This is a genomic window from Sphingosinicella microcystinivorans (assembly GCF_027941835.1).
Lineage (GTDB): Bacteria > Pseudomonadota > Alphaproteobacteria > Sphingomonadales > Sphingomonadaceae > Sphingosinicella.
Genome location: NZ_CP116005.1, coordinates 626263 through 681428 on the forward strand (window position 1 = coordinate 626263; position 55166 = coordinate 681428).

At 64.2% G+C, this 55166-nt stretch carries 57 protein-coding genes and 3 pseudogenes (2 of these 60 only partly in view); 24 read left to right on the forward strand and 36 right to left on the reverse strand.

Annotation, left to right across the window (positions count from 1 at the left end):
• Both PE061_RS02920 and msrA read right to left on the reverse strand, forming a co-directional pair.
• On the reverse strand, positions 1-928 hold the 5' portion of the coding sequence (locus PE061_RS02920) for an acyl-CoA dehydrogenase family protein (RefSeq protein WP_271257726.1). 245 nt of this gene lie to the left of the window's left edge; 928 of the gene's 1173 nt are visible here — the first part of the coding sequence; the start codon lies at positions 926-928; its stop codon lies off the left edge, out of view.
• A gap of 33 nt (positions 929-961) precedes the next feature.
• A complete protein-coding gene (gene msrA, locus PE061_RS02925) occupies positions 962-1498 on the reverse strand; it encodes a peptide-methionine (S)-S-oxide reductase MsrA (RefSeq protein ID WP_271259116.1) in 537 nt (178 codons plus the stop codon).
• Positions 1499-1781: 283 nt separating this feature from the next.
• Here msrA and PE061_RS02930 point away from each other — a divergent pair, with 283 nt between their 5' ends.
• Positions 1782-2198, forward strand: coding sequence for a PEP-CTERM sorting domain-containing protein (locus PE061_RS02930; RefSeq protein ID WP_271257727.1), 417 nt, complete (start codon positions 1782-1784; stop codon positions 2196-2198).
• Positions 2199-2255: 57 nt separating this feature from the next.
• Positions 2256-3242 carry a glycerophosphodiester phosphodiesterase gene (locus PE061_RS02935; protein WP_271259117.1) on the forward strand — a complete coding sequence of 329 codons (987 nt, stop codon included), beginning with the start codon at positions 2256-2258 and terminating at the stop codon, positions 3240-3242.
• On the opposite strand, the gene der is transcribed toward PE061_RS02935, so the two are convergent.
• The 5 genes from der to PE061_RS02960 all read right to left on the reverse strand — a co-directional run bounded on the left by der (position 3239) and on the right by PE061_RS02960 (position 8185).
• Complete coding sequence (gene der / locus PE061_RS02940) at positions 3239-4606, reverse strand: ribosome biogenesis GTPase Der (protein WP_271257728.1); 1368 nt, start codon at positions 4604-4606, stop codon at positions 3239-3241. The genes PE061_RS02935 and der overlap by 4 nt on opposite strands.
• Before the next feature lie 148 nt (positions 4607-4754).
• Positions 4755-6080 (reverse strand): PQQ-binding-like beta-propeller repeat protein, encoded by a 1326-nt coding sequence (locus tag PE061_RS02945; RefSeq protein ID WP_271257729.1) that lies wholly within the window; start codon positions 6078-6080, stop codon positions 4755-4757.
• Positions 6080-6829: a tetratricopeptide repeat protein gene (locus PE061_RS02950; protein WP_271257730.1), complete on the reverse strand. Its 750-nt coding sequence runs from the start codon at positions 6827-6829 to the stop codon at positions 6080-6082. Before PE061_RS02950 ends, PE061_RS02945 begins: the two co-directional genes overlap by 1 nt.
• A gap of 60 nt (positions 6830-6889) precedes the next feature.
• Positions 6890-7765 (reverse strand): 3-methyl-2-oxobutanoate hydroxymethyltransferase, encoded by an 876-nt coding sequence (gene panB, locus PE061_RS02955; RefSeq protein WP_271257731.1) that lies wholly within the window; start codon positions 7763-7765, stop codon positions 6890-6892.
• Between the two features lie 75 nt (positions 7766-7840).
• Positions 7841-8185: an ArsC family reductase gene (locus PE061_RS02960; RefSeq protein ID WP_271257732.1), complete on the reverse strand. Its 345-nt coding sequence runs from the start codon at positions 8183-8185 to the stop codon at positions 7841-7843.
• Positions 8186-8265: 80 nt separating this feature from the next.
• Here PE061_RS02960 and PE061_RS02965 point away from each other — a divergent pair, with 80 nt between their 5' ends.
• Positions 8266-8796 (forward strand): flavin reductase family protein, encoded by a 531-nt coding sequence (locus PE061_RS02965; protein WP_271257733.1) that lies wholly within the window; start codon positions 8266-8268, stop codon positions 8794-8796.
• A gap of 175 nt (positions 8797-8971) precedes the next feature.
• Here the strand turns inward: PE061_RS02965 and PE061_RS02970 are convergent, their stop codons facing one another.
• The 23 genes and pseudogenes from PE061_RS02970 to PE061_RS03080 all read right to left on the reverse strand — a co-directional run bounded on the left by PE061_RS02970 (position 8972) and on the right by PE061_RS03080 (position 31437).
• On the reverse strand, positions 8972-9892 hold the full coding sequence (locus PE061_RS02970) for a nucleotidyl transferase AbiEii/AbiGii toxin family protein (protein WP_054666124.1): 921 nt from the start codon (positions 9890-9892) through the stop codon (positions 8972-8974).
• Positions 9889-10626 carry a type IV toxin-antitoxin system AbiEi family antitoxin gene (locus tag PE061_RS02975; protein WP_054666126.1) on the reverse strand — a complete coding sequence of 246 codons (738 nt, stop codon included), beginning with the start codon at positions 10624-10626 and terminating at the stop codon, positions 9889-9891. The genes PE061_RS02970 and PE061_RS02975 overlap by 4 nt, the downstream gene beginning before the upstream one ends.
• Before the next feature lie 127 nt (positions 10627-10753).
• Positions 10754-10981 carry a DUF2274 domain-containing protein gene (locus PE061_RS02980; RefSeq protein ID WP_054666128.1) on the reverse strand — a complete coding sequence of 76 codons (228 nt, stop codon included), beginning with the start codon at positions 10979-10981 and terminating at the stop codon, positions 10754-10756.
• Positions 10978-12243, reverse strand: coding sequence for a TrbI/VirB10 family protein (locus tag PE061_RS02985; protein WP_054666130.1), 1266 nt, complete (start codon positions 12241-12243; stop codon positions 10978-10980). The genes PE061_RS02980 and PE061_RS02985 overlap by 4 nt, the downstream gene beginning before the upstream one ends.
• 2 nt (positions 12244-12245) lie before the next feature.
• Positions 12246-13250 carry a P-type conjugative transfer protein TrbG gene (gene trbG, locus PE061_RS02990; protein WP_054666133.1) on the reverse strand — a complete coding sequence of 335 codons (1005 nt, stop codon included), beginning with the start codon at positions 13248-13250 and terminating at the stop codon, positions 12246-12248.
• Positions 13247-13951, reverse strand: a complete 705-nt coding sequence (trbF, locus tag PE061_RS02995; RefSeq protein WP_054666135.1) for a conjugal transfer protein TrbF — start codon at positions 13949-13951, stop codon at positions 13247-13249. The genes trbG and trbF overlap by 4 nt, the downstream gene beginning before the upstream one ends.
• Positions 13952-13968: 17 nt before the next feature.
• Positions 13969-15321, reverse strand: coding sequence for a P-type conjugative transfer protein TrbL (gene trbL, locus PE061_RS03000; protein ID WP_054666138.1), 1353 nt, complete (start codon positions 15319-15321; stop codon positions 13969-13971).
• Positions 15318-15644: a hypothetical protein gene (locus PE061_RS03005; RefSeq protein WP_054666141.1), complete on the reverse strand. Its 327-nt coding sequence runs from the start codon at positions 15642-15644 to the stop codon at positions 15318-15320. The genes trbL and PE061_RS03005 overlap by 4 nt, the downstream gene beginning before the upstream one ends.
• A gap of 11 nt (positions 15645-15655) precedes the next feature.
• Positions 15656-16411 carry a P-type conjugative transfer protein TrbJ gene (gene trbJ, locus PE061_RS03010; RefSeq protein WP_054666143.1) on the reverse strand — a complete coding sequence of 252 codons (756 nt, stop codon included), beginning with the start codon at positions 16409-16411 and terminating at the stop codon, positions 15656-15658.
• Positions 16408-18873 (reverse strand): conjugal transfer protein TrbE, encoded by a 2466-nt coding sequence (gene trbE, locus PE061_RS03015; RefSeq protein ID WP_054666146.1) that lies wholly within the window; start codon positions 18871-18873, stop codon positions 16408-16410. The genes trbJ and trbE overlap by 4 nt, the downstream gene beginning before the upstream one ends.
• 15 nt (positions 18874-18888) lie before the next feature.
• A complete protein-coding gene (locus PE061_RS03020; protein ID WP_054666156.1) occupies positions 18889-19161 on the reverse strand; it encodes a VirB3 family type IV secretion system protein in 273 nt (90 codons plus the stop codon).
• A complete protein-coding gene (locus tag PE061_RS03025) occupies positions 19158-19550 on the reverse strand; it encodes a TrbC/VirB2 family protein (RefSeq protein ID WP_054666159.1) in 393 nt (130 codons plus the stop codon). The genes PE061_RS03020 and PE061_RS03025 overlap by 4 nt, the downstream gene beginning before the upstream one ends.
• Positions 19547-20602, reverse strand: a complete 1056-nt coding sequence (gene trbB / locus PE061_RS03030; protein ID WP_054666162.1) for a P-type conjugative transfer ATPase TrbB — start codon at positions 20600-20602, stop codon at positions 19547-19549. Before trbB ends, PE061_RS03025 begins: the two co-directional genes overlap by 4 nt.
• Complete coding sequence (locus tag PE061_RS03035; RefSeq protein WP_123676506.1) at positions 20599-21063, reverse strand: ribbon-helix-helix protein, CopG family; 465 nt, start codon at positions 21061-21063, stop codon at positions 20599-20601. The genes trbB and PE061_RS03035 overlap by 4 nt, the downstream gene beginning before the upstream one ends.
• Positions 21060-23069, reverse strand: a complete 2010-nt coding sequence (locus PE061_RS03040; protein ID WP_054666165.1) for a conjugal transfer protein TraG — start codon at positions 23067-23069, stop codon at positions 21060-21062. The genes PE061_RS03035 and PE061_RS03040 overlap by 4 nt, the downstream gene beginning before the upstream one ends.
• Positions 23070-23311: 242 nt before the next feature.
• Entirely contained in the window at positions 23312-23539 is a 228-nt protein-coding gene (locus PE061_RS03045; protein ID WP_054666167.1) for an EexN family lipoprotein, read from the reverse strand.
• A 13-nt stretch (positions 23540-23552) separates the two neighbouring features.
• Entirely contained in the window at positions 23553-24479 is a 927-nt protein-coding gene (locus PE061_RS03050; protein WP_054666170.1) for a LysR substrate-binding domain-containing protein, read from the reverse strand.
• 191 nt (positions 24480-24670) lie between these two features.
• Complete coding sequence (locus PE061_RS03055) at positions 24671-26698, reverse strand: esterase/lipase family protein (protein ID WP_123676507.1); 2028 nt, start codon at positions 26696-26698, stop codon at positions 24671-24673.
• Between the two features lie 73 nt (positions 26699-26771).
• A pseudogene (locus PE061_RS03060) lies at positions 26772-27722 on the reverse strand (bifunctional enoyl-CoA hydratase/phosphate acetyltransferase); the annotation flags it as partial.
• Positions 27723-27738: 16 nt separating this feature from the next.
• Positions 27739-28302 carry a universal stress protein gene (locus tag PE061_RS03065; RefSeq protein ID WP_082394023.1) on the reverse strand — a complete coding sequence of 188 codons (564 nt, stop codon included), beginning with the start codon at positions 28300-28302 and terminating at the stop codon, positions 27739-27741.
• 68 nt (positions 28303-28370) lie between these two features.
• Entirely contained in the window at positions 28371-29117 is a 747-nt protein-coding gene (gene phbB, locus PE061_RS03070) for an acetoacetyl-CoA reductase (RefSeq protein ID WP_054666176.1), read from the reverse strand.
• Positions 29118-29127: 10 nt separating this feature from the next.
• Positions 29128-29571, reverse strand: a complete 444-nt coding sequence (locus PE061_RS03075; RefSeq protein WP_054666179.1) for a phasin family protein — start codon at positions 29569-29571, stop codon at positions 29128-29130.
• A 108-nt stretch (positions 29572-29679) separates the two neighbouring features.
• Positions 29680-31437 (reverse strand): PHA/PHB synthase family protein, encoded by a 1758-nt coding sequence (locus PE061_RS03080; protein ID WP_123676508.1) that lies wholly within the window; start codon positions 31435-31437, stop codon positions 29680-29682.
• Between the two features lie 322 nt (positions 31438-31759).
• On the opposite strand from PE061_RS03080, the gene PE061_RS03085 reads away from it, so the two are divergent.
• The 15 genes and pseudogenes from PE061_RS03085 to PE061_RS03155 all read left to right on the forward strand — a co-directional run bounded on the left by PE061_RS03085 (position 31760) and on the right by PE061_RS03155 (position 46329).
• Positions 31760-32368 (forward strand): TetR/AcrR family transcriptional regulator, encoded by a 609-nt coding sequence (locus tag PE061_RS03085; RefSeq protein ID WP_054666182.1) that lies wholly within the window; start codon positions 31760-31762, stop codon positions 32366-32368.
• Positions 32369-32436: 68 nt separating this feature from the next.
• Positions 32437-32856, forward strand: a complete 420-nt coding sequence (locus tag PE061_RS03090; RefSeq protein ID WP_054668692.1) for a hypothetical protein — start codon at positions 32437-32439, stop codon at positions 32854-32856.
• Between the two features lie 27 nt (positions 32857-32883).
• Positions 32884-33924: a secretion protein HlyD gene (gene hlyD / locus PE061_RS03095; protein WP_123676509.1), complete on the forward strand. Its 1041-nt coding sequence runs from the start codon at positions 32884-32886 to the stop codon at positions 33922-33924.
• Between the two features lies 1 nt (position 33925).
• Positions 33926-35701 carry an ATP-binding cassette domain-containing protein gene (locus PE061_RS03100; RefSeq protein WP_123676510.1) on the forward strand — a complete coding sequence of 592 codons (1776 nt, stop codon included), beginning with the start codon at positions 33926-33928 and terminating at the stop codon, positions 35699-35701.
• Positions 35698-36867 (forward strand): ABC transporter permease, encoded by a 1170-nt coding sequence (locus tag PE061_RS03105; protein ID WP_123676511.1) that lies wholly within the window; start codon positions 35698-35700, stop codon positions 36865-36867. Before PE061_RS03100 ends, PE061_RS03105 begins: the two co-directional genes overlap by 4 nt.
• 4 nt (positions 36868-36871) lie before the next feature.
• Positions 36872-37990, forward strand: a complete 1119-nt coding sequence (locus PE061_RS03110; RefSeq protein WP_054666191.1) for an ABC transporter permease — start codon at positions 36872-36874, stop codon at positions 37988-37990.
• Positions 37987-39531, forward strand: a complete 1545-nt coding sequence (locus PE061_RS03115) for an efflux transporter outer membrane subunit (RefSeq protein ID WP_054666194.1) — start codon at positions 37987-37989, stop codon at positions 39529-39531. The genes PE061_RS03110 and PE061_RS03115 overlap by 4 nt, the downstream gene beginning before the upstream one ends.
• Before the next feature lie 20 nt (positions 39532-39551).
• Positions 39552-39752 (forward strand): YgaP family membrane protein, encoded by a 201-nt coding sequence (locus tag PE061_RS03120; RefSeq protein ID WP_015912930.1) that lies wholly within the window; start codon positions 39552-39554, stop codon positions 39750-39752.
• A 16-nt stretch (positions 39753-39768) separates the two neighbouring features.
• Positions 39769-41181, forward strand: coding sequence for an MBL fold metallo-hydrolase RNA specificity domain-containing protein (locus PE061_RS03125; protein ID WP_271257735.1), 1413 nt, complete (start codon positions 39769-39771; stop codon positions 41179-41181).
• On the forward strand, positions 41178-42044 hold the full coding sequence (locus PE061_RS03130; protein ID WP_015912928.1) for a TIGR00730 family Rossman fold protein: 867 nt from the start codon (positions 41178-41180) through the stop codon (positions 42042-42044). Before PE061_RS03125 ends, PE061_RS03130 begins: the two co-directional genes overlap by 4 nt.
• Positions 42041-43240 (forward strand): lipid A deacylase LpxR family protein, encoded by a 1200-nt coding sequence (locus PE061_RS03135; protein ID WP_123676513.1) that lies wholly within the window; start codon positions 42041-42043, stop codon positions 43238-43240. The genes PE061_RS03130 and PE061_RS03135 overlap by 4 nt, the downstream gene beginning before the upstream one ends.
• A 48-nt stretch (positions 43241-43288) precedes the next feature.
• The gene (locus PE061_RS03140) at positions 43289-43762 is read left to right on the forward strand and encodes a cytochrome c (protein WP_123676514.1); all 474 of its coding nucleotides are present in this window, start codon (positions 43289-43291) and stop codon (positions 43760-43762) included.
• 112 nt (positions 43763-43874) lie between these two features.
• Positions 43875-44852 (forward strand): annotated as a pseudogene (istA, locus tag PE061_RS03145) (IS21 family transposase); the annotation flags it as partial.
• A 26-nt stretch (positions 44853-44878) separates the two neighbouring features.
• Complete coding sequence (gene istB, locus PE061_RS03150; protein ID WP_031304487.1) at positions 44879-45607, forward strand: IS21-like element helper ATPase IstB; 729 nt, start codon at positions 44879-44881, stop codon at positions 45605-45607.
• 344 nt (positions 45608-45951) lie between these two features.
• A complete protein-coding gene (locus tag PE061_RS03155) occupies positions 45952-46329 on the forward strand; it encodes a helix-turn-helix transcriptional regulator (protein ID WP_082394032.1) in 378 nt (125 codons plus the stop codon).
• Positions 46330-46345: 16 nt separating this feature from the next.
• Here PE061_RS03155 and PE061_RS03160 read toward each other — a convergent pair whose 3' ends face one another.
• Genes PE061_RS03160 through PE061_RS03170 form a run of 3 tightly spaced genes read right to left on the reverse strand, consistent with a single transcriptional unit; the run spans position 46346 to position 48467 of the window.
• Positions 46346-46870 (reverse strand): helix-turn-helix transcriptional regulator, encoded by a 525-nt coding sequence (locus tag PE061_RS03160; protein WP_054666242.1) that lies wholly within the window; start codon positions 46868-46870, stop codon positions 46346-46348.
• Between the two features lie 4 nt (positions 46871-46874).
• Entirely contained in the window at positions 46875-47150 is a 276-nt protein-coding gene (locus tag PE061_RS03165; RefSeq protein ID WP_082394034.1) for a hypothetical protein, read from the reverse strand.
• Between the two features lie 60 nt (positions 47151-47210).
• Complete coding sequence (locus PE061_RS03170) at positions 47211-48467, reverse strand: tyrosine-type recombinase/integrase (protein ID WP_054668696.1); 1257 nt, start codon at positions 48465-48467, stop codon at positions 47211-47213.
• 617 nt (positions 48468-49084) lie between these two features.
• On the opposite strand from PE061_RS03170, the gene sul2 reads away from it, so the two are divergent.
• Both sul2 and PE061_RS03180 read left to right on the forward strand, forming a co-directional pair.
• A complete protein-coding gene (sul2, locus tag PE061_RS03175; protein WP_001043260.1) occupies positions 49085-49900 on the forward strand; it encodes a sulfonamide-resistant dihydropteroate synthase Sul2 in 816 nt (271 codons plus the stop codon).
• An 86-nt stretch (positions 49901-49986) separates the two neighbouring features.
• Positions 49987-50229 (forward strand): annotated as a pseudogene (locus tag PE061_RS03180) (phosphoglucosamine mutase); the annotation flags it as partial.
• 235 nt (positions 50230-50464) lie between these two features.
• Here PE061_RS03180 and PE061_RS03185 read toward each other — a convergent pair.
• The 3 genes from PE061_RS03185 to PE061_RS03195 all read right to left on the reverse strand — a co-directional run bounded on the left by PE061_RS03185 (position 50465) and on the right by PE061_RS03195 (position 53127).
• Positions 50465-51958, reverse strand: coding sequence for an IS91-like element ISCR2 family transposase (locus PE061_RS03185; protein WP_001120888.1), 1494 nt, complete (start codon positions 51956-51958; stop codon positions 50465-50467).
• Between the two features lie 210 nt (positions 51959-52168).
• Entirely contained in the window at positions 52169-52393 is a 225-nt protein-coding gene (locus PE061_RS03190; protein ID WP_000743213.1) for a hypothetical protein, read from the reverse strand.
• The gene (locus PE061_RS03195) at positions 52390-53127 is read right to left on the reverse strand and encodes a recombinase family protein (protein WP_001366550.1); all 738 of its coding nucleotides are present in this window, start codon (positions 53125-53127) and stop codon (positions 52390-52392) included. The genes PE061_RS03190 and PE061_RS03195 overlap by 4 nt, the downstream gene beginning before the upstream one ends.
• A 147-nt stretch (positions 53128-53274) precedes the next feature.
• Here PE061_RS03195 and PE061_RS03200 point away from each other — a divergent pair, with 147 nt between their 5' ends.
• The 4 genes in view from PE061_RS03200 to arsB are tightly spaced (each overlapping or abutting the next) and all read left to right on the forward strand, a layout consistent with a single transcriptional unit that may run on beyond the window.
• Positions 53275-53607 carry an ArsR/SmtB family transcription factor gene (locus PE061_RS03200; RefSeq protein WP_000447876.1) on the forward strand — a complete coding sequence of 111 codons (333 nt, stop codon included), beginning with the start codon at positions 53275-53277 and terminating at the stop codon, positions 53605-53607.
• On the forward strand, positions 53604-54371 hold the full coding sequence (gene arsH / locus PE061_RS03205; RefSeq protein WP_001239389.1) for an arsenical resistance protein ArsH: 768 nt from the start codon (positions 53604-53606) through the stop codon (positions 54369-54371). The genes PE061_RS03200 and arsH overlap by 4 nt, the downstream gene beginning before the upstream one ends.
• Positions 54368-54874, forward strand: a complete 507-nt coding sequence (locus PE061_RS03210) for an arsenate reductase ArsC (RefSeq protein ID WP_000140066.1) — start codon at positions 54368-54370, stop codon at positions 54872-54874. Before arsH ends, PE061_RS03210 begins: the two co-directional genes overlap by 4 nt.
• Positions 54871-55166, forward strand: the beginning of a protein-coding gene (gene arsB, locus PE061_RS03215) for an ACR3 family arsenite efflux transporter (protein ID WP_001272375.1). It continues 772 nt past the right edge of the window; 296 of the gene's 1068 nt are visible here — the first part of the coding sequence; the start codon lies at positions 54871-54873; the stop codon falls past the right edge of the window. The genes PE061_RS03210 and arsB overlap by 4 nt, the downstream gene beginning before the upstream one ends.

Sequence of the window (55166 nt, forward strand, 5' to 3'; positions counted from 1 at the left end):
GATCGACCCACGCCTGCGTCGCACTCACCTGCCGCGCCATGTCCGCAAGCTTGATGCGGATCGACTGGTGCCCGACGAGCGACTTGCCGAACGTCTCGCGTTCCCGCGCCCACGCGGCCGCTTCCTCGAGGCAGACGCGCGCGTAGGCGCAGGCCCCGTGCGCCATGCCGAGCCGCTCGCTGTTGAAATTGCGCATGATGCCCATGAAACCGGCGTTCTCGGGGCCGATCAGGTTCTCGGGCGGCACCTCCACGTTTTCGAAGTAGAGCGCCGCCGTGTCGGAGCAGTGCCAGCCCATCTTTTCGAGCGGAGTACGCGTGAAGCCGGGCATGTCCGCCTCGATCAGCATCAGCGAGAGGCCGCCCATCCCCTCGCCGCCGGTGCGCACGGCGACGGTCACATAGTCCGCGCGCATACCGCTGGTGATGAACATCTTGCCGCCGTTCACGACATATCTGCTCCCCACCCGCTCGGCCCGTGTGCGGATATTGGCGACATCGGAACCGCCGGACGCCTCGGTGATGCCGAGCGCGATGATCTTCTCGCCCGAAAGCACCGCAGGCGCGACACGCCGCTTCATCTCGTCGCTGCCCATCGCGAGGATCGGCGGCAGGCCGATGCCGTGCGTCATCAGGCTCGCGGTGAGCCCGCCCGCGCCGGGCCGCGCCAGTTCCTCGGACTGCGTGAGGTTGTGGAAGACGTCGAAACCGGCGGAATGGCCGCCGTATTCCTCGGGATAGCCGAGACCGAGAATGCCCGCCTCGGCCGCCTTGCGGTGGAGGCTCCTGGGGATGGCGCGCGCGTCCTCCCATGCGTCGATATGGGGCGCGATCTCGCGCTCCACGAAACGGCGCACGCTCTGCGCCACCGCCTCGTGCGTCTCATCGTAAAAGGGCGAGCGCGCCCGCCAGTCGTCGAAAAGCGTCATGCCCGCGAGGGTCGGCCCGGCAGGCCGTGCCGGTCAACCTCGGCTTTTGAGGCGGTCGGCGTATTTCTCCCGGAATTTCCGGACCTTGGGGCCGACGACGAAGTTGCAGTAGGGCGTCGTGTCGCCGGTCCGCGCATAATATTCCTGGTGATAGTCCTCGGCCGGATACCATGTGCCGCTCTCGATGGTCGTCACCACCGGGTCCGGCCACAGCGCCGCCGCCTTCACGATCGCCGCCTCGGCCGCCGTCCGCTGCGAATCGTCCTGCGGAAAGATCGCCGAGCGGTACTGCGTGCCGACGTCGTTCCCCTGCCGGTTGGGCGTCGTCGGGTCGTGGACGTGGAAGAAGATGTCGAGCAGGTCCGCGTAGCTCACGACCAATGGATCGAAGCGGATGCGGATCGCCTCGGCGTGGTCGGTATCGCCGCCGCAGACCTCCCTGTAGGTCGGATTCGCCGTCCGGCCGCCGATGTAGCCGGATTCGACCGCGGAAACACCTTGAAGATCATCGTAGATCGCTTCCACGCACCAGAAGCATCCGCCTGCGAGGATCGCGGTTTCGGTGGACATCTCGACCCGCTCCGTTCTCATTGCCGTCCGCTGCGGCGGCATGTCGCAAGGGGATCCGCCACGGTTAACCACCTATATTATGTATATTTTCCGCCACAAATTACAAATTCTTGCGGGCGCGGAACGACTTTGGGTTGAGTTGAACTTGTAAATGCAGGATTAATCCGTAACGTAATAGTAACCATCCAACGTCCGTTTTGGGGCCGCATCGCGGACGGAAAGACGAACAGAATATCAACGGGGCCCGCCGACGCTTTGCGCGGCGAGGATAGGGCAGGTTTGTATGAATATCGTTGCTGCTGGAAAGCTCGCGCTGTGCATCTGCACGGGTGCCGCCGTGGGAGCCGGGGTTAACGAGGCGCGCCACAACGCCGCCAAGCCCAAGGTCGTGAAAACGGCCTCGAAGAGCCCGGCGCGCAAGGTCGTGCAGTTCCCGTGCGAACCGTACATCGTCCAGGACCAGATGATGCGCGACGCCCAGATCCCGAGCGACTTCGAGGCAACCGATCTTCCCGAATACGCCGAACTGATCCTGCCGGGCGGCGGCGGCGGTGGCGGCAATGATGGAGGCGGCGGCGATGACGGCGGCGGCGGCGGCGGCACGACGCCGGTTCCCGAACCCGCCATGCTTGCGCTGTTCGGCCTCGGCGCCGCCGGTCTGATCGCGGGCCGCAGGCATCTGCTTCGTCGTAAAAGCTGAACACGGGCACGATAACCGGAGGGTATGAGACTTTTCCTTGCCCTCCCGCTCTTCCTGATGCTTGCTTCCGGCGTGATCGCCGCCGACCGCCCCATCGTGATCGCGCATCGCGGCGCGAGCGGGCTGCTTCCCGAACACACGATCGCCGCCTACACGCGCGCGATCGACGACGGCGCCGACTTCATCGAGCCCGACCTCGTCCCGACCCGCGACGGCGTGCTGGTGGCGCGGCATGAGAACGAGATTTCCGGAACCACCGACGTTGCCGCTCACCCCGAGTTCGCGGATCGCAAACTTACCAAAGTTATCGACGGCGCTGCTGTTACGGGGTGGTTCACCGAGAACTTCACACTTGCCGAACTGAAGACGCTGCGCGCCCGCGAGCGGCTGCCCGAACTGCGCGGCACGGCGAACGACGGCAGGTTCGAAATCCCGACGCTGGGCGAGATCATCGCGCTCGCCAAGGCGCGCGGCGTCGGCATCTACCCGGAAACCAAGCACCCGTCCTACTTCGCCTCCATCGGCCTTCCACTCGAGGCGAAGCTGGCGGCGGCGCTCGACGCCGCGGGCTGGCGCGATGCGGACGCGCCCGTGTTCATCCAGTCGTTCGAGGTGGACAACCTGAAACGGCTGAAGGCGATGACGGGCGTCCGCCTCATCCAGCTGGTCGCGGCAGAGGGCGGACCGGCGGACGGCGCCCATGCGCGCTACGCCGACATGCTGACGCCGGAAGGGCTCAAGGCGATCGCGGCCTATGCCGACGGTATCGGCCCCGAAAAGGGGCTCATCATCCCGCGCAGCGCCGACGGCACGCTCGCAGCGCCGACCCGGCTCGTTGCCGACGCCCATGCCGCAGGGCTCAAGGTCCATCCGTGGACGTTCCGCGCCGAGAACCATTTCCTGCCCGCCGACCACCGGCAGGGCGAAGACCCGCGCGCGCACGGCGATCTCGCCCAAGAGATCCGGGCCTATCTCGCCGCCGGGATCGACGGCCTGTTCAGCGACTTCACCGCCGAAGCCGTCGCGGCGCGGGACGGCCGCTAGGAGCGGTCCCTGTCGAAGGGATTCTTGCCGCCCCTCAGCGTCAGCCGGATCGGCACGCCGGTGAAGCCGAGATCGTCGCGCAGCGAGTTGACGAGGTAGCGGCGGTAGCTTTCCGGAAGCTCGGTGAGGCGGTTGCCGAAGATCACGAACGAGGGCGGGCGCGTGTTCACCTGCGTCACATAGCGGAGCTTCAGGCGCTTGCCGTCGGGCGCGGGCGGCGGGTTGCGCGCGGTCGCGCCCTCGAACCAGCGGTTGAGGCGGCTCGTCGGCACGCGGCGGCTCCACGCCTCGCGCTGCTCGAAGGCGACCTTGACGAGCGTGTCGAGACCCTTGCCGGTCATGCCCGAGACGGTGAGCAGCGGCACGCCCTTGATCTGGGCGAGCCCCTCCTCGAGCGCCTTGCGGACGCCCTGAAAGAGCCGCGACTGGTCTTCGGCCGCGTCCCACTTGTTGAACGCGATGACGAGCGCGCGGCCCTCCTCGATCACCATGTCGGCGATGCGCAGGTCCTGCGCCTCGAGGCCGAGCGTCGCATCGAGCAGCAGCACGACGACCTCGGCGAAATCGATGGCGCGGCGCGTGTCCGCGACCGAGAGCTTCTCCAGCTTCTCCTGAACCTTCGCCTTCTTGCGGACGCCGGCCGTGTCGATCAGACGCACGGGGCGGCCCTGCCAGGTCCACTCGATGGCGATGCTGTCGCGCGTGATCCCCGCTTCCGGGCCGGTGACGAGACGGTCCTGCCCGAGCAGCGTGTTGATGAGCGTGGACTTGCCCGCGTTCGGACGCCCGACGATGGCGAGCTTGAGCGGGCCTTCCGCCTCGCCCTCCGCATCCGATTCATCGGCCGCCGCGGCGACCGCGGCATCGACGTGCGGCGCAAGCGCCTCGAACAGGTCGGCGAGCCCCTCGCCGTGCTCTGCGGAGATGCCGACCGGCTCGCCGAAGCCGAGTGCGTAGGCTTCGAGGATGCCCGCGTCGCCCGAGCGGCCTTCCGCCTTGTTGGCGACGAGCACAACGGGCACCTTCGCGGTGCGCAGCCAGTCCGCGAAGTGCCGGTCCATCGGCGTGAGGCCGGCGCGGGAATCAATCACAAGCAGCGCCGCCGCGGCATCTTCGAGCGCGGCCTCGGTCTGCGCGCGCATCCGCCCCGAGAGCGTGTCCGGCCCAGCGTCCTCCAGCCCTGCCGTGTCGACAGCGATGAAATCGAGATCGAACAGCGTCGCATCGCCCTCGCGGCGGTCGCGCGTCACGCCCGGCGTGTCGTCGACGAGCGCGAGGCGCTTGCCGACGAGCCGGTTGAACAGCGTCGACTTGCCGACGTTCGGGCGCCCAATGATGACGACCTTGGGTTTTGTGCTGGTCATGGCTTTAGGGCCGATCGACATTCAGCCCTGACGGCCTGCAAATGGCGGCTTCCCGCGCTTCCGATGCTCACGCACCTCACGTGCGCTGCGCTTCGGGTCACGGAAATCCACCATTTTCGGCTCGTCATCATCTGAATGTCGATCGGCCCTAGCGGTAGGCGCTCAGGCGGCCGTCCTCGGAGAGGATGTAGAGCGTGTTGTCGGCGACCGCGGGCTCGAGGAAAATATCCTTCCCCACCTCTTTCGTGGACAGCACGGTGCCGTCGGCCGGGGACACCGTGACGAGCTCGCCCTCGCTGTTGACGAGGTAGAGACGGTCCGACGCCAGCACCGGCCCCTGCCAGATGATCGGGTTCTTGCGCTTCTTGACGTTGCGCCAGCGCTGAAGCTGCGTCACCCAGCGCACGCGGCCGTCCGCGCGCTGCACGGCGACGAGCTCACCGTCCACGGTCACCGCGAAGATATATTCGCCCGCGACCCACGGCATCGAGGTGCCCGCGAAATTGCGTTCCCAGACGCGCTGGCCGGTCGACAGGTCGAGCGCCACCATGCGGCCGCCGTGCCCGATCGCGTAGACGCGGCCCTCGCTGATGACCGCCGAGGCGTCGATGTCGCTGAGCGCGGCGAGCGAGGTGGTGGAGCCGGTGCGGTTCAGCGCGTCCTGCCAGACGCCGCGGCCGTTCTCGACGCGCAAGGCGATGAGCTCGCCGCTGGAGAAGCCGACGACGGCCGTGCCGAGCGCAACGGCGGGCGCCGCGGTGCCGAGCAGGCCGGCGGGCTCGACGGTCGCGGCGTTTTCCCAGAGCGTTTCGCCGGTCGCGGTGGAGAGCACCTGCAACTGGTTGTCCTGCGTCATCACGAAAAGCTGCGTGCCCTCGACGGAGGGCGCGCCGCGCAGCGGCATACCGATGTCCACGCGCCACGCCTCCGCGCCGGTCGCGGCATCATAGGCCGCGACGAGGCCGTAACCAGAGGTCGCATAGACGCGGCCGCCATCGGTGGCGACGCCGCCGCCGAACGCGACATTGTCGGATTCGCCAGCCTTGCGCAGGGTCGCCGACCAGAGCTGGCCGCCGTTCGCGGCGCTGAACGCGCGAACCACCGATTCCGTGTCGATCGTGTAGACGCGCCCGCCCGTGACAACCGGTCCGGCCGTGAGACGGCGCCCCCGGTCGCTGCCGCGGCCGATGGAGACCGACCACGCCCGCGAGGGGTTCTCACGCAGGCTGAGATGGCCGAGCGCCTTCGACGCGCTGCCGCCGGGCTGCGTCCAGTCCGCATTGACGACCGGCGGAGGCAGCGCGACCGCGGTCTCGGCAAGGTCGGGATCGGCGGTCGTCCGCGCCTCGTAGGTGAGCACCGCGAGGCGCTCTCCGGCCAGCTTCGACTTGTTCTTGTCTCCGCCGCCGCGAAAGATTCCGCAGCTGGCGAGCGCCAGCACCAGCGGCAGGGCGACAATAAGCGATTTACGCATCAGTTCTTTCCGGTTGTCGCGCCGGTTGCCGGGGCATCGGCTGCGGAAGCGGGAGTTGAGGGGACATCCGCATCGGGCAGGCTGCCGAGCGAGGCCGCCAGCTGTTGCGCGCGCTGCCGCAGAGACGGCGCGATGGTTTCGTCCGACGAGATCGCGGCGAAGATCGGCCCCGCAAGCTCGGGCTTGCCTTCATTGATATAGGCGACCGCGAGCATTTCGCCCGCGACGCCGAACCACGGCGCGCCGGGCTGCGCGAGCGGCTTCAGCCGCGTCACGACCTCGGCGGGCGCGAGCGTATCGTATTCGACGCGCACCGCCGTGATGCTCGCGAGATCGCGCAGCGGCTGCGGCAGTTTCCTGTCGGCGGCGAGCGCCTGATACTCGGCGAGCGCCGCGGCATTGTCGCCGTTCTCGACCGCGCGCGACGCCTTGGTGAAGCGGGCGAGCACGGTGTAGCCGCCGTACTCGCCGGTCGCGAAGCGCTCGATCTCCTGAACCGCCTTGGCGTTGCCAAGCTCCAGCCCCTGCTGCGCCGCCGAGAATTCCTCGCTGAGCACGCCGACCTTGCGGACCTGCTCCTCGCGCCACCAGAGGAAGCCGGCGAGCGCGACGAGGCCGAGGCCGATCGCGATGACGATCCAGCGCCCGTAGCGGTTCCAGAACCCGGCGAGCTGATCCTTGCGGACTTCCTCGTCAACCTCGCGGAAGAAGGCGTCTTCGGGCGCCGTGCCCGATGGTTCCCTGGCCAATGTCGTGCCTCTCAAAATGTGCGCGGGACCATAGCGATGGCCGCGCGCGCACGCAAAACCCTATTTTTCCTCGTCGGCCCGGTAGAGGTTGTCCTCCGTGGGGAAGGTCCGCGCGCGCACGTCGGCCGCATAGGCCTTCACCGCGTCCGCCACGACCTTCGACATCGCGCCGTAGCGCTTCACGAACTTCGGCGTCCGCTCGAACAGGCCGAGCATGTCCTCCGCCACCAGCACCTGACCGTCGCACTGCGCCGAGGCGCCGATGCCGATGGTCGGGCACGCCACCTTCTGCGTGATCTCGATGGCGATCGGCTCCATCACGCCCTCGATGACGATCGAGAAGGCCCCGGCGTCCGCCATCGCCACGGCATCGCCGACGATCGAACGCGCCTCCGCCTCGCTCTTGCCGCGCACGCCGTAGCCGCCGAGAATGTTCACCGCCTGCGGCGTGAGGCCGACATGCGCCATCACCGGGATGCCGCGCGAGGTGAGGAACTCCACCGTCGGCGCGAGCACCTTGCCGCCTTCGAGCTTCACGGCGGCGGCGCCGGTTTCCTTCAAAAGCCGCGAGGCGTTGGTGAACGCCTGCTCCGGCGAGGCCTCGTAGCTGCCGAACGGCATGTCGACGATGACGGCGGCGTGATAGCTGCCGCGCACGACGGCAGCGCCGTGCGCGCACATCATCTCCATCGTCACGGCCACCGTATGCGGCAGGCCGTAGATCACCTGCCCCAGCGAATCGCCGACGAGCAGCATGTCGCAGTGCGGGTCCATGATCTGCGCCATGCGGACCGTGTAGGCGGTGAGCATGACGAGCGGCTCGCCGCCCTTGCGCTGCCGGATGCGCGGCACCGTGAGGCGCTTCATCGGCGCCGGGGTGGGGTTGGCACGGCTCGTCGAGGTGTCGAGCGTGAGCGTCGTCGAGGTCGTAGACATGGGTGCGGCTTGTAACGCCTCCGTGCAGGCGTGGAAAGTTCTTGGGGAAAGCCCGGGAGGACCCCGGCGAGACGCTCAGCGGAGCGCGGCGGCGTAAGCCTCCGGCTTGAAACCGGCGAGCCGCGCCTTGCCGTCATCGAGGATGGGGCGCTTGATCATCGAAGGCTGCGCCAGCATCAGGTCCACCGCCTTCCGCGCGTCGAGGTTCCCGCGGTCCGCCTCCGGCAGCTTGCGGAACGTCGTCCCGGCGCGGTTGAGCACGGTTTCCCAGCCGAGCTCCTTCACCCATGCCTCGAGCCGCGCGCGGTCGATGCCCGCCTTCTTGTAGTCGTGGAACGCGTAGTCGACGCCGTTCGCCTCAAGCCACGCGCGTGCCTTCTTCACCGTGTCGCAGTTCGGAATCCCGTACATCGTCACCATCGTCTCATGCTCCCGATCCTTGTCGCCGCGCCCCAAGCCCGCATTGACCTGTTGCCGCCGATCCGCGAGGCTGGCCGCCCATGAAGAACCTGCCGCTCGCCCGCGTCTACCAGCTGCTCGAACCGGGGCCGGTCGTGCTGCTGACCACCGCCGCGAAGGGCCGCAGCAACGTGATGACCATGTCGTGGCATATGATGGTGGAGTTCACGCCGCCGCTCGTCGCCTGCGTCGTCAGCCCCGCCGACCACAGCTTCCGGGCGCTGCGCGCGACGAAGGAGTGCGTGATCGCGGTTCCGGCCGTCGCGCTCGCGCCGAAGGTGGTCGGGATCGGCAACTGCTCGGGCCGCGACGTCGACAAGTTCGAACGGTTCGGGCTGACGCCGGTTCCGGCGCGCATGGTGGCGCCGCCGCTCGTCGCCGAATGCTTCGCCAACCTCGAATGCCGGGTGGCGGACACGCGGCTCGTGAACGCCTACAGCCTGTTCGTGCTGGAGGTCGTGAAGGCGTGGACCGATCCCGCGCAGAAGGAGCCGCGCACGATCCACCATCGGGGCTACGGCCGCTTCGCGGTGGACGGCGAGACGATCACGCTCGCCTCGAAGATGCCCTGACCGCCTCACTCCGACCGCCTCACTCCCACTCGATCATCAACAGCTCACGCAAGTCCGCGTGGTTAAAGGGATTTGCTTTGATCGACATAGGCCGTTACCGTCGCTTTTACCGTCAGAAAAACAGGTCCTTTGCTGGCGCGGGTTTACGCGGCATCGGCTCATCATCAATCAGCGCTTAGGATACCGCAGCCAGTCGCGTAGCGAGCAAGTCGGCCTGCTCGGCAAACTTCTTCGCATCGGTCTTCTGCAACTGCGCCAGGTTGCGCAGCTTCCAGCGGATGCCAGGCAGATGTTCGAGGTGTGCGATGCCCAGCAGCGACCACTCCGGCGTGCCAGCGGCCAGCGACAGCAGGAAGCGCCGCTCGTCGTCGTCCAAGCCCTGCTGGATTTCGCGCACCATGCGCTCGCGGGCAGCAAGCAGCGCATCGAGCGGCACGGGCTCGGCCGTCATGCCTTGGAAGTTGTGCTCATAGTCATGCCGGATGTCCCGCAGGGGCGTGAATAGCACTTCATGGATCGGCCGATTGCTGCTGGCCAGGTAGACCACGAAGGCACGCCGGATGCCGGGCGTGATGCCCTCATGCGCAAAGAGCTGCATCACGTCGAACAGGTCACGTGGGTGCTGCCGATCCAGTGCCGCCACCAGCTTGCCGCCGTACACGTCCTCCAGCGACGCCACCGGGATCTCCAGATCAGCCAGCAAAGTGTCGCGGGCAATCGGCGTCAGCGAAGCGCGGCGCACCGGTTGCACCGTGCCGCGCATGACGAAGTTGACTTCGACCTTGACCTGAATCGAGCCGCGACGCACCAGCAACTTCGTCTCCCCTGCTGCTGCCGCTGGTGCGTGCGTCTGGAATCCCCGCTTCTTTAACCGCTCGGCGGCCTGCCGAACGGCCTCGTTGATACGCGCCAACGCCTCGTCACGCGGCAGCGTGTGATCGGGAAAGACCAGATCGAGATCGACCGACAGACGCGGCATGTCGCGCACAAACAGATTGATCGCCGTGCCGCCCTTCAGCGCAAAGGTGTCATCCGCGAACACCAGCGGCGCTACCTGCGTCAGCAGGCGCGCGGTATCGAGATAGGTCTGGTTCATGGCTTGAGCACCAGCAGGCCGTCGGACGACCGGGACACCCAGGGCCGGTCGCTACCCGTCGGAAGCGTGGCCGGATCGAGCTTGGCCGCCCAAGGCAGTGACGCCTCGCGGCCGAGTTGCAGGCACAGCCGCACGGTCTTGACGCTTGTGCAGTGCTGCAACAGTTCGCGCAGCACATCGGCGCGTAGGCCGTAGGCGCTCTCGACGAGTTCGCGGGCTTCCTGCAAGGGCTGGCGCACGCCAACCTCGCTCAACAGTTCCAGCAATGCGCGCTCCGGCGCCGACACCTGCGGCGCCCCGCTGCGCTTCTCGAACGGGCCGACGTGCAGCAAGGCGTCCGGCTGCTCATCGAACAGCCGCTTGCGGTGGTACTCGGCCGGGAAGCGTTCGGTGAACCATTGCGGCAAGCGCGCTGCCTTCCAGCCATACAGGTGCAGCACCGGCTGCTGCGACACGTACTGCCGCACACCGTACCAGTCCAGCGCCGACTTGCCGCCGACGTGCAACCCCTCGAATTGGCGCTGCAACAGCAGCAGGCTGGGATGGAGCGCCGGGACGTCGTTCGGACGGCAGAACACTCCCCGCGCCAGGCGCGTGAGCCACCCTGCCCGGACGTAGTGAACGGCCAGGTCGGCAGAGATGCCCAACGCCGCCAAGTCCTCAGAGGTCAGCGGCGTTCCCGGTGCCAGCCGGGTGTAGAGCGCGTTTAGCTTGCTTGAATTAGTCGTAGCCATGCTACGGTTTTTACAACTTTTCCAAGCGATAGTCAATTTAATATGGCGTACCCAGTCGTAGTTTGAATACGATGATGGCAACATATCCAAAATCTCATCCATTCGGCGCAGCGGCGCGGAAAGACGGTTACTTGTCGTCTCCCCTGCCCCGCTTGAATCCCCGATCCGCCGCCATGAACGCCTCCAGCATGTGCGGGATCAGCGTCATGGCATCGACCGTCTCACCATACGCCTGCGCGTGCAGCGCAGCGTAGCGGTCAAGGTCGGCCTTCAGGCTGGCCGGGCAGGCGAAGGTCAGCTTGATGCTCTCGGTCTTGGGCAGCGGCCCGAGCCGCAGCTTCTTGGTCATGCTCATTGCATCGCCCCCCGCTGGAAGAACATCGGCTGGTAAGGCCGCAACACCAAATCGCGGTTGACGATGATCCGCACCGGCAGGCCCGGCCGCTCGGTCAGCGTCGGCTGGATGTTCATGTTGCGCCGGGTCATCTCCTGGCCGACTTGATTGATGCTGTCCTGCGTGCTGTCGCGCCCAGCGATCACGATGCGGTTGCCATCCTGCCGGTTCTCCGGCGCGGCCAGCTCGGCACCCACGCCCAGCAGCGTGGTCAGCGCCGCACCCGCAAAGATGCGCCCCCAATGCCAATCGACGCCATCCTCCAGGCCGGAATAGCCGGCCGGATCGGTGCCAGCCAGGTTGTCGAGCTTCAGCGAAGACGTGTCCGGCAGGATGACCCGGTTCCACACCACCTGCACGCGGCTCTGCCCATAACTGACCTGGCTGTTGTAGCGCCCAAGGATGCGCGATCCCTGCGGGATCAGCAGGAACTTGCCCGTGGCCGTGTCATAGACCGGCTCCGTCACCGTGGCGATCACGTCGCCCGGAAGATCGGACTTGATGCCCGTCACCAGCGCCCCGGCGATCACCGTTCCGGCCATCACCTGGTACGGCGAGGACGGCATTTGCAGATTGCCGGAATTGCGGGTTTCCGTAGAACCGTCCTTCAGGAAGGCCTCTTTCTGGTCTTGCCGGTTCTGCACAGCGGTGGGGTCGGCGGGCTGGGCCGCCGTCGAGGCCGGGCCAGCCGCCAGCGGATCGAATCCCGCCAAGCCCGATGTCGGGCCGGTCGCAGCGACTTGCGCCGTGGCTGGCGCAGCGGCCTTGCCCTGGTTGCCGGAGCGAAAGAACACCGACGAAGCCGCCGCCGCATCGGCCTCCTTGCGCAGCGCGTCGGCCGGGTCGTGGCCCGGTGGCGCATAGGTGGGCGTCACCGGTTGCTGCGAATGCACGATGGCCGGCCCCAGGTCGCCCGGCAGCGGCGGCCCCAACTCGGGCACCTTCGGCGGCAGCTTCGAGTAGTCGGCCGGCAGGCCATCCAGCCCTTCGGACTTCGAGACGCGATCCACGTTGTACAGCTCGGTCTGCTCGCTTGCGCGCCGGTGCGGCTGCAACGACCAGATCGTGGCCCCGAGCACGGCGACCGACAGGCCGCCCGTGAGGATGGCCAAGGTGCGCCGATTCAGGCGCGTGACCGGGCGCGGTTGTGCGCGCAGCACCACCGCCTCGGGCGCGACCTTGCCCGCCTGCGGTGCAAGATCAGGGGAATCGTCCTGGCTCATGGTCAGTTCCTCCGCGTGCCACCCGAGACACCATCTGTGCGCTCGATCCGCACCACGTCGCCCTTGTCACCGCCCAGGCGCAGCTCGGCCGCGCCGAACAGGCGATCCACGATGTAGTACGGCGGGCGAAAGCGGTAGTTCACCAACTGCCCGTCACCCTGGGCACCGATCACGAACAGCGGCGGCAGCTCGCCCTGGGCGATGCCCGGCGGAAACTGGATGTAGACCTTCTCGCCATCGTCGAAAGCGCGCAGCGGCTTCCACGGCGGGTTGCTGCCACTGACCGCATAGCGGAAGCGGATCTTCTCCAGCGACAGCCCGGCATCGACCGGTGCGGCGGCGCTGGCCGCCTGTGCCTGGCGCTGCAAAGCCAGCATCTTGTCCTTGGGATATTCCCAGGAGGCCGACGCCATCCACGTCTTCTCGGTCGATGTCAGCTCCAGCAGGTAGGTACGCCGACTCGTGGTGATGACTAAATTGGTCTTGAGGCCCGAACGGATGGGCTTGACCATCACATTGACGCGCAGCGCATCACCGCTGCCGCTCGATGTATCCCCGACGATCCAGCGCACGGTGTCGCCGGCGGCCACCGTCACCAGTTCCTCGCTCGGCTGGAGAGCGATCACGGTCACGCGGCCCACGGCCGCATAGACCTGGTACAGCGCACCATCGGTGAAAGGCCACACCTGAATCGCGTTGACGTAGCCTTCGCGCGTGGGCGCAATGCGCGCTTCGGCATTGGCGCGGGACACGCGCACGGTTTCATCGGCAGGTTCCGCGGCGGGCTTGGCATCCGGGATGGGTTTCATCTGCGTCGGCATCGGCAGCACCTGCGGCACGGCCACCACTTCCACCGGCTTCGGCGCCTCGGGCAGCGGCTGGGCTTGCACCGGCTCATCAAGCGAGATGGACGGCGGCGGCTTGCCCTGCGTGGCGCAGCCCGAGAACAGTACGGTCGAAGCCAACAGCATCACCAGCAAGGCGGATTTACGGAAAAGTGCATTCATGGCTTGGCTCCTTCGTTCGCTTCCAGTTCGCGGCTCCACGACAGGCCGTTGACGTAGATACCCAAGGGGTTCTTGCGCAGGCGCTGCTCGGTGCGCGGAGCTTGCAGCACCGTGGAAATCACCGCGTTCCAGCGTTCGGTGCGATCCAATGCGCCGTTGACGAAGCGCGTCTCCGTCCAGCGCACGTTGAACGACGTGTCGCTGGCGCGAGTCACGCTGCTGATCTGCACCGTCACCGATTCCTTGCCGATGCGCGCGAACGGATCGTTCACACGGGCGTACTCGTTGAGCACCACGGCGCCTTTGTCGGTCGTGTAGTCGTAGGCATCGAGCCAGTTCTGTCGCACCACGATGGGGTCAATGGACAGCGAGCGCACCAGGCCGATGAAGCGGCCGAGGTGATAGGCAATCTGCGCATCGCTGGGCCGGTACGGCGTGGCGGCTTCGCCGACGGCGCGCACTTGGCCCGCGTTGTCCACCTCGATGACGTAGGGCGTGACGATGGACTGCGCCGAGCGCCACACCAGGCCGCCCGCCATCAGCACCGCCAGCGTGAGACAGCCGAAGGCCATGAAACGCCAGTTCTTCGCCTGCACGCGGGCCGAGCCGATGCGCTCGTCCCAGACCTGCGCGGCGGATTGGTATGGGGTGGCAGGTTGCGGCGTGTCGGCGTAGCGCACCTGTGGTCGTTTGAATCGCATGGGGTTCTCCTTGAAGATCAGGAATCGGAATCGCGCAGGCTCGGGCCTTGGCTAGAGCTGCCGCCGTCGCCACCGCGCAGCGTGTGGGCGGCGGTCGTCGCTGCATGGGTGAGCTGCTGCCTGCGATGCAGGCGCTTGGCCCAGGCGGGTTGCGCGGTGGATGGGGTTGGCTCGTTCGCAGTCTGTGCGGCACTGGCTCCCGACGCCGATCCGGCGTCGCCCGGCCGGAAGGCGGCGGCGACACGCTCCTTCATCGAGCGCGCCCCATCGGCCACCTTCTGCCCGGCCGCCTGCGCGCCGGTCTTGGCGACATTGCCCACGCCGGCGGCAGCGCCCTTGAGGCCTCCGCCGGCGGATGCAGAGCCAGCCTGGAACGCCGACCGTGCGCTACTGGCCGTCGAAGCGGCGGCACGCGCTCCGCTGCCGGCCAGCTTGGCGGCTGCGGGCGCCATACGCGCACCGGCAGCGACTGCGCCGCCGACACCCGTGGCCGCAGCGCCCACCGCAACGGCCGCGCCGGCTGCACCCAGCGCGGCACCGGCCATCGCGCCCGCGCCGAGCTGCGGCCCACCGGACACCAGCCCGGTTGCAATGCCCGGCCCGAAGATGCCCAAGGCCAGCAGCGTCAGCGAGGCCAGCATCACGACCACGGAGTGGTCGATGGATGGCTCGGCCGGCTGTACCTGAAACTCGGCGAACAGTCCCGAGCCGATGCCCACGATCACCGCCAGCACCAGCACCTTGATGCCCGAAGACACCACGTTACCCAGCACCTTCTCCGCGAGGAATGCGGTCTTGTTCCAGAGTGCGAACGGCACCAGCACGAAGCCCGCGAGCGTGGTCAGCTTGAACTCGATCAGCGTGATGAAAAGCTGGATCGCCAGCACGAAGAAGCACAGGAGGACGATCAGCCACGCCAGGAACATCACGACGATGGGCGTGATGTTCACGAACACCTCGGGAAAGCCCGCCATGTCGCCGATCTGCTTCAGGATCGGTGCCCCGGCGTCGATGCCGACCTTCGCCAGTCGGCCCGGTTGCAGGAAGCTCTCCATGCTCAGGGTCGAGCCGCTGGCCGTCAGGCCGAGGCCCGCGAATGAGCGGAACACGATGCCGGCCAGCCAGTTGAAGTTGCCGATGATGTAGGCGAAGGCACCGACGTACAGCACCTTGCGTATCAGCTTGGCGATCACGTCCTCGCCTTGGCCGGTGGCATGGCCCATCGCCCAGAACAGCCCGGCAAGCGTCATGTCGATGACGATCAGCGTGGCGGTCAGAAACGCCACCTCGCCGTGCAGCAGGCCGAAGCCCGAGTCGATGTAGCGCGAGAAGGTATCGAGGAAGCGGTCGATGACCGTCACGTCGTTCATGGCGAGCCCTCCTGCTCAGGCAGAGCGATTGCCCCACTGCCATCGGCGGGTTCATCGAAGCTGGGCGGGATCGGCGGCAGGTCGGCCAGCGTCTGGTACTCGCCCGGCCCAGCGTGGCCGGAGAGAAAGCGCCGCAGGTCGGCCTGCGCCACCTGCGTGCAAAACGCGCCGTCGTGCTCGCCCACGCGGCACTGCGCGCGCAACGCACGCAGCCGGGACGCATCGGCGGCCAGCGCATCCACCGACAGCCGCTGCGGCTGGTCACAGCCGGCCAGCACAAGCGCATGAACGGCGAAAGCAAACACGACGGGCGTGCGTTGCATGGCAGCCTCCGTCAGCGGTTGTAGAAGTTCACGGATTGCGGCGTGTATGGCGTGCCTTCGCCCAGGAAGCGGCGCGTCACCTCGCGCCCGCGCTCCGTGGCCGCCGCCTGCCGCGCCAGCTCCAGCGAGGCCGCGCGGTCTTGCGTGATCTGCAGCCGTTGCGTCTGGATCGACTGCTTGGCCTGCAAAGCCAACAACTGGTTCATGGCCTGCATCGCTTGCAGCGCACCCTCGGCCGACTGGCTCTTGCCCACGAGATCGGCCAGCACGCTTTCGTCATCGCTCAGGTTCTGCGACGCCTGGGCCTGCATCTGCATGGTGGTTTGCAGTCCGTTGAGCGTGTTCTTCCAACGCTCCTGCGCGTCGAGATACATCTGGTTGCCACTCACTGTAGCGGCGTACTTCTCGGGATACAGACGTGCGAACTCGCGGTCGATGCTCGTCACGTCATAGGCCAGGCCCTTGGCCTGTGCGATGAGGCGCTGGGTGGTTGCCAGGTTCGCGCGCAACTGGCCCACCACGCTGGACGGCAGGCTGGCCAGGTTGCGTGCCTGATTGATGAGCATCTGCGCTTCGTTCTGGAGCTGGCGGATCTGGTTGTTGATCTGCTCCAGCGTGCGAACCGCCGTGAGCGTGTTCTGCACCAGATTGGTCGGGTCGAGCACGATGTCGCCGACGCCGAACAGCGCGTGCGCAGGCTGCGCGACGCCGAAGGCGAGCACGCAGGCGGCGGTCAGCGCGGCGAGCTTGGGGACATAGGTTTTCATGGCTGGTTCTCCTGTGGATGGCTGGGGATGAGGGCGGCACACGGCGCAGGGCCGGGGAAATCGCGCAGCAGATCGGCCGCCCAATCAAGGCTGCGGTGGCGCAGCCATGCGGCTGCGAACGGAGTGGATGCGGATGAAGCGGCAGCGAGCACCGCGTCGATGTCGCGCTGGTCTTGCGGCGTGGAGGCACCCGCGAAGGCCAGCGTCGCGGCGCCCAGGTCGAGGTCGAACAGGCGGTTGCCGAGGCGGGATTGGTAGTAGTAGTCGCGCTTCGGCTGCGCGGTGGCGACGATCTCGATCTGCCGCCTGCTGAGGCCGAAACCCTCGTAGATCGTGCGAATCTGCGGCTCGGTGGCCTGCGGGTTCGGCAGGAAGATGCGGCTTGCGCAACTCTCGATGATCGCGGGCGCGATGCTCGAATCCTTGATGTCGGCGAGGCTCTGCGTGGCGAAGATCACCGAGACGTTCTTCTTGCGCAACGTCTTGAGCCACTGGCGGATGCGCGCGGCAAACACCGGGTCATCGAGGAACAGCCACGCTTCATCGAGGATCAGCAGCGTGGGCGCCCCGTCGAAGCGTTCATCGAAACGCGCAAAGAGGTAATGCAGCACGGCCATGACGGCGGCCTTGCTGTGCATCAGCTCCTCCATCTCGAAGCACCGCACGTCGGCCATGCCCAGCCGGTCATGATCGGCGTCCAGCAGCTTGCCGTGGGCACCGCCGAGCACATACGGCGACAGCGCCTGCCGCAGCGCGTTCGATTGCAGCAGCACGGAAAGCCCTGTCATCGTGCGCTGCTCCAACGGCGCACCGGCGAGGCTTCCCAGCGCCGACCAGATGGCCGCCTTTTCGTCGGGGCCGACCGCCACGCCCTCATGCAGCAAGCGGCCTTCGATCCATTCTGCCGCCCAGGTGCGGTAGCCTTCGCGGTCGATGCGTGCCAAGGGCTGGAAGGCGATTTCGCCATCCGTCCCGAGGTCGTAGTGCTCGCCACCCAGGCCCAGGATGGTGGCGCGCATGGAACGGCCCATGTCGAATGCGACGATGCGCGAACCGCGATAGCGGCGGAACTGCATTGCCAGCGTGGCGAGCAATACCGACTTGCCCATGCCGGTCGGCCCCGCGACCAGCGTGTGGCCCACGTCGCCGATGTGCGTCACAAGCCGGAACGGCGTGGCGCCGTCGGTGCGTGTCACGATCAGCGGGGGGCCGTCGAGGTGTTCGTTCTTCTCCGGTCCGGCCCATACCGCCGATACCGGCATCATGTGCGCCAGGTTCAGCGTTGAAACGATGGGCTGGCGCACGTTGGCGTAGGCGTTGCCCGGAATGGACGACAGCCACGCATCCACGGCGTTGAGCGTTTCCGGGATGGTGACGAAACCCCGACCCTGGATGACGCGCTCCACCATGCGCAGCTTCTCGTCGGCCACCGCAGGATCGGCGTCGAGCACCGCTACCGTGGCGGTGAGGTAGCCAAAGGCGACTTGATCGCTGCCCAGCTCCTGCAAGGCGGCATCGGCATCGGCGGCCTTGTTGCTGGCGTCGGTATCGACCAGCGGCGATTCCTGCTGGAAGATGGTTTCGCGCAGCAGCGCGATAACGTTCTTGCGCTTGGCGAACCACTGGCGGCGCAGGCGGGCGAGTTCTCTTTCCGCCTCGGCTTTGTCCAGGCACAGAAAGCGCGTACTCCAGCGATAGGCAAAGCCCAGGCGGTTGAGGTCGTCCAAAATCCCCGGCCAGGTTGAGGTCGGAAAGCCCCGCACCGACACCACGCGCAGGTGTTGCTCGCCCAGCATGGGCGCCAGGCCACCGACCAGTGCGGAGTCGGTCAGCAGCGCGTCGATGTGGAACGGCACTTCGGGCACGCCCACGCGATAGCGCCGCGTTGAGATGGTCGCGTGCAGGTAGGTCAGCGTCTGCCCGTCGTCGAGCCAGTCAATTTCCGGCATCACGCCGTCGAGCAGGTCAAAGACGCGATCCGTTTCCGCGACGAACGCTTGCAGCCGCTCGCGCCAGTCCACGCCATTCGTCGGCGTGTTCTCGTAGAGCATCTTGGCTGCACGGGCGCGGGATTCTTCCGGCGGCAGGTAAAGCAGCGTCAGGTGATAGCCGCTCTCAAAGTGATTGCCAGATTCCTCGAAGGTCGCGCGGCGTTCCTCGTCCACCAGCCAGGACAGCGGCTCGGGAAACTCCGAGTGTGGATAGTCGGCAGCGGGACGGCGCTCGGCTTCAATGAACAGCGCCCAGCCCGAACCCATGCGGCGCAGCGCGTTGTTCAAGCGTGCCGACGTAGCGATCAACTCACCCTGCGTCGCGCTGTCGAGGTCAGGCCCGCGAAACCGGGCCGTGCGCTGGAAACTGCCATCCTTGTTCAAGACGACGCCCAGTGCGACCAGCCCGGCCCAGGGCAGCCAGTCGGCAAGCAAGGCTGGGCGCTGGCGATATTCGGCGAGGTTCAGCATCGCGGCGTCCTCCCCTCACACGTCCAGCAGCGGGCGGTACTTGATGTGCCGGGCAAAGACCTGCATGAACTGCGGATCAACGCGCGCACCCCACACCGCCAGCGAATGGCCGACGATCCAGAGCACAACACCCGGAATCCACAGTTGCAGGCCCAGGCCGACGGCAGCGGCCAGCGTGCCGTTGGCAATCGCCACGGTGCGCGGCGCACCGCCCAGCAGGATCGGCTCGGTCAGCGAGCGATGCAGCGGCACCTCGAAGCCGTCCGCGAAGGTGTCCAGGGCACTCATACGACCGCCCCGCCGGAGAAGCTGAAGAACGACAGGAAGAAGCTCGACGCGGCGAACGCGATGGACAGGCCGAACACGATCTGGATCAGCTTGCGAAAGCCGCCCGAGGTATCGCCGAAGGCCAGCGCCAGGCCCGTGGCGATGATGATGATGACCGCGACGATGCGCGCCACCGGACCCTGGATGGATTCGAGGATGGATTGCAGCGGGCCTTCCCACGGCATCGAGGAACCGGCGGCCTGCGCCGTTCCGGCCAGGAACAGCAGCAGCGCGGCCAGCAGCAGCCCTTGCCCCGCAGGGCGTGCCAGGCTGCGCAGCCGTGCCAGGCCGGTCAGATGAGAAAGCGGATTTACGGAAATACGGAAAGCAGGAACGTGCATCTGCGTCATGGCAGTTCTCCAAGGTGGTTGAGGGACGGGGAAGAAAAGTCGGACTGCGATGGCAGCTCGGGAAACGGCATATCCATCGCGTCCGCCAGTTGGTAGCCCACGCCGTCAAAGCCGACGACGCGGGCAATGCTTTCGACGTGGCGATTGCGGCCACGGCCAGCGATGTGGATCACCACATTGACCGCCTCGGCGATCAGCGCACGGGGCGGATTCACCGCCACTTCGAGAATCAGTTGCTCCAGGCGCAGCAGCGCACCCAGCGCGGAGCCGGCATGGATCGTGGCGATGCCGCCGGGATGACCTGTGCCCCACACCTTGATGAGATCCAACGCCTCGGCGCCGCGCACTTCGCCAACGACGACGCGATCCGGGCGCAGGCGCATCGAGGAACGCACCAGCTCGGTCATCGACACCACGCCTGCGCGGGTGCGCAGCGGAACGTGGTCGCGCGCCGCGCATTGCAGCTCCACCGTGTCTTCGAGCACCAGCACGCGGTCGCCCGTGGCGGCGATCTCGGCCAGCAGCGCATTGGCGAGCGTGGTCTTGCCGCTGCTGGTGGCCCCGGCGATCAGGATGTTCTGGCGCTCGCGCACGGCGCGAACGAGAAAGCCCGCCTGGGCGCTGGTCATCATCCCGTCGATGACGTACCGCTCCAGCGGGATCACGCCGATGGCGCGCTTGCGCAACGCGAAGGCAGGCCCCGGCGCGGCGGGCGGCAAGATGCCCTCGAAGCGCTCGCCGGTTTCGGGCAGCTCGGCCGACAGCAGCGGCTGGCCGCGATGCACTTCCGCGCCGACGTGGGCTGCCACCAGCCGGATGATGCGTTCACCGTCCGCTTCGGACATCTCCACGCCCATCGGCGCACGGCCTGATGAAAGCCGATCCACCCATAGCGTCCGGTCGGGATTCAGCATGACTTCAACCACGTCCGGGTCTTCGAGCGCGGCGGCGATCAGCGGCCCCATCGCCGTGCGCAGCATCTGGATACGGCGATCCATCGAAGTCGCAGCGGACGAACGTGGTTCGGGCGGGATTTTCGGCACCGCGCTCATGACGCGCGCTCCTGCGCTTGCGTGGCCGCCGCCGCGTCCTCCATTCGCATCGGGTCGGGATGCAGTTCCTCCACCACGTCGCGCACCAGGCTGCGGCCCCGCAGCAGGTGGCGGCCAAGCTGCTCGGTGAACTGCTCGAAGCGCGCTTTGCCCTGCGCGCGTGCCGCGTCTTGGTGCGCCTCGGGAACCGGCGTGCTCACGGTCAGGTAGTAGCGGATGAACAGAGCCAGCGTCTCGATGGCGATGTTCTGGTCGCGCTCCATGCGCTCGGCCTGGCGCGACAGACGATCCAGCCGCTTGGCAATCGCCGCTTCGCGCTGGTCGGCCGCATCGGGCGACAGCCACGATGCGAGCGCCGCCGCGACGATGGACGACTTGGACACGCCTTTCTTGGCGGCCAGCTCGTCCAGGCGCTTGGCGTGCTCGTTCTGGATGAACAGATTGAGGCGGTATTGGCTCATAGGTCGATTCCGTCGTTGGGGTTCAGCGATGCCAGCCGGGCCGTGCGCTGCATGGCCGGATCGAGCTGGCGAGGAAGTGGAAGCGGAAGGTCGTCGTCGTCATCGAGCAGCCCAAGGTCGGCCACGGGCGCGGCCAGCCCGGGGTCGTAGGCGACGGCCTCAGTTAGCTCGGGCTGACGGCGTGGGCCGCCGTCGTCGGCCGAACCCAAGTTCTCCAGGCCATCGGCAGATGCCGTGGCAGACGCTGCGGGCACCGACGGAATCGCCAGCCCGCTCCAGTCGTCGGGCCGAGACGGCGGCGTGTCTGCGTACAGCCCGTCCGCCAGCGTGGGCGGGGGCAGCACGCGCCGCTTGAAATTGGCGTCCGCGTAATAGCGCAGCTTTTTGGCCTTGATCGGCGCCACACTGGAGACCATCACCACCGCTTCATCGGGTGGCAGTTGCATGACTTCGCCCGGCGTCAGCAGCGGACGGGCCGTTTCCTGGCGCGACACCATGAGGTGCCCCAGCCACGGCGCCAGCCGGTGGCCGGCGTAGTTGCGCTGCGCGCGCAGTTCGGTCGCGGTGCCCAGCGTCTCGGAAATCCGTTTGGCGGTACGTTCGTCGTTCGTGGCGAACGTCACGCGCACATGGCAGTTGTCGAGGATCGAATGGTTCTGCCCATACGCCTTGTCGATCTGGTTGAGCGACTGCGCGATGAGGAAACTGCGGATGCCGTAGCCGGCCATGAAGGCCAGCGCCGTCTCGAAGAAATCGAGCCGCCCGAGTGCCGGAAACTCGTCGAGCATCAGCAACAGCTTGTGGCGACGCTCGATGCCGTCGGAGCCATCGAGTGATTCCGTGAGCCGCCGCCCGATCTGGTTGAGGATCAGGCGAATGAGCGGCTTCGTCCGCGAAATGTCCGAAGGCGGAACCACCAGATACAACGACACCGGATGCTCGGCGGCGATCAGGTCGGCGATGCGCCAGTCACAGCGCGATGTGACTTCGGCCACCGTGGGATCGCGGTACAGGCCGAGGAACGACATGGCGGTGCTCAACACGCCGGAACGCTCGTTCTCCGACTTGTTGAGCACTTCGCGCGCAGCCGAGGCCACGACCGGATGCGTCCCATCGCCGAGATGCGGCGTGGTCATCATCCGATGCAAGGTCAGCTCGAATGGGCTGGCTGGATCGGAGAGGAAGTTGGCGACGCCGCGCAGCGTCTTGTCCTCGCCCGCGTAGAGCACATGCAGGATGGCGCCGACCAGCAGCGCGTGCGAGGTTTTTTCCCAATGGTTGCGCTTCTCCAGCGCGCCTTCGGGATCGACCAGGATGTCCGCGATGTTCTGCACGTCGCGCACTTCGTGCGCGCCGCGCCGCACCTCCAGCAGCGGGTTGTAGGCCGCCGACTGCGCATCGGTCGGGTTGAACAGCAGGCAATGCGAGAAGCGCGAGCGCCAGCCTGCGGTGATGCTCCAGTTCTCGCCCTTGATGTCGTGGATGACGGCCGATGCTAGCCAGCTCAACAAAGTGGGCACCACCAGGCCCACGCCCTTGCCCGAGCGCGTAGGCGCGAAGGTCAGGACGTGTTCCGGACCTTCATGCCGCAGGTACTGGCGGTCGTGCTGGCCGAGGAACACGCCGGCCGGCTGCGTGAGGCCCGCCTTGCGAATGTCCTGCGCGTTAGCCCAGCGCGCAGAGCCGTAGGTGGTGACGAGGCGCGCTTGGCGCGAACGCCAGACCGACATGGCGATGGCAACGCCCACGGCGGCCATACCGCTGGCGCCCGCAATGGTGCCGCCAGTGTCGAAGACCTCCGGCGCATAGGCGCCGAAGAAGAACCACCACTCAAACAGCTTCCACGGGTGGTAGATCGACGTGCCAAGGAAGTCGAACCAGGGCGAGCCAAGGCGTACTTGATAGCCAAGGGCCGCTGCTGTCCATTGTGTGGCGCCCCACACGCCGGCGATCACGGTGCCGAATACGACGGCGATCTGACCGAACAGCACGTTCGTCCCTTGCATGACCTGGCCTCCGATTTCTCCTGCGCTGATTCCTTATGGAAATCGCGGCACAGGAACGTGCCGCAGGCGTCAGGATCGGTGCCGGGTCAGTGCCGGTCAAAGGCCGTTATGGCGGGGATTGAGGCTGAAAGAGCCAGATTTCGCGCGGAAGCGAAAGCAATAGAAACACCACAGACGCGAGCGCGTTACGGCGTGGTGAGGTATCAGCGAGAACTTCGTGCTGTGAAACGGCGGCAAGGAAGTTACTTGGATTTTTTCTCAGGCCGATCACCGAAGAAACGCCGGTTGGCGGCTTCCGCCGCACGCAAGCAGAGTTCGTCGCCGACCTTCGAGCGATCTTCCTTGCATTGGCGCTGAATCTCCTTGATGCGGTCGGGATTGGCGACGAGCGTGTCCACGGATTCCGAAGGTTGAGAGGGGCCACATGCAGTCAAGGTGGCGGCCAGCATCAGCAACATCACGTTGTTCACGGTTCCAATCCTTTCATCGGGTGGATCGGGGATTCCCGATACTGCTCAGAGGTTCTGCTGAATCAATGGAGGCTACCCGGTCGATGAATCGGGCCAACATCTCTGGAGCCTCCGTATCCCGACACAGTAGATAGGTCGTCAGCATTGGCGGTTTACCCGCCAACGGCCGAGCCACTACACCAAGCTCACGGCTGGACGCAACGTGTGCCGCTCCGGCCAAGCCCAAGGCCAGCCCGGCGGAAACCAAGGTCATCATGAGGTCAAAAGAGGCAACGTGCTGAACTATGAGCGGCTCCCGTTCGTACTTGCGCAAGATTCGATCGACCTGACGTGCATGCCCTTCGCAAATCGACGGGTCGCCCAGCACCAGCGGGTAGTGCAGAACCTCCTCCAGCGGAATCTGCTTGAAGGCCAGAACGGGATGGCGAGCTGGCACCGCCACCATCAACTCATCCTCCCAAGCAGGTGTGACCACGATGCCATCACCTACGTCTTCGGCCATCGAAAATCCTGCGTCGTATAGCTCATCGTGCAGACCCTTGATTTGCTGGGCCATCGAAACTTCAAATAACCGAACCTCGACCTCGGGGTCTTCTTCGCGGCACTGCGCAAGTAGCGCCGGCAAGCGGGATGGCGTGATGCCATCGGACAAGGCAATGCGCAATTGCCCGTGATAGCCATTGGAGGCAGACCTGACGCTATCGCGTGCTTGCTCCAGCGCAGCGAAGATGCGCGGTACGTGCTCCAACAGCAATCGACCCGCACGGGTCAATTGCGTGCTGCGGGTAGTACGAACGAACAGGCGCGCACCAAGGTCTTCCTCCAGCTCCTTGATGGTGCGAGATAGCGGCGATTGGTCGATGTGTAACCGTTCAGCAGCCCGAGCAAAATGAAGCTCTTCCGCGACTGCGGTAAAGCATCGAAGGTGGCGTAACTCCACTTCTGCCCTTCCTAGCGTTTCAGATCGTCCACGTCCCGTGGGATGCAGCCGGATGCTCCACGCATGTGAGAACACCAAGAACGCTGTCCTTCCAAACCGAAAATGCCCAAGGTGCGATGCAAGTGATTCAGCCAAGACTGCATAGTAAGTGATATATTACTTACTATGCTTCGGAAAATCAATGACTAAATTCACCGTTGGACTGGGCAGCTCCCTCCCCGGACGGAAGACGAATCAGCGGCTGTCAACCGATGCTTGGAAATATCTTCGCGCAGGATTCGCCGGATTTCGACGATGGATGCGGCGGTTTCCTGCACGCTGTGTCCGGACACGATGATTTTTTCCGACTCGGCGCCATCCAGATGCGCGCTTCGATAGGGAACCAAACCATCGTCCGATTCAGCGAGAGGACCGTTAGCCTGCCGCCTCGCAACGATCGAGTGATAAGCCACCTGATCCGAGATTGGAAGCTCGCTCGTAGCTTTGACGAAGGGGTCGTTTTCGTCGAGTTGGTCAATGCTGTTGGGGATGTTCTGCAAGATCGTGGCGTGTGCCGTGGTCTCCGCGCGCGCCGGGAAGGCGTCGCCGAGGGTTGACAGCAGCGTCAATGGCAAGCGGATCAATCCGGCAACCCAACGCCCAAGTCCTTGTCCGGCAACCACGGTTCCACGGTGCGGTGTGGCAACGAATACCACGCGATCAACACCTGGAAATGGCCGAAAGCGCAAAAGAGGGTCAAGTTGAGAGCGGGTGCTCCCAAGACGATCCAGATCGATCCTGGGGTCCGATGCGGCCCACTTCCACAGTTGCTGGTCAGCCGTGGAGACCATCAGCCGCGCCAGCATTCCTCCCATGCTGTGACCAATCAACACCAGCCCGTGGGAAGCCAAGGTTTCCTCATCAGGGTCGAAGTGATGCAAAGCGGCCGCCAGAACTTGGCGGATTGCTGCATGACTGGCTGGTACAGGCATATTCGTGGGGTAATAGACCTCCCACACTTGGAATTCGCATCGCAGCTCTTCATCGGCCAGAAGCTCATTGGCAACGTTGACCCATGCTTCGGGGCTGCTCGCCAATCCATGCATCATCACGATGATGCGCCGCCGCGGGTCGAACGGCTGCATCAGATACAGATGCGGGTGATCGATGCCACGCTCACGCCCAAACAACCCTCGCACGGATTGCTGGTTGAACCCCGAACGCGCCAACCACAAGCCGTAGCCAGCCGTAAAGTTACCAGCCAGCGGAACGCGTTGGCCGTGGAGTTGCAAATAGTCCTGGACCAGGGGGTCATACACACCGACGATGAGTTCATGCGAGGCAAGCAGCTCATCGACGGTGAGTGCATCAAAGCGAAGCACTACCGTCACGTTGGGCGTTGGCATTTCGCTCCAGGCGGGAAATGTCCTCGGGCGCTCGTTGCCGGCGGGAGACCCGTCTGAGTCGTTCAGTGATATTGGCTCTGCATCCGTTACGGCCACCAATTCGGCACCCAAGCCATCCCTGCGATAGATGCCGCGCAGGCCTTGGAATGCCAGAACGTTCGCAGGCAGCAACTCGCGTGGCGTGGTCGCATCATTGGGCAGCCGGGCGTTCAAGTCGACTCGCAAAACCCAGTCACCCAAGCGGAATACCGCTTTGGCTCCGCCAGCATGCGCACGAAGTGCTTGGTGCTGTAGGCCAAACAATTGCGTGACCGTTTTTTGCACCGCGTAGTTGTACCAATCGCGCACCTGCGTCTGCCGCTCCTCAAACGCGCGCTCGCCGGGCGAGCGCCCAGTGAAAAAGAGATACGCGTAAGCGTGCCGAGCTGTCTCGATCCAAGCGGAAGTAGAAGCGGTGCGACTGTTTGGGACTGTTGTCGAGATCGACATGGCATGCTGCAGCCATAGTTCAGCCAGTGCCGACAACCTGGTTTCTCCATCCAAGTCCTTCATCATGGTCAACGCCTCGATACAAGTGAGCGAGGCGTTCGCTGCGCAGGCCCGTTCATCGAGCCCGGTAACGCGAATCGTCTGCACGGTCAGGGCGCTGAGTTTGCCTTTGCCGAGGAGATCGCCGCGTCGTAGGGCGACGTATTCATCCGGCGTCATCGCGCGTACAGCGACAGAAGGTTTGAATTCACTGACAACCGCGCAACCACCGAGCGCAAACGCGGCAGCGATCACGATCAACCATCGCCAGAAAAATGCAAGGATCACGTGGATTACGTGGATCATGACCGGGAGCTGCGTACCAGCATCGCAGAATCAACACCTGAAGCGAGCGCGACATTACCCGTGAAATTGCATTTCATACGCGGTTCTCTTTGCCCTGAACAAGAGCACGCTGACGATGCGCCAAGATCAGCGCAATGGCGCATGAGGCTATTCGCGTGCGGCGCGAGTCCGCGCGACTGGTGAGCACAATCGGCACACGCGCGCCCATCACGATCCCCGCACTGTCGGCTTGGCCCATGTATTCCAGTTGCTTGGTCAGCATGTTGCCGCTTTCCAGGTCGGGAACGACCAAGATGTCAGCTTGCCCGGCCACGTTCGACTTGATGCCCTTGACGCGCGCGGCATCGGGAGAGACGGCGTTATCAAAGGCCAGCGGCCCGTCGAGCACACCTCCGGCAATCTGGCCGCGATCGGCCATCTTGCACAGTGCCGCTGCGTCCAGGGTCGAAAGCATGCGCGGGTTGACGGTCTCGACCGCCGCCAGGATCGCTACCTTGGGCTCGGCAATGCCGATGGCGTGCGCCAAGTCGATGGCGTTGCGCACGATGTCGGCCTTGATTTCGAGCGTTGGAGCGATGTTGATGGCGGCGTCGGTGATGATGAAGGGCCGTGGGTAGCTGGCCGTCTGCATGATGTAGCAGTGCGTCAATCGGCGCTCGGTGCGCAGGCAGGCTTCGGGCGCCAGGATGGCACCCAGGTACTCGTCGCTGTGCAAGCTGCCTTTCATCAGTGCCTGCACCTCGCCCTTGCCAGCCAGCCGGGCGGCGATGGCCGCTGCAGCGTGGCTGTGCGGCACATCGACGACCTCGCTGTCTCCCAGTTCCAACCCCGTGTCGGCCGCAACGGCACGCAGCTTGCCGAGCGGCGCCACCAATACTGGCGTGATGACGCCGGCATCGCGCGCGTCCAAGGCACCGCCCAAGCTGAGCGCGTCACAAGGGTGCACCACCGCAGTGCGAACCGGGGCCAAGGTTTTGACATGGGCGATAAGACGCTCGACACCACTTGGAGGATCGGCGCGAACGCCCTCAGGGGCTTGTTCATTCATGTGGTTTTTTTAGCTTGTTTGCGCGAGTTGGATGCCGGCGTTGCGTACCGGCGTTGTCGCTGGCCTCGACTGGCGTCCGTGCGGCTGAGCGTGTCTGGTCACCATCTCGGCTCGACTGGCGCACCAGCATTACCGGAACTGGTGCGATGCGCGCCACTTGCTCTGCATCGCTGCCCAGCAGCAGCCGGTTCATGCCGCGACGCCCATGGGTGCCCAGGATGACCAAGTCGCAATCGCTCACCTCGGCCTGCTGTGCGATCTGTTCCGACACGCGTGCGGTGCCGCTTTCAAGCAGCACCGTCTCTGTGGCAATTCCGTTCCGACGAAGCCGACTCGCAGCTTCATCCAGCAACGCCTGGCCGGCTTCGAGGAAGCGTGGGCGGACATCCTTGATGTAGACCTCGGGACGCTCGAAGCCCGTACTATGCCGGGTTGGTTCGACGACATGCAGCAAGATCACGGTGGCGCCGCTCAGGCGTGCCAGTTCTGCCGCATGATCGAGGGCCAGGAAGGATGTGGAACTACCGTCCAGCGGCACCAGAAATCGGGAATACATGGAACTCCTCCAGGAGTTGGTGACTGCCGCGTCGGAAACCGCCCGCGAGGGCCGCGGGTTCTCCCAACTCATGACATGTGCTGGCCACCGTTCATCGCCACGTTGCTGCCCGTCATGAAGGCGGCAGCCTCACTGGCGATGAAGGCCACCAGCGCCGCGATCTCGTCCGGATGACCGAGGCGGCCGACTGGAATCGCATCGATGATCTTCTGGCGCACATCCTCACGCACCGCCATCACCATCTCGGTGGCCAGGTAGCCCGGCGAGACGGTGTTGACCGTCACGCCCTTGCGCGCCACCTCCTGCGCCAGCGCCTTGGTGAAGCCGTGCACGCCGGCCTTGGCCGCCGAGTAATTGGTCTGGCCGAACTGGCCCTTGCTGCCGTTGATCGACGAGATATTGATGATGCGTCCCCAGCCAAGCTCCACCATCGGGTCGATGAACGGCTTGGTGACGTTGAACATGGAGTCCAGGTTGGTGCGCAGCACGGCGTCCCAGCCGGATTTGTCCATCTTGCGCAAGGTCGCGTCACGGGTGATGCCGGCGTTGTTCACCAGGATGTCAACGTGGTAGCCGTCCGCCTGAATCTGACGCGCCAAAGCCTGGGTCGATTCCCAGTCGCCGACATCGACGCCGTAGGCCACGAACCGGTAGCCTTTGGTGTCCTGCGCGTCGAGCCAGGCAGCGACCTTATCGTTGCCGGGCGTGTGCGTGATGATGACGCGGTGGCCCGCGTCGTCCAGGGCGCGGGCAATGGCCGCGCCAAGACCGCGATTGCCGCCAGTGACCAGGGCGGTTCGTCCGGAACTGCTCATGTGCACCTCCTTACTTTTTGGCCTTGCCCTGAGGCGCGGCGCCTGGCGCGCTCCAGGGCTGCGTCCATTGCTGACAAAACTGCGCGAAAGAGGCTGTGCCACCGCTGGCGCCGAATACTTCGGAGACGGATGCCTGCCAGGTCGTCAGCGCCTCGCGCAGGCCATCAGCGAATGCCGCCTGGCTCTTGGCAGCAGCCTGGCCGACCGCCTGTGTATCGCCCATACGGCCCTGACACAATCGCCAGAACACCTCGGATGGCAAGGTGGCAAGCGCCTGCCAGTCCGCCGCCTGTTGGAGGTTCTGGATGCGCGAGGTGGTCTCCAGCACGCCGCCAGCACTGAGCTGTTGCATGGCTTCGAACCAGTGGTGGCCGCTTTCTTGCAGCAAGCGAGTGATCTGAAGCTGCAACTCGGCATTGGCCTTGTAGAGTTGGATGGGCAGTTCGTTGTTCATTTCAATTCTCCACGGTGGTGATGTGCCCCTCTGGGGCGGGTGTGGGCCATGCCTGCGCAACGACCCGATGAAAGTTGAGTGATGTGTTCGTGGACGCGTTTTGCCATGTCATCGCATGGCCACATAGGTTCCCGGCGCATCGCCAAGCGGTGGTTGCGTCCCGCCCATGGCAGGCGGAGCGACGCGCCCGGCCGAGCGCCCGGCCAACCATTGCTGCCATGCCGGCCACCAGGAGCCTTCGTTCAGCGGGGTCTCGGCACGCCACAATTGCGGATCGATATAGCGATCGCCAGCGGCACGGGTCGCAATCTGGAAGCTGCGCCGGGGGTGCCCTGGCTCGCTGACGACGCCGGCGTTGTGCCCGCCGCTGGTCAGCACGAAGGTCAGCTCCGCATCACTGAGCAGATGCATCTTGTACACGGATGGCCAGGGAGCGACGTGATCGCGCACCGTGCCGACGATGAACATGGGCACCTCGATGTCGGCCAGCGCCACGGGTCTCCCGCCGACGCGGTAGCGCCCCTCGGCCAGGTCGTTGTCCAGATACAAGCGCCGCAGGTACTCGCTGTGCATGCGGTACGGCATGCGGGTCACGTCGGCATTCCAGGCCATCAGGTCATTGAAGGTCTGGCGCTCACCCAACAGGTATTCACGCACCCGTCGCGACCAGATCAGGTCGCGCGAGTTGAGCATCTGGAACGCGCCGGCCATCTGCCTGCCGTCGAGATAGCCCTTGTCCCACATACCGGCTTCAAGCCAGGCCAGTTGACTGTCGTCGATGAAGAGCGCGATCTCGCCCGATTCGCGGAAATCGATCTCCGACGCCAACAGCGTCAGGCTTTGCAGCCGCTCGTCGCCATCGCGCGCCATCGCGGCGGCGGCGATCGTGAGCAAGGTGCCGCCCAGGCAATAGCCCACTGCTTGCACTTTGCGCTCGGGCACGATGGCCGTGACCGCATCCAACGCGTCCATGACCCCCAGCCAGCGGTAATCCTCCAGACCGAGGTCGCGATCGGCCGCCGTCGGGTTCTTCCATGAAAGGATGAACACCGTGTGCCCCTGATCGACCAGGTACTTCACCATCGAGTTGTGCGGCGACAGGTCGAGGATGTAGTACTTCATGATCCAGGACGGCACGATCAGTACCGGCTCCGCATGCACATCCGGCGTCGTGGGTGAGTACTGAATCAACTCGATCAGGTGGTTTCGAAACACCACCTTGCCTGGAGTGATCGCCACGTCCTTGCCCACCTCGAACCCTTCGACCCCTGCTGGCGCATCGTCGAGCGCGAGGCGTCGCGCATCGTCAAGGAAGTTCACGGCGCCGCGCCACAGGTTTGCGCCACCGCTTTGCGTGATGGCGTGCAGCACCTCGGGGTTGGTCCAGATGAAATTCGAAGGCGACCACATGTCCAGCCACTGCCGCCCAGCGAACGTGACCATGTTCTCGTGATGGCGCGACACGCCACGCACGCCCGTGGTGGCGTTGTGCCACCACTGCTGCTGGAGCAAAAAACCCTGGTGAATCACGTTGAAGGGCCACTGCTGCCAAGCCGGGGCGGCAAAGCGCCGATCCTGCTCCAGGGGCTCGATGCAGGTCGGGCAATCGTGCGCGCTGGCAACACGCAAGGCATAGCGCGCAAGGCGTTGCTGTTTGTGCAAGCCCTTTTCGATCAAGCTGCGTTGCTTGCCTGGCGAAAGGCTCAGGTGCAGCGCCCAGTCGTACCAAGCCAGCAGGCCGGCCGCCGGTGACAACCCCCCCGTGCTGCGCGCCCGCCAAGCATTCGCAAGCGTATCCAGGGCGTCAGGGCGACAGGCTTCGGGCTGCGTCAGATCGGCCCTGCCATGTATTGCGACGTTGCTCATTTCCAGCCTTTCATTTAGCGAGTAACATATTACTATCTTATCGCTCGCAGGAAAAGTTGCAAGCCTTCCGCAGGGGCGCAAAGTTTTTTCAGCCTTCACAAACGCAATCACTGCCGCAGCTGAAGCTCCAGGCCCAACGATCACGCATCTTCCGATCTGCCTGATATGGGATCCAGCTTCTTGAGTTGCATCAAGTTGACCGATCCGCTCTCCGTATGAAAGGCCCGCAGTTCTGTCTCATCCGACAAGTTTCCGATCTTGCGTCATGGTCATTTTACGTGTTACGATAGTAATAGATCACTTACTACATGGAGTCTGAATCGTGAGCCAACGCCCCCAGTACCTGTCCGCCGAAGATCGGCGCGCGGCCACAGTGCAAGCCGTGGTTGATCTGGCAGCCGAGCAAAACCCGGCCGAGATCACGACCACGGCGATTGCCGACCGAATGGGCTTGACGCAGGGCGCGTTGTTTCGTCACTTCCCCAACAAGGAAGCCATCGTGGAAGCCACGATGTCCTGGGTCGGCGAACGCCTTCTGGTCAGCGTGGACAAGGCGGCCGAAGGCGCCGCATCTCCTGGCGCGGCGCTCGAAGCCATGTTCATGACGCACATCGACTTCGTGTCCAAGCACCCGGGCGTGCCACGCATGCTGTTCGGAGAGTTGCAGCGCTCTGGCGAGACGCTCGCCAAGCGCATGGTGCAAACCCTGATCCGCCAGTACGAGCAGCGCCTGCGCCGCCTGATGGAAGCGGGCAAGGCGCAGGGCGAGCTGGATGCGGATCTGGACGTGGATGCCGCCGCCGTGCTGTTCATCGGCACGATCCAGGGGCTGGTCATGCAGTCCCTGCTGGCCGGCAAGGTCAGTCGGATTCGTCGCGATGCGCCCGCCGTGTTCGCCATCTATCGCCGTGGCATCGAAAGCGGCACATGAAGCACCCGTCCAGTCCTCAAACGGCACGACGATCCAGCAAACCCTCCGAAGAACCGGGAGCAATGAACATGACAGCACACAACGGGCGCGGCATCTGGATGCGTGTGATCGCCCTGATTGCCATCGGTTTTGGCCTGATGACCATCCGGGAAGGCGGCGCCGTCCTGTTTTATGACGGTGCAGGGCGTGACGCGGCCGGAAGCTATGTGCCCTTCGTGCTTTGGTTCAACTTTCTGGCCGGGTTCGCCTACGTCATCGCTGGCGTCGGGTTGTGGATGCGTCGGCGCTGGGCCACATGGCTGGCCATGGCCATCGCAGTTGCGACGGCACTCGTATTCCTGGCCTTCGGAGTGCATGTGGCGCTCGGCGGCGCCTGGGAGCGGCGCACGGTCATTGCCATGACGCTGCGCACGCTGGTGTGGGTCGGCATCGCGGCCATTGCTTGGCGTCGATCAACGGCGAATGCACCGGCCACGCGCGAGCAGTGAGCATCTTTTTTTAGTGGAAACCCATCCATGACAACTCCGAACCTCTCTACAAAAAAAACCCGTTGGGTCGTGATCATTGTTGCCCTGCTCGTTCTTGGCGGTGCACTGGCGTTCTGGTTCACGCGCGGCCATGACAATCAAGATGCATTGCGCCTCTACGGCAACGTCGACATCCGCGAGGTTCAATTGGCTTTCCGCCAGCCCGGGCGCGTCACGCAGATGGCTTTTGACGAGGGTGATTCCGTCACTGCCGGCGCGCGCCTGGCCACGCTCGACGCGCAGCCATATCAAGACGCCCTTGCAGCCGCACAAGCCCAGGTACAGGTGGCGCAGGCGGAGCTGACCAAGCTGCGCCGCGGCCTGCGACCTCAGGAAATCACCCAGGCACGCGAGGCGCTTAAGAAAGCGCAGGCGCTCGCCCTCGATGCCGAGCGCAACTTTCAGCGCCAGAGCAGCCTGTTGGCGTCGGGTGCAAGCAGCCAGCGCACGGTCGATGCTGCCCGCACCGCAAGAGATCAGTCGGTTGCGGGCGTCGAATCAGCCAAGGCCGCCCTGTCGCAAGCATCCGAAGGCTTTCGCAAGGAAGACATTGCCGCAGCAGAGGCTCGCCTTGCAGCGGCGCAGGCAGCCGCAGCGCAAGCCACTACATCTCTGGCGGACACTGAACTCATGGCACCCAGCGATGGAACCATCATCGCGCGGGTGCGTGAACCCGGCAGCATGGTGGCCAGCCAGAGTGCGGTCTACAGCCTGAGCCTGGACAAGCCCGTGTACGTGCGCGCCTACGTGGGCGAGCGGGATCTGGGCCGCATCGCACCGGGCACGGCGGTGCACGTCAAGAGCGATTCCGGGGAAAAGATCTATCGCGGCCAGATCGGTTTCATCTCGCCGCGCGCCGAATTCACGCCCAAGACAGTGGAGACGACGGACTTGCGCACGGATCTGGTGTATCGCCTGCGCATCGTCATTGACGAGGCCGACAGCGACGCCGCCTTGCGTCAGGGTATGCCGGTGACGATCGCGGTCGATGCCAAACCAGCCTCCAGCACGCGCGTGGGAGAACGTTGAGATGCAGGCAAACGCAGCCATGACTGCCACGCCGACGAGCGCGAGCGCCGATGTCGCCGCCGTCGTTATCGAAGGCGTGGACAAGCATTTCGGCAAGGTGCAGGCCCTGCGGAACTTGAGCGCGCACATCCACTATGGGCGGCTGACGGGTCTGGTCGGCCCGGACGGAGCCGGCAAGACGACGCTGATGCGGATTCTGACCGGCCTGCTGGTGCCCAATGCCGGCCGCGTCACCCTGGCCGGCTATGACGTGGTCAAGGACAACGACGCCATTCACGTGGCCAGCGGCTACATGCCACAGCGCTTCGGCCTGTACGAAGACCTGTCGGTGATGGAGAACATGCGCCTGTATGCGCAGCTGCGCGGCATGGATGCGGATCGCAATGCCGATCTATTTGCCGAGTTGCTGGACTTCACGCGGCTGGGACCTTTTACGAAGCGCTTGGCCGGCAAGCTCTCCGGCGGCATGAAGCAGAAGCTTGGCCTGGCCTGTGCGCTCATGGCGCGGCCCAAGGTGCTGCTGCTGGACGAGCCCGGCGTGGGCGTTGACCCGGTCAGCCGCCAGGATTTGTGGCGCATGGTGCAGGCACTGACCGATGAGGGCATGGCCGTGGTCTGGTCTACCGCCTATCTGGACGAGGCCGAGCGCTGCGAGAGCGTGCTGTTGCTGAACCAGGGGCAGCTCTTGTTCGATGGCCCGCCGCAAGCACTGACCGCGCAGCTCGAAGGCCGCAGCTTCCGCCTGGAAAACGTCGGCGCCGAGCGCCGGGCGGTTCTGACCGAGGCACTCGATCTGGAGAGCGTGAGCGATGGCGTGATCCAGGGCGCCGGCGTGCGCGTGGTACTGCGCGAGGGTGCGCAGGCAAGCCAAATCCAGTCGCTGGCTGATCGTGCCCAAGTGCAGCTGGCCCGGGTGCCCGCGCGCTTCGAAGACGCCTTCATCGATCTCCTCGGTGGCGGCCCCGGCGGCACTTCGACACTGGCCGAACGCCTGTCACCGGTCGAACTGGGCTCGGACATTGCCGTCTCCTGCCGCAATCTCACCAAGCGCTTCGGCGAGTTCACCGCCACCGACCAGGTCAGCTTCGAGGTGCGCAAAGGCGAAATCTTCGGTCTGCTCGGCCCCAATGGCGCCGGCAAGTCCACCACCTTCAAGATGCTGTGCGGCCTGTTGAAACCCACTGCGGGCGAGGCGCACGTGGTGGGGCACGATCTGCGCCGCGCCACCGGCGCGGCCAAGAGCCGGCTCGGCTACATGGCGCAGAAATTCTCGCTCTACGGCCTGCTGTCGGTGCAGCAGAACCTGGAGTTCTCGGCCGGCGTCTACGGGTTGGAGGGCAACACCCGGCGCGAGCGCATCGGGGAAATGATCGAAACCTTCGATCTGGGCGACTGGTTGTCCGCCACGCCAGATTCCCTGCCGCTGGGGCACAAACAGCGCCTGGCGCTGGCCTGCTCGCTCATGCATCGGCCTCCCGTGTTGTTCCTGGATGAGCCTACTTCGGGCGTGGATCCGATCACCCGGCGCGAATTCTGGACCCACATCAACGGCCTGGCGCGCAAGGGCGTGACCATCATGGTCACCACCCACTTCATGGACGAGGCCGAATACTGCGACCGCGTCGCCATGCTCTCTCGCGCGCGCCTGATCGCGCTCGACACGCCCGATGCGCTCAAGCGTGCCGCCGCGAATGCCGAACATCCCGACCCGACCATGGAGGACGCCTTCATTCACCTGGTGGAGTCTGCCGACCGTGAGATGGAGGTTGCCGCATGAACGTCGTTGAGAAACACAAGGACGGCGCTGGCCCGATGCAGGGCGACTTGCGCCGTTTTGACCTGCGGCGCCTGGTGGCCTTGGTCACCAAGGAAAGTTATCAGGCGTTGCGTGACCCATCCACTTTGTTGATCGCCTTCGTGCTGCCGGTGGTGTTGCTGCTGCTGTTTGCCTATGCAGTGTCGCTGGATGCGAAGGATGTTCGTGTCGGTGTCGTGCTGGAGTCGCCCGGTGCGGCAGCGCAGGAACTGGCGGCGGCGTTTTCCGGGACGCGCTTCCTCGATGTGCACTTCGCCCATGATCGCCGCGAAGTGGCCGAGCAGCTCGTCTCCGGTGCGCTGCGCGGCTACGTCGTCATTCCGCAGGATTTCGAACAACGCTTGGCCCAGCGCGGCAGCGAGCCGCTGGTGCAGATCGTCACCGATGGCTCCTACCCCAACACCGCCAACTATGTCGAAAACTACGCTCGCGGCGTGGTGCAGACGTGGCGCGCCGGGCTGGATGTCGCAGCACCCGCGCAGTCCGTCGTGCTGGAGCCGCGCTACTGGTTCAACCCCGAGCTGGAAAGCCGGCGCGCGCTGATTCCGGGCGCGATTGCCATCGTCATGACCATCATCGGCACCATGTTGACCGCGCTGGTGGTGGCGCGCGAATGGGAGCGCGGCACCATGGAGGCGGTGCTCTCCACGCCGGCCTCGGTGGCGGAGATATTGATCGGCAAGCTGCTGCCGTACTTCGTGCTCGGCATGCTGTCCACACTGGGCGCGGCCGCACTGGCCGTGTTCGTGTTCGGCGTCCCGATGCGTGGCTCGCTGGCGGCGTTGCTGCTTTTGTCCGCCGTGTTCATGGTGCCGGCGCTGGGCCAGGGTCTGCTGATCTCGTCCCTGGCGCGTAACCAGTTCCTGGCGGCGCAGATTGCGCTGTTCACGGGCTTTCTGCCGGCTTTCATGCTGTCGGGCTTTTTGTACGAGATCGATGCCATGCCGGCGCCGATCCGCGCCATCACCCGAGCGGTTCCGGCGCGCTACTTCGTCGACTCGCTCAAAACCGTGTTTCTCGCCGGCGACATCTGGGCCGTATTCCTGCCCAATCTGGCAGCCATGGCGGCGATCGGGGCTGTGTTCTTCATCATCGCCAAGCGCGCCACGCGCAAGAACCTGGAGTGAAGCCATGTTGACCTCCGCCTTCTCGTTCACCCGCCTGCGCGCCCAATTCATCAAGGAAGTGCTGAGCGTGCTGCGCGACCCGCGCAGCCGCATGGTGGTGTTCGTGCCGCCCATCCTGCAATTGCTGGTATTCGCCTTTGCCGCGACGCTGGAAGTGCGCAACGTCGACATCGCCGTCTACAACCAGGACGCCGGACGCTGGTCGCACGAACTGGTGCAGCGCCTGGACAGCGCCCGCTTCGTCACCCACGTCCGGCATGTGGACAGCCAGCGGCAGTTGCACGAGATGATCGACCGGGGCGAGGTCATCGCCGCACTCGCCATTCCGGTGGACTTCTCGCGCACCATCGCCGCCGGTGGCAGTGGCAAGGCACAGGTGGTGGTCGATGGCCGCCGCAGCAACTCGGGCCAGATCACCGTGGCCTACCTGTCCACCATTGCCGCCGACGTCGGCGCCGAGGTTGTGCCCGACGCGCAGGCACCGACGCCGGTGGTCGTGCGCCACTGGTTCAACCCGAACCTGGTCTACCGCTGGTTCATCGTGCCCGGCTTGACCGGCATCCTGGCACTGTTCAGCGCGCTGCTCATCACCTCGCTGTCGATCGCGCGCGAGCGCGAGCTTGGAACCTTCGACCAGCTGCTGGTGTCGCCCACCTCCACGCCGGAAATCATTATTTCCAAGTCGTTGCCGGCACTGGCGATCGGCACGCTACTCGGCCTGTTCATGATCAGCGCAGGCGTGTTCCTGTTCGGCATTCCGTTCACCGGCTCGTTCGCACTGCTGCTCGCCAGCCTGGTGCTGTTCATCCTGTCGGTGGTCGGCATCGGCCTGATGATTTCCGCAGTCAGCATGACGCAGCAGCAGGCCATCCTGGGTGCGTTCGCCATCGGCGTGCCGGCGGTGCTGATGTCAGGCTTTGCGACGCCGGTGGAAAACATGCCCCTCGTCCTGCAATGGATGGCCCAGGCCATTCCACTGACCCACTTCCTCATCATCGTCGAAGGCAGCTTCCTCAAGGCCATGCCGCCCGGCGACATTCTCGCCAGCCTCTGGCCGTTGGCGGTCATCGCCCTCGCCACGCTGACGATGGCCACCGTATTCGTCCGAGGACGCCTGCAATGAAAACCAAAACCCGCCACCTCTCCTCGCGCACGCCAGCCGCACAGCCGACGTCCAGGCGCTTGCGCCCGCTCGCGCTGGCCCTGTCCTGCGCGCTGCTGACCGCCTGTGCGACCGTGGGCCCCGACTACCGCGAGCCGCCTCCGGTGGACATCGGCAACGGCTGGACCTTGCCTCTGGCGAGCGAATCGCAGTCCGCAGACCTGGCCCGTTGGTGGTCTGCACTCGACGATCCCATCCTTGACCGTCTGATGGGCGCGGCGCTGGCACAGAACCTGGATCTGCGCCAAGCCGCGGCACGCATCGACGAGGCGCGCGCCCTACGCGACCGTGTGGCGGGAGATCGGCTTCCCACCGTTAGCGCAGGAGCCAGCGTCAATCGGCGTCGTCAAAGCGAAAACGGCCCCTTGCCCGTGGGCTCGATTCCCGGCCTTGACGCCACCCAGACCATTTACGACGCAGGTTTCGATGCGGCCTGGGAGGCCGATCTATTCGGCGCCAAGCGCCGCGCCCTGGAAGGCGCCAGCGCCCGCCTGCAAGCCACCGAAGTCGAAGCACAGGGTGTGCGCATGCGCGTCGCGGCCGAGGTTGCGCGCACCTGGTTCACTGCCGTTGGCGCTGGATACGAGCTGCATGCGCAACAAGCCACGCTGGACACGCTGCAGCAGACCTTGGAGTTGGTGCGCCTGCGGCATGCATTGGGCGACGCATCCGCCGCCGATGTAGAGGCGGCCTACGCGCAGTGGACCGCCGTCAACGCGCTGCTGCCGGACATCCAGGCACGCCAGCGCGCCGCGGTGCTTGGCCTGGGTGTGCTGCTAGGCTCCCCGCCCGAGCGTGAACTGGCATTGCTCGACGGCCCATTGGCACCGTGCACGCTGCGTGCCTTGCCGGTGGGCGAGCGTGCCGACCTGCTGCGCCGACGCCCTGACGTGCTGGCTGCGGAACGGCGACTGGCAGCAAGTTCCGCTGACATCGGCGTGGCCACGGCCGAGCTCTTCCCCAAGCTCTCCATCGGTGTTGGAGGCGGGTTTCAGGCGCTCAGCACGGGCGATTGGTTCGATGCATCCAGCTCACGTTTTTCCATCCTGCCGCTGATTTCCTGGCGCCTGTTCGACGGCGGCCGCGTGCGCGCTGAAATCCGGGCACGTGAGGCAGCCGAGCAGCAGGCTGCGCTGGCCTATGAGCAGGCGGTGCTGGCGGCGCTGGGCGACGCCGAGCGTGCGCTTGGCGACTATCACGGCGGGCTGGACACATTGGAGCGCCGCGCCATGGCCTTGGACGCGGCACGAACCAGCTACGGCTACGCCAAGGCCCGCTACGCCGCGGGCGATGTTGCACTGGTGGAACTGCTGGCCGCCCAGCGCAGCTTGCACGACGCCGAGACCGCGGCCGCCCGCGCGCATACCAGCGCCGCGGTGCAGTTGGTGGCGCTGTACAAGGCGCTTGGTGGTGGCTGGGATGCACCTGCAATGACATCGCAAACCACGAATCCAGCCCTGAAGCCGATCGCAACTGTGCTCGCAGCACCCTCAGTTCCTTGATTCAACGAAAGGAGATCACCATGCAAATCAACGTAGGAAATCTCGACCGCATCGCGCGCGTCGTCATCGGCCTGATCCTGCTCAGCTTGCCGTTGTGGCTGGATTCACCGTGGCGCTGGCTGGGGCTCATTGGAATCATGCCGTTGATCACCGGCCTGGCGGGTCGCTGCCTAGGTTACCGCCTGCTCGGCGTGAGCACCTGCCCGATGCAAAAGAAATAACCCGAGTGAGCATCCTATGAAACTGAACTTTCTGGGCGCTGCGCGTGAAGTCACCGGATCGTGCTTCCTGGTGGAGGCGCTCAACCTGCGCTTCCTGGTGGATTGCGGCATGGTTCAGGGCGGGCGCACGGCGGCGGCGCGCAATCGCGAGCCGTTCACGTTCGATCCGGCGTTGATCGACTTCGTGCTCCTGACCCATGCCCATATCGACCATAGCGGACTGTTGCCCAAACTCACGCGCGCTGGGTTCAAAGGAGCCATCTACGCCACTCCCGCTACGGTTGATCTGCTGGGCGTGATGCTGCCCGATAGCGCACACATCCAGGAGAGCGATGCAAAACGCAGTGCCAAAAGATCCCGTGGAGAGGATGCGCTGCCGCCGCTGTACACGCTGCAGGATGCGCGCGAATGCCTGCAACAAGTACGAGGCATCGAATACGACCGGGAGTTCGCGCCCCGTGTCGGGGTGCGCGCACGCTTTCGCGATGCCGGACACATCCTCGGATCGGCCATTATCGAAGTCTGGGTCACCGAGTATGGCTACCCGACGAAACTGGTATTCAGTGGCGACCTTGGCCAGCCGGGACGCCCGATATTGCGCGACCCGACACCCATCGAGGACGCCGACATCCTCGTCATCGAGTCCACCTATGGCAACCGCCAACACAAGGACCTCTCGGCCACCGAAGAGGAGATGATCGGCATCGTCGAGAAAACCCTGTTCGAGCGCGGTGGCAACGTCATCGTGCCGGCCTTCGCGGTCGGTCGAACCCAGGAAGTCCTCTACCACCTGCACCGTCTCACCAGCGAGGGGCGACTGCGGCAACCGAAGGTATTCGTTGATTCGCCTATGGCCACGGAAGCCACGCGCATCACACGCGAGCACCTTGAGCTGTTCGATGAGCAGGCAAAGCGCCTGGCAGGATGGCACGCGCGCGGCGAAAACCTGCCGTATCTGCATTTCACGGAAAGTGCCGAAGAGTCCATGGCGCTGAACCAGACTCGTTCGGGCGCCATCATCATTTCCGCCAGCGGCATGTGCGATGCGGGGCGCATCCGGCACCACCTGCGCCACAATTTGCCGCGCAAGGAATGCAGTGTCCTGTTCTCCGGCTTCCAGGCGCAGGGAACACTTGGCCGTCAACTGGTCGATGGCGCTCAACGCGTGCGCATCTTCGGCGACGACATTCCGGTGCGCGCGGCGATCCACAGTGTCGATGGGCTCTCGGCGCACGCCGACCAACCGGCCCTGATGGCCTGGGCCCGCGGCTTCAAGCAAGCCCCGGAGCAAACCTTCGTGGTGCATGGGGAGCCGTCCGCTGCGCAGAATTTTGCGGAACTCCTGCAACAGCAGCTTGGCTGGCAGGTCTCGGTGCCTGAACATGGCCAGGTGGTGCCCTGGCCGGATTTTCTGGCGATCGAGCGATGACCCCATCCGCTGATCCTGACGAGCGCCTGCGCGCCATCCTCGATTCACCCACGTACCGTCTTGCGTACGAAGACATCGATTTGCTTGGCCAGGAAGAGCTTCGGCCATTGCGCCTGCAGCTTGAGCTGCTCAAGCCCGAGCGCATCCTGCACGAACAAGGCGTCCATTCGACGGTGGTGGTCTTCGGCAGTGCACGCGTCAGCGACGCCGAGACGGCCACCGCCCGCCTTGACGCGCTGGAGCAGCAGGCGCGCACCACGCCGCAGAATTCCAAGCTGACACAAGAGCTCTCCCGAGCCCGCCGCCGCGTGGAACAGGCGCGCTACTACGAAGAGGCACAGCGCTTCGCCCACCTGATTTCCAAGCGCTTCCAGCAACAGGAGCGGTGCGATTTCGTCGTCATCACCGGTGGCGGGCCAGGCATCATGGAGGCAGCCAATCGCGGTGCTTTCGATGCCGGGGCTCGCTCGATCGGGCTCAACATCACGTTGCCGCACGAACAAACCCCGAACTCCTACATGTGTCCGGAGCTGGCGTTCCGGTTCCACTATTTCGCGCTGCGCAAGATGCATTTCCTGATGCATGCGCGTGGTCTGGTGACCTTTCCGGGCGGCTTCGGCACGCTCGATGAATTATTCGAAGTGTTGACTTTGATCCAAACCGGCAAGATGCAGCGGATTCCGGTGGTTCTGGTCGGTCGCACCTTCTGGCATCGGGCCGTTGATTTCGACCTTCTGCTCGACGAAGGCTACGTATCACCATCCGATCTCGACTTGTTTACCTGCGTGGACAAAGCCGAAGAAATCATTGGCGCCCTGGAACGCTTTTACATCGATAGGGCAACAGACGGCACGCCATCATGATGCGCATCGGCAGCCGTCACGCGTGCCTGCCCAAGGCCAATGCGCGGCGGCCGGTGCGCAGTGTCACGCTGATGGTTGCCTGCGCGGTGCTCGGTCCGGTTGCCGCCCATGGCACGGAACTCACACCCTCAGCTGATTCTTCCCGCTGCCTGCCAGAGCAGTCCCTGCACTGGAGAGGAGGCACCCTGCGCCTGGAGAACGATTTGTTCACCGGTACCGACCGCAACTACACCAATGGCGTGGCGTTGAGCGTGGTTTCGCGCGATCTGCAAGGCGCGCTCCGCCCGGAATGTCTGCCCCAACCGATTGCCTGGTATACCCGCTTCATCGGCTGGGCTGATCCCGAGTTCTGGCGGGACTCTGGAGCCCGGTCGGCATCGCAAAACATCGTCGTGCGCTTCGGCCAGTCCATGTACACGCCCGAGGACAAGACGCGCACCGATCTGATTTCCGACGATCGCCCGTACGCCGGCCTGCTGTACCTGGGCTTGGCATGGAATCGCCGCGTCCAACCACAGGCCGCCAGCTACGAAATGCTTGACGTGCGCGAACTGACCCTGGGCGTGATTGGCCCTTGGTCGTTGGCGGAGCAATCACAGGATCTGGTGCATCGGGTGCGGGGCATCGATCGCTTTCGCGGCTGGGACAACCAGTTGCGCAACGAACCCGCGTTCCAGATGGCCATGGAGCGCAAGTTCAAGTCGTACACGGAGGGTGCCGTCCGGCCGGGATGGAGCGGCGACGTGATCGGCAGCTATGCCCTGCGGATCGGAAACATTGAAACCGCAGCCAGTACCGGCGTGGAATTGCGTGCGGGCTGGAACATTCCGAACGATTTCGGCAGCTATCCGATTCGACCCGGCGCTGAGAACCGCCCGCCCTCGGGCGTTTCCGACCTGCGCAGGACCGAGCCGCAATCGGCGCGCGCGCCCAAACCCGGAGCGCATGCATTCCTGAACCTGGAGGCCAAAGCCGTTGCCTGGGACTTCTCGCTCGACGGGAATCTGTTTCGGCACAGCCACCACGTCAGTCGACGACCCTGGGTCGCTCAGGCAGCCATTGGCATCAGCAGCCAATGGATTGTTGCCGGGCATGGCGTGCGGCTTGCCGTGATGCGCGTCTGGAGAACCCGCGAGTTCGACCAGCAGATCGGCCATCACGCCTTCGGATCGATTGCGCTGAGCATGGAATTTTGAAAGCCCGAAGTCATGCGCTCGTCTGCGAAGCATTCACCAACAACCTCAATGGAGAACCTCGTGAGTCACCTCTTGAACCATCGACAGCTTTTGACGATCGCCTTATCAGTAGCCTTGGCTACCGCCGCCACGGGGCTTGGTGCGCAGTCCGCCGAGGCCGCAAAGCCGATGGCGCTTCGCAGCGTCATGGAGAAGCTTGGCCGTGACATGCAAGCCGTCACCGGCGCGATTTCCAAGGAGGAATGGACGTTGGTCGCCGAGTTGGCGCCAAAAATTGCCAAGCATGCCGAACCGCCCCTGGGCGAAAAGATGCGCATTCTTGGCTGGCTTGGCACGGATGCCGGGAAGTTTCGGGGTTTCGATGGACAGGTCCATGACGCTGCGAGCTCCATGGGGGATGCCGCCAAACGCGGTGACGGCCCGGCCGTGATCGCGGCATTCTCCAAGACGCAACAAAGCTGCCTCGCTTGCCACCAAAGCTTCCGACAATCGTTCATGAAGCAATTTTATGAGAGTCGCTGAGGATCAGCGTGCAATAGGCACCCCCTTCGTGGGGTGATCGGCGTGCAAAAAGGACCCCTTCATCCCGGGGATTTAGTCGGCCGACTGGTTTTGATCAGTTGGCGAGAACGGGATGTTGATCGTGGAGACAGTGGTTCGGATTCGGCGTGAGCATGCAGCGGGTAAGGCGATCAAGGCGATCGCTCGTGACCTTCGTTTGTCGCGGAAGGTCGTCCGCAAAGCGATCCGGTCGCCGGAGGCGGCGTTCAACTATCAGCGCAAAGTCCAGCCGCTGCCGCGGATCGGTCCTTATCAGGATCGTCTCGATGCGCTGCTTGAGGAGAACGAAGGTCGCGGCCGCCGCGATCGGCTACGGATGACGCGTATCCATGACCTGCTGGTGCGCGAGGGGTTCGATGGATCCTATGATGCGGTGCGCCGCTATGCGGCGCGCTGGCGTGCTGCGCGGCGGAAGGATGCTGGCGAAGGCGCACCGGCGTTCATCCCGATGACCTTCCAGCCGGGTGAGGCCTACCAGTTCGACTGGAGCCACGAGGATGTGGAGATCGCCGGCAAGCCGATGCGGGTGAAGGTGGCGCATATGCGTCTCTGCGACTCGCGCGCACCCTATGTCCGAGCCTATCCGCGCGAGGGCCAGGAGATGCTGTTCGATGCCCATGCCCGGGCGTTCGCGTTCTTCGGCGGTGTGCCGCGACGCGGTATCTACGATAATATGAAGACGGCGGTGACGGCCGTGTTCACCGGCAAGGAGCGTGTGTTCAACCGCCGCTTCCTGATCATGACCGATCATTACATGGTCGAGCCGACCGCCTGCTCGCCGGCGGCGGGATGGGAGAAGGGCCAGGTCGAGCAGCAGGTCCAGACGATCCGAGGCCGCTTCTTCCAGCCGCGACTCCGGTTCGCCAGCCTGGCCGAGCTCAACGGGTGGCTGGAGGCCGAGTGCCGGCGCTGGGCCGAGCATCATGCCCATCCCGAACGCGGGGATATTACCGTCGCCGAGGCGCTGGATATGGAGCGACCGGCCCTGCAGCCGATCCTGGCACCGTTCGACGGCTTCCATGAGAGCGAGCATGCCGTCACCGGCACCTGCCCGCTATGATCTGCTGCGAGGCTATGATGCAGCGGCATGATATGATCGACACGATGCGCGGCCTCGGACTCAAGGGCATGGCGGCGGCGTTCGACGAGGCGGTCACCACCGGCCTCCAGCGCAAGCGCACCACCATGGAGATACTGACCGACCTGCTCCGTGCTGAGGCGACCCACCGGGATGCAGCCTCCATCCGCTATCGGATGACGGCTGCGAGGCTGCCCGTGGTGAAGGACCTGGAGCGGTTCAGCTTCGAGGGCACACCGATCAATGAGGAGATGATCCGCTCCCTTCACGATGGCTCCTTCCTCCCGCCTCGCCGCAATATCGTGCTGGTCGGCGGCACGGGGACAGGCAAGACCCACCTCGCCATCGCGATCACCGCCAATGTCGTGCGAAGGGGCGCTCGCGCCCGCTACTTCAACACCGTCGATCTGGTGACACGCCTCGAAGAGGAGACCCGGATCGGCAAAGGCGGGACCCTGGCGGCGCAGCTGTCGCGGCTCGACCTGATCGTGCTCGACGAGCTCGGTTATCTGCCGTTCGCCCGCTCGGGAGGGCAGTTGCTGTTCCACCTCATCAGCAAGCTTTATGAGCGGACCAGCGTCATCATCACCACGAACCTCGCCTTCGGCGAATGGCCGACCGTGTTCGGCGATCCCAAGATGACCACGGCGCTGCTCGACCGCGTCACCCACCACTGCGATATCGTCGAGACGGGCAACGACAGCTGGCGCTTCAAAAACCGCAGCTGACAGCCACCTTCGGCGCCTTCAAAAATCTATCTTGCGCTGCGCGCGCCTCCGGTCGGGCTACGCCCGCCCTCCGCCGCACGCAGCGCAAGGCCATCTTCAACAAACCAGCATCATATTATCCGAAAAGGGGGTCCCTCTTCGACGCCGATCGGGGGTCCCTTTTGAACGCCGTTTGACACCCGAAGGGGCGAGACGCCGCAGGCGACTTGATGCGCAAGCACGACAGCGCGACGGCGGCACGCCGGGACGCAACATCGAAATACCACATCGAACCCGCTCCACTACGCCACAGCAAGTTGTCCCGATAGGTATTGAACTTCACCATGTCTCCATGCAGCAGAACCATGGAGTCCGAGGTGGAACAGCTATCGCAAGCCCCCAATACCGCCGGCACCGATGTCGGCCTCCCCTTGCCAGGCACGGATGCCTACGAGGCTTTGCCGCAATTTCCAAAGCGCAGTGTCCTTCCCTTCCGTCGCACCATTCGCCGGCAGGAACTACGGCAGATCGTTCCCCTCGCCGAAACGACGATCTACGAAATGGAGCGTCGCGGTGAGTTCCCACGTCGCTTCAACCTGACGCCACGCTGCGTCGTATGGGACTTGGCAGAAGTGGAAGCCTGGGTCGAAGAACGAAAGCAGGCTCCGCGCGCCGGCGTGTCGAAACCGGATGTCCACCTACGAAAAACCCGCCCTGTCCGGGCGGGTTCGAGCAAGGCATAAGGCCAAGCAGCGGCACTCATCCAATCAAAGCCTCCAGTGCCTTCGATGCCGAGCGCGGCAATCGCCGCCCCTCCTTCGCCACGTTGACCTGCAAGGCCACCCGCGCCACCTCAAACACGTCCTTGGCCAGCGAGTAGCTGCCTTTGGCCTGCAACCACGCCAATACGTCTGCCAAATGCCAGATCGACGCGCTGCCCTCATGCACCGGCGCCGGAAAGCTGCCCGGATGCGCCAGCATCAGCTTGCGCATGTTCTGCCGCGACACGCCCACAATGTCGGCCACGTCAGTCAGACCCACCAGATCCGGCGCTACTTCGATCAATCGCGCGGTCGGCGCGGCGCAGCGCACATCGGCCAGCGCGCTACGCACGGCCTCGTCCGCATCCGCAGCCTCGCGGGTGAACTCCAGCGCCAATCGACCCGGCTGCCCGATGCCGACCAAGGCATCGTCGCAGCCGGCTTCGCCCAGGCGCTCCACCAGTGCATCGGCGTCGCGGTCATCGTCCGTGAGCTGGTATTTCAGAGTGAAGGTGTATTCCATCGCGCTACTCCTTGGCACCATCATCAGCGTCGCGCTGCGACCGGTGCGTGGTGCAGTTGTCCACGACGCGCCGCAAGGCGCGCGCGTGGTTGCCGGGATTTTTCGGCGTGCTCCATACGCTGGTGATGCAGAACTCGCCGCAGCGACATTCTTCATCGTTGTAAGGGCAATACATCCGCCCCCAAGCGTGGCTGCCGCCGACTTCGACGCGCCAGCCCTGCCCTTCGGCGTGCCTGAGAGCTTCCTCAACATCTTTCTTCGGATGAGGGGAACGAGCCATCAATAATCTTCAGTATGGGGATGAATGGCTTAGTTGTCAAGTGACAACCAAGCCACTGTTTCAGGCTATCGCGCTCAACGCCGGCACCACTACGTTCGCCGGTAACAGCTTCGGCACGTAGGTCTGCCCACCGCCCCAGGCATCGACTAGGTTGGCCCACTCTTGCAGCATGTGGCGCCGCTGCTCGGCGTACTCGGCCTTGTTGTAAACCGAGCGCGAGGAACGCCCGTCCTCGTGCGCCAGGCACTTCTCGATCCAGTCGCGGTTGAAGCCGATTTCGTTCAACAGCGTCGAGCCGGTGCGGCGCAGGTCATGGACGGTGAAGGGTTGCAGCGGCAGCCCCTTGGTCTTTGCCGCCTCCACCACGAGCCCCGTGACGCGATTCAAAGTGGCGTTGGACATGCACCGCTCTGCGTCATAGCGAGACGGAAAAACGAACCTTGATCCCGCCGCGCAGGCGTGCAACGTCACGAAGATGTCGAGCGTCTGGCGCGATAGATAGACCACGTGCGGGTTGCGCCCCTTCATCCGCTGCTTAGGAATCGTCCAGGTCTTGCTCTCGAAATCGACCTCATCCCAGGTGGCGTGGATCAGTTCGCTCTTGCGTACCAACGTCAGCAGGATCAAGCGCAGCGCCAGCTTGATGGTCGGATAGGTCGCCACCGATTCCATCTGCTGCATGAACAACCGAATCTCCAGCGGCGACAAGGCGCGATCTTTCGGCACAAAGGTGGCGATCGAGGCCGCGCCCACGCTGTCGGCGGGGTTGTCCACCTTCTCACCGTGGGCGATGGCGTAGATGTAGACCTGCTTCACGATGTCCCGAATCTGTACCGCCGTGGCCGGCGCCCCACGCTCCTTGACCTTGTTGCACAAGGCCCGCAGGTCTTCGGCCTGGATTTCGGTCAGCAGGCGATTCTGGAAGACCGGCAGGATGTCCCGGTCGATGATGTGCTTGCGCATGGCGCGGGTGCTGTCAGCCAGCCTTGCGTTGGCCAGCCACGTCTCCATCGCCGCGCCGAAGGTCTTGATGGCGACCATCCGGCGTTTCTCACGCTGCTTTTCCAGCGCGGGCGAGACACCCTTGAGAACGGCTTTGCGCGCGTCCAGCAGCAGTTCGCGCGCCATTGCCAGCGAGATGCCACCAGGGCCATAGCGTCCGAGGGTCAGCGTCTCGCGGCGGCCGTGGAGCCGGTAGTCGTAGCGGAACGTGATCGTTCCGCCAGGCGATACCGTCACATACATCCCGTCTCGGTCAGAAGCCTTATAAATCTTGGACTTAGGTTTGAAATTGCGTAGTGCAGCGTCGGTCAGCATCGAGGTTTCCTCCGGCATGTGACGGATTTACCGTCAGGTTTTACCGTCAGGGACCTGGAGACCTGCTGATGCCCGGAAAGCCCCATGAAACAAGCTTTCCCGAGAAGGCTTTTACCGTCAAAGACGGTAAAAGTCTGAATAGTGAACGAGAGTGTCTTAATCCAGCCTCGATTTTTACCGTCAGCTCTACCGTCAACTTTTTCTGCTGGCCGGCGATAGCCACCGATAGCTGTCGTGACGTATTTCTTTCTAAATCAACACGTTATATCAGTTCTTCGATAGCTGGCGATAGTCCCTGAAGGACCTGATTTCACTCCCACTCTATTGTAAACAAGACATTTTTATCTTTTATATTCAATGGCTTATTTTCCTGCTAATTGGTAATACCATGAAAAATACCATGCTCAGAAAAGGCTTAACAATATTTTGAAAAATTGCCTACTGAGCGCTGCCGCACAGCTCCATAGGCCGCTTTCCTGGCTTTGCTTCCAGATGTATGCTCTTCTGCTCCTGCAGCTAATGGATCACCGCAAACAGGTTACTCGCCTGGGGATTCCCTTTCGACCCGAGCATCCGTATGAGACTCATGCTCGATTATTATTATTATAGAAGCCCCCATGAATAAATCGCTCATCATTTTCGGCATCGTCAACATAACCTCGGACAGTTTCTCCGATGGAGGCCGGTATCTGGCGCCAGACGCAGCCATTGCGCAGGCGCGTAAGCTGATGGCCGAGGGGGCAGATGTGATCGACCTCGGTCCGGCATCCAGCAATCCCGACGCCGCGCCTGTTTCGTCCGACACAGAAATCGCGCGTATCGCGCCGGTGCTGGACGCGCTCAAGGCAGATGGCATTCCCGTCTCGCTCGACAGTTATCAACCCGCGACGCAAGCCTATGCCTTGTCGCGTGGTGTGGCCTATCTCAATGATATTCGCGGTTTTCCAGACGCTGCGTTCTATCCGCAATTGGCGAAATCATCTGCCAAACTCGTCGTTATGCATTCGGTGCAAGACGGGCAGGCAGATCGGCGCGAGGCACCCGCTGGCGACATCATGGATCACATTGCGGCGTTCTTTGACGCGCGCATCGCGGCGCTGACGGGTGCCGGTATCAAACGCAACCGCCTTGTCCTTGATCCCGGCATGGGGTTTTTTCTGGGGGCTGCTCCCGAAACCTCGCTCTCGGTGCTGGCGCGGTTCGATGAATTGCGGCTGCGCTTCGATTTGCCGGTGCTTCTGTCTGTTTCGCGCAAATCCTTTCTGCGCGCGCTCACAGGCCGTGGTCCGGGGGATGTCGGGGCCGCGACACTCGCTGCAGAGCTTGCCGCCGCCGCAGGTGGAGCTGACTTCATCCGCACACACGAGCCGCGCCCCTTGCGCGACGGGCTGGCGGTATTGGCGGCGCTGAAAGAAACCGCAAGAATTCGTTAACTGCACATTCGGGATATTTCTCTATATTCGCGGTTCAGCAGGCATGTCCCCTTTGAGGGCGACCCGACGACAGGATAATCGACCTTATGGTGCGCAAATATTTCGGCACAGACGGTATTCGTGGCAAAGCCAACGAAGGCGCGATGACGGCGGAAACCGCCTTGCGCGTCGGCATGGCGGCTGGCCGTGTCTTTCGTCGCGGTGACCACCGCCATCGTGTCGTGATCGGCAAGGATACGCGCCTGTCGGGCTATATGCTTGAACCCGCGCTCACAGCCGGTTTCACCTCGATGGGCATGGACGTATTCCTTTTTGGCCCGCTGCCGACAACGTATAGGAAGAATAAACGCCCTTTTCACCCAAGTCCAACAGCTTTGGACCGCAGTTGACTCTTTCGACACCCCTGCGATGCAACCCAATCCGGCTGACGGGGAGCCAGCAACGCTGAAAATTTACCCTCCTCTTTCCCACTAGCGGCTCCTTTTCCGACAACCAGCACGGCGGATCCCTGCCGCGGCGCTGTGAACGCAGCATTTTGATTGGTATCGTTGGCCTTCAGGCTCGTCAGTCAAACAGACCCAGGAGCAGCTCAGCCGGTGGCGCCCGGCTTTCGGGTAACGCCCTGGTCCCGCTGGTTTCGGCTTTGTGCTTCAGGTGATCAAGGATCTGCTTGATCACTATAGGGTCTTCAATGCAGGCGATGACTTTCATGGCGCCGCCGCAGCCGCTGCAGGTCTCGATGTCGATATTGAAAACACGCTTGAGCCGTTGCGCCCATGTCATCGACGCTCGCCGTTGTGCTGGTGTTGCCGGTTCATCAGCCACCCTGACCTTGTTGCCCCTGCCCCGTTTTGCCGGCGTGACCAACGCCCGGTGCCGACTGTTGGGTGCGAACACCCCGTGGAAGCGGGTTAGGTTGACTCTGGGCTTCGGTACCAGGGCGGCCAGCCTTGCAATGAAATCCAATGGTTCGAAAATGACGTGCGTGGTGCCGTCCCGGTACGGCGTCTTGAGCTGGTAGCGCACGTTGCCGCCTCGTGTTAACGACAGCCGCTTCTCGGATACCGCCGGGCGGCTGATGTACCGGCACAGCCGTTCGAGCTTCTTGCGTTCATCGGCCCTGGCCGCCACGCCGGCGTGCAGGCTGGACCCGGCTACCTTGCCAATCCCGTCACCGAACGGATCACCACTGGTCGGCAGAGTTTGCAAAGTGAACACCTTTCGCCCCGCCTGTGAACCGACAGCGATACGGTAAGTGATCGAGTGCCCCAGCAGGGGTGTCATCGGGTCGTCATCCACCGCATCCGAGGCCAGATAGCTGTTTTCGACATCCCGTTCCAGCAGGCCTTGCCGTTCCAGATAGCGACCCACCCGGTGGGCGATGGTGTGCGTCAGCTGGGTGAGCTCTGGGCTGGTCGGCGCCTTGACCCAGCGGAAACGCGCTGAGCCGTGGGATTGCTCGACATACACACCGTCGAGAAACAGCATGTGGAAGTGAACATTCAGATTGAGCGCCGATCCAAAACGCTGGATCAGGGTGACCGCGCCCGTCTTGGCCACTTGGTGGGTATGGCCCGCTTTCTTGACCAGGTGCGTGGCAATGACGCGGTAAACGATGCCCAGCACCCACCCCATGATCTCGGGCCGGCTGGCAAACAGGAAACGCAGCTGAAACGGGAAGCTCAACACCCACTGACGCATGGGTTGTTCAGGCAGTACTTCATCAACCAGCAAGGCGGCACTTTCGGCCATCCGCCGCGCCCCACAGCTCGGGCAGAAACCGCGACGCTTACAGCTGAAAGCGACCAGGTGCTCGGCGTGGCAAGACTCGCAGCGAACCCGTAGAAAGCCATGCTCCAGCCGCCCGCATTGGAGAAATTCTTCAAATTCCCGTTGCACATAGCCCGGCAATTCCTTTCCCTGCTCTGCCATAAGCGCAGCGAATGCCGGGTAATACTCGTCAACGATCTGATAGAGAAGGGTTTGCTCGGGTCGGTGGCTCTGGTAACGACCAGTATCCCGATCCCGGCTGGCCGTCCTGGCCGCCACATGAGGCATGTTCCGCGTCCTTGCAATACTGTGTTTACATACAGTCTATCGCTTAGCGGAAAGTTCTTTTACCCTCAGCCGAAATGCCTGCCGTTGCTAGACATTGCCAGCCAGTGCCCGTCACTCCCACTCGATTGTAAACAAGCACACAAAACCCTTTAGTGACAACAATTTGCAAGAACTATCAGGCTCAGTGCCATGAAAAATACCATGACCAGATCATGAGGTTGAACACGGCTTGCGCCGGCAGCGTTCACGCTCCTGGTCGGCGATCTCGCCCGGCTGCAATGCTAGCTCAGCATCGGTCATGCGCTCCAGCACGTCGCGTAGGCGGATGGTGCAAGGAATGGGCGGCAGCTCGAACTCATAGCCGCCGGCGATCATTTCGGCCGCAATCTCCTCGGTGATGAAAAACGGCTCGTCGTCTTGGTTCGGCTTCTTCATGCCCTTTCCTCCTGGCGCTCATCCTGGCCGACAGCGGCCAGGGCATCGGCTTCCGTCAATGCGTCCTCCACGAACGCGCCGTGCTGCTTCGCTTCGGCCTGGCTGACCTCGGCCCATATCCGTTTCACCTGGGCCGCACTGTACCCGGCCAGCTCGGCGGTCTTGTTGATGCTGTAGCCGGACTTGCGCAGCGCGACAACTTGGGCGCGGCGCTTCGGATCAGCACGGCGGCCCTTGTACCGCCCGGCCTGGCGGGCCAACTCAATGCCTTGGCGCTGGCGTTCGCGCCTGTCCTCGTAGTCGTCGCGGGCCATCTGCAAGGCCAGGCGAAAAAGCATGATCTGCACGGCTTCCAGCACGATCTTGGCGACGCCCTGGGCCTCGGCCGCCAGGTCGGATAGATCGACCACGCCAGGGACGGCCAGGCGTGCGCCTTTGGCCTGTATCGAGGCCACCAGGCGCTCGGCCTCGGGCAAAGGTAGGCGGCTGATGCGGTCGATCTTCTCGGCAATGACCACCTCGCCGGGCTGTAGGTCGCCGATCATGCGCAGCAGCTCAGGCCGGTCGGCGCGTGCGCCGGATGCCTTCTCACGGTAGATGCCGGCGACGTAGTAGCCGGCGGCCTTCGCGGCCGTAGTGATCGCCTCTTGGCGTTCCAAGTCCTGCGCGTCGGTGCTGACGCGCAGATAGACCCGCGCCACCATCGGCGCGGCTACTGGCTTCGTCCTGCGCATACTTGCGGGCTCCTTTGGGCATACTCAAATGCACCCATCTTAAACTGGCAGGCCAATTTATCACATATCGATCTAAATGCGCCTAGCTCATTTTTACAGCTTAAATGAGCTATTGAGCACACTCCATATTTCGACTATTATTGAAACATGGAAACGATAAATGCTGTAGCCGCCCTGGCGGCCATCGCTCAAGAATCGCGCCTCGCGGTGTTCCGGCTTCTCGTCCAGGCCGGCCCCGCCGGCATGGCCGCCGGAAAAATCAGCGAAGCGGCCGGCATCCCGCCGTCTTCGCTATCCTTCCACCTGAAAGAGCTGGCACACGCCGGCATGGTCACGTCGCGGCAAGAAGGCCGATTTGTGATCTACGAGGCGAACTTTTCGACGGCCACTAACCTGGTGGCCTTTCTCACGGAAAACTGCTGCGGCGGCCAGGTGTGCAACCTGTCTTGCACCACGGAAGCCGGGAAGGTGTTGGCATGAGACTTCGCCATCTTTCCGACCCCGATTCTTTGCCCGCTTTGGACAAATCCTTTGCCATCGAGCGCCCGGCGCTCGGGCTGGCACCCGACGCCCCGCCGGTGCGTATCCTGCTGCTGTATGGCTCGCTGCGCGCCCGCTCGTTCTCACGGCTGGCCGTCGAGGAAGCGGCCCGGCTGCTGCAATTCTTTGGCGCAGAAACACGCATCTTCGACCCGTCCGATTTGCCGTTGCCCGATCAAGTGCAAAGCGACGATCACCCGGCCGTCAAGGAGCTGCGCGCCCTGTCCGAGTGGTCAGAGGGACAAGTCTGGTGCAGCCCGGAACGCCACGGTCAGATTACCAGTGTCATGAAGGCGCAGATTGACCATCTGCCGCTTGAAATGGCCGGCATCCGGCCGACCCAAGGCCGCACCCTGGCCGTGATGCAGGTATCCGGCGGCTCGCAGAGCTTCAACGCCGTGAACACCTTGCGTCTGCTCGGCCGCTGGATGCGAATGTTCACCATTCCGAACCAGTCGAGTATCGCCAAAGCGTTCCAAGAGTTCGACGCGGCGGGCCGCATGAAGCCCTCGCCGTACTACGACCGAATAGCCGATGTGATGGAAGAACTGGTGCGCTTCACGGCGCTGGTACGGCCGCACCGTGAAGCACTGACAGACCGCTATTCCGAACGGAAAGCGGCCGGCCACGTCATCGACGAGGCCACCGATCTTTCATCCATCGCCATTGCTCCCCAGCCACTACCAGAAAGCGAAACATCATGACCGAAAGAATCTATAACGTCCTCATCCTCTGCACCGGCAATTCGGCGCGCAGCATCATGGCCGAAGCTCTCATCAACACGATGGGGCAAGGGCGCTTCCGCGCCTACAGCGCCGGCAGTCACCCAACCGGCAAGGTCAATCCCTTCGCCGTCGAAAAGGTGGAGTCGGTGAATTACCCGACCGAGAATCTGCGCAGCAAGAGCTGGGACGAGTACGCCACGCCCGACGCACCGAAGATGGACTTCATCATCACCGTCTGCGACAACGCCGCCGGCGAAATGTGTCCGGTGTGGCCTGGTCAGCCGATCTCGGCGCATTGGGGATTTGAAGACCCGGCCGCCGTCGAAGGCACTGACGCCGAGAAGCGCCGGGCCTTCGAACAAACCTTCCGGCACATGATGAACCGCGTCCGCCTGTTCGTGAATCTGCCTCTCAAAATGCTTGACCAGACGGCCATCAAGCGCGAGCTGGCGAACATCGGCAAGACCGAGCAGGAAGCATGAGCGCCGGCGCACAGGCCATCGCCGCGAAGCCGCGCCAGGCCCCGATGAGCGGCTTCGAGCGTTACCTGACGCTGTGGGTGGCCCTGTGCATCGTCGCCGGTGTTGCGCTCGGCCAGGGCCTTCCTGACGTGTTCCAGGCCATAGGCCGCATGGAAGTGGCCCAGGTCAATTTGCCGGTGGGCCTGCTGATTTGGGTAATGATCGTCCCGATGCTGGTCAAGATCGACTTCGGGGCGCTGCACCAGGTCAAAGAGCATTGGCGCGGCATCGGCGTCACGCTGTTCGTGAATTG

Excerpts from the sequence above, each read along its gene's own strand:
- msrA (WP_271259116.1), bottom strand. The coding sequence starts at position 1,498 with ATGTCCACCGAAACCGCGATCCTCGCAGGCGGATGCTTCTGGTGCGTG.
- PE061_RS02930 (WP_271257727.1), top strand. The coding sequence starts at position 1,782 with ATGAATATCGTTGCTGCTGGAAAGCTCGCGCTGTGCATCTGCACGGGT.
- PE061_RS02935 (WP_271259117.1), top strand. The coding sequence starts at position 2,256 with ATGCTTGCTTCCGGCGTGATCGCCGCCGACCGCCCCATCGTGATCGCG.
- der (WP_271257728.1), bottom strand. The coding sequence starts at position 4,606 with ATGACCAGCACAAAACCCAAGGTCGTCATCATTGGGCGCCCGAACGTC.
- PE061_RS02945 (WP_271257729.1), bottom strand. The coding sequence starts at position 6,080 with ATGCGTAAATCGCTTATTGTCGCCCTGCCGCTGGTGCTGGCGCTCGCC.
- panB (WP_271257731.1), bottom strand. The coding sequence starts at position 7,765 with ATGTCTACGACCTCGACGACGCTCACGCTCGACACCTCGACGAGCCGT.
- PE061_RS02960 (WP_271257732.1), bottom strand. The coding sequence starts at position 8,185 with ATGGTGACGATGTACGGGATTCCGAACTGCGACACGGTGAAGAAGGCA.
- PE061_RS02965 (WP_271257733.1), top strand. The coding sequence starts at position 8,266 with ATGAAGAACCTGCCGCTCGCCCGCGTCTACCAGCTGCTCGAACCGGGG.
- PE061_RS02970 (WP_054666124.1), bottom strand. The coding sequence starts at position 9,892 with ATGAACCAGACCTATCTCGATACCGCGCGCCTGCTGACGCAGGTAGCG.
- PE061_RS02975 (WP_054666126.1), bottom strand. The coding sequence starts at position 10,626 with ATGGCTACGACTAATTCAAGCAAGCTAAACGCGCTCTACACCCGGCTG.
- PE061_RS02980 (WP_054666128.1), bottom strand. The coding sequence starts at position 10,981 with ATGAGCATGACCAAGAAGCTGCGGCTCGGGCCGCTGCCCAAGACCGAG.
- PE061_RS02985 (WP_054666130.1), bottom strand. The coding sequence starts at position 12,243 with ATGAGCCAGGACGATTCCCCTGATCTTGCACCGCAGGCGGGCAAGGTC.
- trbG (WP_054666133.1), bottom strand. The coding sequence starts at position 13,250 with ATGAATGCACTTTTCCGTAAATCCGCCTTGCTGGTGATGCTGTTGGCT.
- trbF (WP_054666135.1), bottom strand. The coding sequence starts at position 13,951 with ATGCGATTCAAACGACCACAGGTGCGCTACGCCGACACGCCGCAACCT.
- trbL (WP_054666138.1), bottom strand. The coding sequence starts at position 15,321 with ATGAACGACGTGACGGTCATCGACCGCTTCCTCGATACCTTCTCGCGC.
- PE061_RS03005 (WP_054666141.1), bottom strand. The coding sequence starts at position 15,644 with ATGCAACGCACGCCCGTCGTGTTTGCTTTCGCCGTTCATGCGCTTGTG.
- trbJ (WP_054666143.1), bottom strand. The coding sequence starts at position 16,411 with ATGAAAACCTATGTCCCCAAGCTCGCCGCGCTGACCGCCGCCTGCGTG.
- trbE (WP_054666146.1), bottom strand. The coding sequence starts at position 18,873 with ATGCTGAACCTCGCCGAATATCGCCAGCGCCCAGCCTTGCTTGCCGAC.
- PE061_RS03020 (WP_054666156.1), bottom strand. The coding sequence starts at position 19,161 with ATGAGTGCCCTGGACACCTTCGCGGACGGCTTCGAGGTGCCGCTGCAT.
- PE061_RS03025 (WP_054666159.1), bottom strand. The coding sequence starts at position 19,550 with ATGACGCAGATGCACGTTCCTGCTTTCCGTATTTCCGTAAATCCGCTT.
- trbB (WP_054666162.1), bottom strand. The coding sequence starts at position 20,602 with ATGAGCGCGGTGCCGAAAATCCCGCCCGAACCACGTTCGTCCGCTGCG.
- PE061_RS03035 (WP_123676506.1), bottom strand. The coding sequence starts at position 21,063 with ATGAGCCAATACCGCCTCAATCTGTTCATCCAGAACGAGCACGCCAAG.
- PE061_RS03040 (WP_054666165.1), bottom strand. The coding sequence starts at position 23,069 with ATGCAAGGGACGAACGTGCTGTTCGGTCAGATCGCCGTCGTATTCGGC.
- PE061_RS03055 (WP_123676507.1), bottom strand. The coding sequence starts at position 26,698 with ATGATCCACGTAATCCACGTGATCCTTGCATTTTTCTGGCGATGGTTG.
- PE061_RS03065 (WP_082394023.1), bottom strand. The coding sequence starts at position 28,302 with ATGTATTCCCGATTTCTGGTGCCGCTGGACGGTAGTTCCACATCCTTC.
- phbB (WP_054666176.1), bottom strand. The coding sequence starts at position 29,117 with ATGAGCAGTTCCGGACGAACCGCCCTGGTCACTGGCGGCAATCGCGGT.
- PE061_RS03075 (WP_054666179.1), bottom strand. The coding sequence starts at position 29,571 with ATGAACAACGAACTGCCCATCCAACTCTACAAGGCCAATGCCGAGTTG.
- PE061_RS03080 (WP_123676508.1), bottom strand. The coding sequence starts at position 31,437 with ATGAGCAACGTCGCAATACATGGCAGGGCCGATCTGACGCAGCCCGAA.
- PE061_RS03090 (WP_054668692.1), top strand. The coding sequence starts at position 32,437 with ATGACAGCACACAACGGGCGCGGCATCTGGATGCGTGTGATCGCCCTG.
- hlyD (WP_123676509.1), top strand. The coding sequence starts at position 32,884 with ATGACAACTCCGAACCTCTCTACAAAAAAAACCCGTTGGGTCGTGATC.
- PE061_RS03100 (WP_123676510.1), top strand. The coding sequence starts at position 33,926 with ATGCAGGCAAACGCAGCCATGACTGCCACGCCGACGAGCGCGAGCGCC.
- PE061_RS03105 (WP_123676511.1), top strand. The coding sequence starts at position 35,698 with ATGAACGTCGTTGAGAAACACAAGGACGGCGCTGGCCCGATGCAGGGC.
- PE061_RS03110 (WP_054666191.1), top strand. The coding sequence starts at position 36,872 with ATGTTGACCTCCGCCTTCTCGTTCACCCGCCTGCGCGCCCAATTCATC.
- PE061_RS03115 (WP_054666194.1), top strand. The coding sequence starts at position 37,987 with ATGAAAACCAAAACCCGCCACCTCTCCTCGCGCACGCCAGCCGCACAG.
- PE061_RS03120 (WP_015912930.1), top strand. The coding sequence starts at position 39,552 with ATGCAAATCAACGTAGGAAATCTCGACCGCATCGCGCGCGTCGTCATC.
- PE061_RS03125 (WP_271257735.1), top strand. The coding sequence starts at position 39,769 with ATGAAACTGAACTTTCTGGGCGCTGCGCGTGAAGTCACCGGATCGTGC.
- PE061_RS03130 (WP_015912928.1), top strand. The coding sequence starts at position 41,178 with ATGACCCCATCCGCTGATCCTGACGAGCGCCTGCGCGCCATCCTCGAT.
- PE061_RS03135 (WP_123676513.1), top strand. The coding sequence starts at position 42,041 with ATGATGCGCATCGGCAGCCGTCACGCGTGCCTGCCCAAGGCCAATGCG.
- PE061_RS03140 (WP_123676514.1), top strand. The coding sequence starts at position 43,289 with ATGGAGAACCTCGTGAGTCACCTCTTGAACCATCGACAGCTTTTGACG.
- istB (WP_031304487.1), top strand. The coding sequence starts at position 44,879 with ATGCAGCGGCATGATATGATCGACACGATGCGCGGCCTCGGACTCAAG.
- PE061_RS03155 (WP_082394032.1), top strand. The coding sequence starts at position 45,952 with ATGGAGTCCGAGGTGGAACAGCTATCGCAAGCCCCCAATACCGCCGGC.
- PE061_RS03160 (WP_054666242.1), bottom strand. The coding sequence starts at position 46,870 with ATGGAATACACCTTCACTCTGAAATACCAGCTCACGGACGATGACCGC.
- PE061_RS03165 (WP_082394034.1), bottom strand. The coding sequence starts at position 47,150 with ATGGCTCGTTCCCCTCATCCGAAGAAAGATGTTGAGGAAGCTCTCAGG.
- PE061_RS03170 (WP_054668696.1), bottom strand. The coding sequence starts at position 48,467 with ATGCTGACCGACGCTGCACTACGCAATTTCAAACCTAAGTCCAAGATT.
- sul2 (WP_001043260.1), top strand. The coding sequence starts at position 49,085 with ATGAATAAATCGCTCATCATTTTCGGCATCGTCAACATAACCTCGGAC.
- PE061_RS03185 (WP_001120888.1), bottom strand. The coding sequence starts at position 51,958 with ATGCCTCATGTGGCGGCCAGGACGGCCAGCCGGGATCGGGATACTGGT.
- PE061_RS03190 (WP_000743213.1), bottom strand. The coding sequence starts at position 52,393 with ATGAAGAAGCCGAACCAAGACGACGAGCCGTTTTTCATCACCGAGGAG.
- PE061_RS03195 (WP_001366550.1), bottom strand. The coding sequence starts at position 53,127 with ATGCGCAGGACGAAGCCAGTAGCCGCGCCGATGGTGGCGCGGGTCTAT.
- PE061_RS03200 (WP_000447876.1), top strand. The coding sequence starts at position 53,275 with ATGGAAACGATAAATGCTGTAGCCGCCCTGGCGGCCATCGCTCAAGAA.
- arsH (WP_001239389.1), top strand. The coding sequence starts at position 53,604 with ATGAGACTTCGCCATCTTTCCGACCCCGATTCTTTGCCCGCTTTGGAC.
- PE061_RS03210 (WP_000140066.1), top strand. The coding sequence starts at position 54,368 with ATGACCGAAAGAATCTATAACGTCCTCATCCTCTGCACCGGCAATTCG.